Genomic DNA, 56,905 nt, shown 5'->3' with positions numbered 1-56,905 from the left:
ACCCGGCTTCTGGCATTCAGCGGATGTTGTCCCTGACAAACTTGATGAAGTTGATCTTCGGGATTGGCAAAGTCCTGATCATCTCGATTGTTGCCGGTGTGACACTTTGGTTTGAAATGGATACCATCCTCGGGCTCTCAGCGTTGAGCACGATGGAGGTGGCTCGGTACCTGCTTGATACGTCGCTGTGGACCTCAATGAAGATCGCCGCCGCGTTGGTGATTTTGGCCATCCTCGACTATGCCTACCAGGTCTGGAAGGCCGAGCAAGATATGATGATGACCAAAGAAGAGGTCCGCGAGGAAATCAAAACCATGCAAGGCGATCCGCAGATCGTCGCCAAGCGTCGCCAGGTAGCTCGACAATTGGCGATGAGCCGCATGGCGAACGATGTCCCTACGGCGGATGTTGTCGTCACCAACCCAACCGAACTGGCAATTGCCCTCAAATACGATCCCTACGAGATGTCGGCCCCAGTGGTCGTGGCGAAGGGGGCAGGCAACGTTGCTCAGCGCATTCGACGGCTGGCCCTGGAAAATCATATCCCCGTCGTCGAGCGCAAAGAGCTGGCTCGTGCCCTCTACAAAGAAGCCGAGATCGGTTACCCGGTTCCCGCCGATCGTTACGCAGCGGTCGCCGAAGTGCTGCGTTACGTCTACGAACTGCAAGGCAAGCAGATGCCGACGATGGAAGATCTGGAACGAGCCGATCGAGAGCGGGGCAGGGCAGCGTAGCGTGTAGCCTCTTGCGTGCTAAGCCGCTTGGGAGCGTCGCGCTTGGCGAGCCCAGGCGATCCAATTGGTCACTTCGGCCAAGTCAGGTGGATCACTGCTACGGATGATTCGCTGGCCATTGGTCGTCTCAGCAAATTCAGAAACTTCTTCGAGGAGTTCTTTCGCCGAAGCTTGTGCCACGTCCTCTGGTGTTTCCAAACCACATGCGGTCAACAACTGAGCGTCGTGGCCACGGAGCATGGGAATGCGATAGGCTAACACGGCCTGAGCCTGCCACTCGGCAAATAGTTTGGGCGTGATGTGCTTGGCCTTGAGTCTGGGGGCGACCGACTTGGCATCGGCTGAAATCAATTGAGCGACTGTCTTGATGCCTACAGCACCCAGACGCTTTGCCGTCTTATTGCCGATCGAAGGTGCATCGACAACCGGATCATCCCAGTTCAAAAAGAACTTCAGCGGCTTGTCTTGGATCGGCTTCTTTTCTTCGATTGCACGTTCACGCGATGGCTCTTCGGCGGCCGGCGGTTTGATTTCCGGCTTAGGCTCTTCTTTGGACGCGATGGAAACTGAAGGTGGGAACTCTTCTTCAGGCGGATCGACCTTAGTCGGTTCAGCCTTGGGTGGTTCTTCCTTGATCGGGGGCTGCGTTAGTTGAACGCGTTTGACAGGTATTTCATCATCTTCGACCTCCGGCTCCGGTTCGGGAGCCTTGGGGCGAATCGTTACGTGTTTGAGCGGTTGATATTGTTCGGTTGGCTGTGGCTTCTCGGCGACCGGCTTCGGTGCTGGCTGGTCATCTTCGTCAAAGGAAGGGATCGGAATTGAAACGCGGGGCTTCGGCTTCTCCTGTTCGACCGGAATGCTCGGCTTCGGCGGTTCTGGCTTGAATGTTGTCGACTTGCGGGTGCCTGTCAGCTTGAGACTAGCGAGGCTTACCTCCGGTAGTTCCGGCACCTCGTAAAGTGGACGTTCCCCTTCCTTGGGTTCGTCCGGATTCATGTCGGCTTCCAACTCGTCACGAACAACGCGCACGTCTTCCGGCAGGTTGCGTTCGACTTTGCCTGTCTTCTGGTACTCGCGGAACATCTGCCGCACGAGTTCGGCCTGCTCGGTGTTTTCCATTCGCTTGGTGACCCACTGCACAGGCATCTCGAGCGTGGCGAAAACGGTCTCGACGACCAGCAGCACGTAAGGCGGTTCGTGGGCCGCTTCCTCGAAGGCGCGATTCAAGATCTTGGCGAAACCATGGATCGCGTAGCCGATCATCTCGGAAGCCACATCGCGGCAGGCAACGTCGAGCCCACGTGGTGGATTACGACGGCCGAGCTTGAAGTTGTAGTGGTCGATCAATGTCTGGTAGTGCGCGTGCGACTTAGTCGCTCCATCGCGAACCATTTGTTCCAGCCAATTCTGGCCACTGGGCATTCGTACCGGCGGCAGTCCACGAAGTTCGGCCGTGGATCGCAAGCGATCGTAGGAACAACTGATGCTCCATTCACATGCTCGGTGGATGTTGTTCTCGGCCTGGGAACTGCCTGTGTGAAAAGGCATGATCGGGTCGCTATAGTAGTGGCTCAGCACGCCAGCGTTGTATGCGACCTCTTTCCACTTTTCCGAGCGGATCGCCTCGACCAGTTCGTCGTACCACTTTCTGGCCGCTTTCTCGGCTCCGCCCCAGTAGTTTTGGGAAGGGTGCAGGACATGATTGCGGAAGTCCTTGAACTTCTTGTCGGGGTCCTTCGAGCCACGCAGGTAGGGCTCGTAGTGCTTCAGGAAGATGTTGCGGCGACGTTCGCTGTTCTCGGCTGGCAGATGGTTCAGCGCATCCATCGCCAGCTTATGGTGTGTGCCGTTGGCATGAGCGGCGTACAGAATATCGAACAGCAAATGCATCCGGGCTTCCTTTCCCGAGTCGAGTCAGTTCCGTGTGCGGGGAAGATTGGTTCCAAGTCGTCTCGCAATCAGAATTCTAGCGAAAAACGACCGTTTTCCCCAAGTCGGATTTGCCGTCTAGGCGTCGTCCAGCGGATAACCGTTGGCCTCGAAATATCCTCGCCAGCGGCGTTGGATTTCCTGACGGGTGGTCTCGTCCATGGAGTGGCTGTTGCGGCGATAGTCCTTGGTGCGCTCAGCATAGTCGCGCACGCCTTGTTCGATGCGGTCGTACCCGTCCAGATCGATTGCCTCGTAAATGCGGCGAACTTCCCCAACCGGATCGGCAATCAGGTCTTCGTAGCGAGTCTGGCAAACCTTATCTTTCGGAACCGATGCCAGCCCACGATCGTAGGCGGCATACATCCGCTCGAAGCAGTCAAAGACGTACTCGCGGTAGTCGTCCTTCGAGACCTGGAATGCTTGCACTTCGTCCATCGTGTTCCACAGTCGGACCGTCGACGCGTAGACGTCGTACGGATCTCGGGCAATGTGGATGAACTTGGCGTCTGGGTAACGCTCGGCCAGTTCGCCAATTCGGCCGGTGTGGGTAGGCGATTTGAGGATCAGCGGCTTCTGTTCCTGGACCGTAACCATCCGCATGAAAAGATCGAGCGTGTCGAGCCACTCTTCCTTGCGCTCTGGCGGAACGGCAGCCAGATCGAGGTAATCGGGGTCTGGCTTGGGGTTGTTGGGAAACGCCATGCGAACGTAGGGGGACATTTCCCCCAGGCTCAACACGCCGAACTCGTCTTCCTGAGGCTTCGACCACCCCATGCCCATGTTGTCCATCGGGCGGCTCTTGGGCATGAAAAAGTTGAAGTAATTCTCAATCAACCGGCCATAGATCAGGAAGATATTCGGCGCGAAGCACTGGATGGTGTTCGGCGTGGCGTACCGATCGTCCGCGGCCATCAACTCATGCAAAAGGGTCGTGCCGCTACGCCAGTGACCGAGAATGAAGATCGGGTTCTCGATTTTGGCTTCTTGGATCTTCTTGCCGAAGAACAGGTTCTGCAGTTGGTGACAGATGCTGTTGTTGATCGCAAAGCAGGAAACGGTCGTGGCCAGGCCAAGCTTCAGAGGATGGACCTTGAAACCGTTCTTTGCTAGCAGACTGGCCCACGTGCCTACCCGCATCCCATGCCAGACGCGTGGCGTGTACCAGGGGTAACTGTTGGCTTTGGGCTTCTTCGGTTTTGAGGCTTCCGCCGGTTTCGATTGCGAATCGGTGGCGGGGGATGAGGCATTCAAGTCGCTCAGATTCCTAAAACGTCTGCGATTGCGAGGTGTTTGGTACCGAAGTTTACGTCAAAAACGTGAAATCGACTAGCGAAGGTATCTCTCCAGTTCCCGCTCCCCTTGGGGGATGGGCCTAGGGTGAGGGGAGAAGCTGCTATCCGCTTCACCAACCCTCACCCTAGCTCTCTCCCTTGGGAAGGGAGAGGGAACAAGACACGGAAGGGACGCCTGTTCTAGCTAGCACTGCGAACCTCAGTTAACTCGTCTGCAGACAACAACTTCCACTCAATTGATCGCTCTGGACACCCCAAACGGGTTTCAGTAATCTTCCACCCGCCCGTTGTCGGATCGGGCACAGAAAACCTTTAGACAAACTTGAAAAAAGTTCGCAGAAACTCGTGGATTTCAGCCTCAGCAGACTCAAGGACTTGATCCTGCCGATCGGTATCATCACCAGCGTGCTGGTGATTTTGATGCCGTTGCCGGCGCCGCTGATGAATTTGCTGCTCACAGCAAACATCACGGCGGGGGTCATCATTCTGCTGACGACCATCTACGTGAAGACGCCGCTTGAGTTCAATATTTTTCCGTCGTTGCTGCTCGCGACCACGCTGGCTCGGCTCGTTCTCAACGTTGCTACCACGCGTTTGATTCTGACCGGGGCGGCTACCGAAGGGATGGACGCGGCCGGCGGTGTGATTCAAAGCTTTGGCGAATTCGTCGCAGGCGACCGCGTCGAAGTCGGGATCATCATCTTTATTATCATCGTGCTTATCCAGTTTCTGGTGATCACCAAGGGTGCCACGCGTATCAGTGAAGTGGCGGCTCGTTTTGCGTTAGATGGTATGCCGGGGCGTCAGATGGCAATCGATGCCGACCTGAATGCGGGCATCATCGACGAAGTCGAAGCCCAGCAGCGACGTGCCGAGATCACCCAGCAGGCCGACTTTTTCGGGGCGATGGACGGTGCGAGTAAGTTCGTCCGTGGTGACGCGATCGCCGGTATCGTCATTACTCTGATCAATATCGTCGGCGGTCTGATCATCGGCGTTTCGTCCGGACTGGATGTGCTCGAAGCGGCTCAGATCTATACCAAGCTGACCATCGGTGACGGCCTGGTGAGCCAGGTGCCAGCGTTCCTGATCTCGCTTGCCGCCGGTTTGCTCGTCACGCGAAGCACCGAAGAATCGAACCTGCCGGTGGAATTCATCAAGCAGTTGTTCTCGCGCCCGGAAGCACTAGGTGTGGCTGGCTGCTTCCTAGGGCTGCTCATCTTCTCAGGCCTACCGACGCTTCCGCTGCTGGTCATTGGTGCCGGTTGTGTGGGCATCGCGGTGATGACCAAGAAGGGACAAACCAAGAAGACAGAAGTCGAGGCCGCAGAGACCGAAAAGAAACAGAAAGAAGAACAGGAAGCCGCTAAGAAGGACGACCGGATCGAGGACTATCTCACGGTCGATCCTATGGAAATGGAACTGGGCGTTGGCTTGGTGCGTCTCGCGGCACCTGCCCGAGGTGGCGACTTGCTGCCACGCATTACAGGTGTTCGTCAAAACGTTGCCAGCGAGATTGGCGTGATCCTGCCGAAGGTCCGCATCCGCGACAACATGCGTCTGCACGAGAACCAATACCGGATCAAGATCAGCAACAACGTGGTTGCCGAGAATACGATCTACCCGGATGGTCTGCTGGCCATTGCCATGGGTGGTGCCAAGGGAGACCTGCCAGGCGAAAAGACACGCGATCCTGCGTTCAATCAACCTGCAGTATGGATCGAACCCGGTATGCGGCCTCAAGCCGAAATGATGGGCTACACGATCGTGGAACCAACTTCGGTTCTGGCAACGCATCTGCAGCGTGTTTCGAAGAAGCATGCCGACGAGCTGCTTACCCGCGACGCAACGAAGCACCTTCTGGACGAACTCAAAGAAACATCGCCGGCAGTGGTTGACGAGTTGATTCCTGGAGCGATGAAGATCGGCGATGTTCAAGCCGTGCTTCAATTGTTGCTTCGCGAAGAAGTCTCGATCCGTCAGTTGGCACGCATCCTGGAAACCTTGGGCGACCATATCGGTCGGACGAAAGACCCTGTCTGGCTGACCGAGTTCGTCCGGCACAAGCTGGCACGGACGATCTGTACCAAGTATCGCGACAAGGAAGGCCGCATCTACGTGGTGCCGCTCGATCCCGCGATGCAGGACCGGATTGCCTCAGGCATTGACATGGAACGCGGTGCGTTTGCCCGCATGAGTCCTCAGGCGATTGAGATGACGTGCAAGTCGATTGCCGTCGGTATCGAGAAGCTGCGAGAAATTGGCAAGCCGCCGATCGTGCTGGTCAATCCGCAGATTCGCCCCGCCGTCAAACAACTAACCGGTAACTTCATTCCTGACCTGATCGTGCTGAGCCACAACGAGATCACCAACGACACGATGATCGAATCGATGGGTATCATCAGTGACACGATGCCAGGCAAGGCTCCTCCGCCGCCAGGACAGGGCCCGCAGCAACCGCCGCAGAAGTAACAAGTAACCACCATGAACATTCGCTCATTCCGCGCCAAATCGATGCACGAAGCGTTAGAGTTAGTTCGCAAAGAGCTAGGTCCTGATGCCGCTTTGCTCCATACGCGTGAAGTTCCGCAGCGTGGACTGAAGGGACTGCTCGGCGGTAAGGAAATCGAACTAGCGGCCTCGACCGACTCGAACCTGAAAAGTCGCTTTGAGATCCAAGAGCCGGAAGAAGAACCCGAAGCGGAAGCCGTTTCCCCGGAACCAACCGAGCAAGTTGCTGCTTCTCCGGAAGAAATAACACAGCAAGAAGATGCCGGCATCGACTTGGAAGCGATGTCGTTCAGTCAAACGTTCTTCAGCAGCGGTCCTGGTTGGCCTCCTTCGCTATTGCGGATTCGCGAGCGACTTGTCGAAGCCGAAGTGCCTGGCTTCCTGGCTGATTCGATCTGCGAGAAAGTCCTGACGACGCATACCGAAGCGTCGCAGCAAGAAGAAGCACTGCTGCTGCAAGCAATCCGTACCGAGCTGGCGGCGTCGATTCACGTGGGCCGCGACATTGATGACCCGCGTGTATATCCCCGGGTTGTGGCTGCGATTGGGCCAACCGGCGTCGGAAAAACAACCACGATTGCCAAGCTGGCGGCACGGGCCAAGTTTGATCACAAGCGTCGTGTTGGCCTGGTGACGGTCGATACCTACCGAATTGCCGCGGTCGACCAGTTGCAAACCTATGCCGAGATCATGGATCTTCCGATGAAGATCGTTTCGACTCCGATGGAAGTACGCAGTGCTATCAACGAGCTATCGGACTGCGAGCAGATCTTCATTGATACGGCTGGTCGAAGCCCTCGCGATGAGGTGCAAGTACAGCAACTCAGATCTTTGATAAAAGCAGCTTCCCCTGATGAGACCTATTTGGTACTTTCCGCCCCCAGCAGTTCGAAGAGCCTGGCCGAGGCGGTGGCAAAGTTCACCACGGTGGGTCCTTCCAGCTGGGTATTAACCAAGATTGATGAGGTTGGTTCGTTGGGTAACACATTGAGTTTTCTGCAAGATCCCCAGCTTCCGCTGGCATACGTGACCAACGGTCAGGACGTTCCCCAGGCCATTGCCGCTGCTGAAGCGGAAGACTTGGTCGCTCGCATCCTGTAGAAACCAACCAACCTTAGTAGAGACTATTTCTGATCTATCATGTCGTTTGAACCTTCTTTTCCCCGTGATCAAGCTACGCTTCTGCGAATGCTTGCTAAACGCGCCATGATCGGCGGCACACCGGCGTTCGCGAAAGCGAAAACCTTCGTGCTGTTCGGTGGTAGTAGCGGAGTAGGGACAACGACCGTTTGCCATAACCTGGCCTGTGCGATGGGATTGGCCGGGCATCGCGTTGCCACGATCGATTTGAATCCGAGCAACGCAGGGCTCGCCCAGTTAACCGGTCGCACACCCAAAGTCGGCATCGATGAACTGCTGACTGGACGGCTCGACCTGCACGAATACCTGGTGCCTGGTTTGGCCGCGTCGCTATTGCTTCCAACAGATCAAAGCAGCGGGGCAGGGCAGTGGCCGGTGGCAGCTGTCGACCGCTTAATCGAACAACTCATGGGACTGGGACGTCATGCGGACATCGTGCTGATCGATGCCGGCAATGAATTGAGTCCCCTGGCCGGCGAACTGTGGCGAATGGCCCAGCTGTTCCTGGTCATACTGAATCCCAAGGCAGATGCCATCACGGCCGGCTACGAGCGAGTACGATCGCTGCATAGCTACTCGCCGAGAAAAGTCACTCATGTCGTCATGAATCGCGCCTCGAGCGATTCGGGACATCTCGATCTAATCGCCGGTATGGATGCAACCGCCGGTAAGTTTTTGAACCTGGCAATTGAATCGGTTGGCCACATCGAGATGGCCTCCGAGATCGGCGCTGCCTCACGCGCAGCCGAACCGTTCATCCAGCGGTACGCCGATCATACAGCCAGCAAGTCGCTTCAGAGGATTGCTGATCGCCTGGTGCGCATGTCGTTAAGCCTTTCCCAATCGCCATCTTCGAAGAGGGCCGCTTAACGATGATGCTATCGATGCAATCACTTCAGAACTGGCGACAAGTTTTTCAAGCAAAACAAATGATATCCGCAAAATTACTTCAATTCTCGTTTTTGGAGCGTCGATTGAACGAGAAAGCGTCACATGCGCATGTGACGAATGAGGTTTGCGGATCGATACAATTCAACCAATCGGGAATCGATGGGACGCGACTACGCGGGAATCTTGGCTACGACGGCACTGGTCACCGTGACTGCACGGGGATTGGTCATGTCGGGCGGGATCGAATCGATTCTTATCGCAGCGATCGGAGCAATGTTTCTGTTCGCGGCGATCGGATGGCTGATAGGAAATGCTGCAGCCCGCATTGTGGACGAATCGGTGCGGCAGCGAATCAATGCGGAGTTGGAAGCACTGGAACAAGGCGACAAGCTCGCCGACTCCAAGGCTCCCAAAACCGCGTAACCCGCGACATAGGCAGACAAAGATATTCCTCCCCGGGAATCTCCGAGTCCCTAACGCGAGATTGGATCACCTGATCGATTCCCTTTCCGAAGTGGCATTTTGCCAACAACGGGGAAGTGGCCTGAAGGATTCAGGCCCGTCGATTTCATAAGAAAATGCGTGTTAGCTCAAGATGGGCGATTCACGGAGGAACGCATGGCAACGACGACCGCGACCAGGGAAGACGTGTCTCATTTGTGGGAAGCCTACAAAGAAGACCCGTCGCGGAAAGAACTACGAAACCAACTTGTTGAACGCTATTTGCCGCTGGTGAAATACAACGGCGAACGGATCTGGGCTCGACTGCCAGAAGGGGTCGAACTCGACGACCTGATCTCGGCAGGCGTCTTTGGCTTGATGGACGCAATTGACGCGTTCGACATGAGCCGAGGCGTGAAGTTCGAAACGTATTGCGTCCCGCGTATTCGCGGTGCAATGCTCGACGAACTGCGAACCATGGACTGGGTACCGCGTCTGGTTCGCTCGAAAGCGAGCAAGTTGAATGAAGCTACCAAGCAATTGGAAGCCAAGTTCGGACGAGCACCCACCCACCAAGAGCTGGCAGACCATATGCAGATGCCGCTCAAAGATCTCGAAAAGATGGTCTCCGACGCCAACGCCGTCGGGCTCATCAGCCTCAACAAGAAGTGGTACGAAACGGACAGCTATAAAGACGTCCGCGAGATCGATATTCTGGAAGACAAAAAGGGTGAAGACCCTACGCGTCGCATTCAAAAGAATGACCTGATGCGTCTGGTGACCAAGGGGCTCAATCGCAACGAGCGTCTGATCATCATTCTCTACTACTACGAAGAGCTGACCATGAAAGAAATCGGCGCCACGCTCGACCTGAGCGAAAGCCGCGTCAGCCAGATGCACAGCAGCATCGTCTCGCGACTGCAAAGCCAACTCGGACGGCGGAAGCCAGAGTTCGGAACCGTTTAGCGTTCCCGCGAGATAGAACCGTCAAGCGACAAACGACCCATTTTCGGATGGGTCGTTTTTTTTGTTTTGCCAGATGGAAGTTTTCAGTGTTCAGTTTTCAGTAAGAGATTGGTCCAAGCCGGTTAGCATTTTGGCAATCTGCTTAAGTTCGTCTACCAAGTTCTGCATTTGCTCAGGAGTGATCGTTCCGATCTTTCCAGCGATGTAACATTGGGTTCGGAGCTCGGCGCTCGATCCGCGAGCAACGCGAAGGAACCGTTTGAAATCCTTCCCTCCTCGCTCGGAGCCTTCGGCAATATTCGAGGCGATTGAAACAGCGGAACGCTGCATCTGATCTTTTAATGCAAAGTCGCGGCTATCTCGAAGGGACTCGTAGACAAGAACTGCAAGCTTACAGGAGCGTTTCCAGACCTCTAAATCCTCAAACGAACGATATGTCATCGCCGGCTCTTACTGAAAACTGAACACTGAAAACTTCCAACTAGGACCCCAACCGCCCAACATGAACTAAACCGTCTCCCTGATGCGCGATCGGGTTGTTCGAGAGGCCAATGATCAGGCCGCCGTAGGGGGCCTTCAGATACTTGGGTTCGGTGCCGAATACGTCGGCGATGATGCCGATCTGCTGACCGGCTTCGACCTCGTCACCCAGTTCAACCAATAGACGCACGATCCCGCTGCGTTTGGCCCGTACCCAGGTCGACTCGCGGATCATCTTGGGTGATCGCTTGGGAAGCTTGACCGGCGATTTGAGCATCTTCAGAAAGGAAAGAACGCGCATTACGCCGTTCACGCCGACGCGAATCGAGTCGTGATTGAATCGGTTCGGTTCGCCTGCTTCGTAAAGCAGAACCTTAATCCCCTTGGCATTGGCGGCAGCTCGCAGCGAACCGTCGCGAAGGTCCGAGTGCACAATCGCTGGCGGTCCGAACGCTAGAGCACACTCGTACGTTTCTTCGTCGTCCATGTCGCCGCGGATCTGTGGAAGATTCGTACGCAGGTTGGAACCGGTATGCAGATCGATACCGTACTGACATCGCTGCACCACCTCGGTCATCATCAACTTAGCGAGACGCGACGCCAGCGAGCCACTCTTAGAGCCGGGGAACGAACGGTTCAAGTCACGACGGTCTGGCAAGTAGCGGCTTTGATTGATCACGCCGAAGCCATTGACCATCGGCACCACGATCAAGGTTCCGATCAACTTGCTCGGTTTCAGCCGTTCCAGAAGCAGGCGAGCGATTTCGACGCCGTTCAGTTCGTCACCATGCACAGCGGCGGAAACCCAGGCGGTCGGTCCTTCCACGGGGCCATGCAAGACTTCGATCGGCAGCGTGATGTAGGTGCCGGTAGGAAGCCTGGCGACGGGGATTTCCAGACGGAGCCGATTGCCTGGCCCTACGTACTGTCCCCCGATAACAAACGAGCGACTCGGCTGATGAGCGGGTTCTTTAGGGTGTCGCGCGTCCATACGTCGTAAGATCCTTCTCTTACGTTACGGCAAAATGCTTTGCGAAATCTGAAACAGTCGATTCTTAAGTTCATTCGCTGCGGAATCAAGTTCACTGACCTGAGTTCGTGCGGTCGGTTCCGACTTGTCTTCTGGTCCGGCAGTTTGATTGTTCGCCGGCGTTTCGTCCTGCTTGGCGGGTGCCACGGTGTGGTTTTCAAGCGGAATCAGAGATTCGCCATCGTTCAGAAAGCCACAGTTCCGACCGGCTGCCTTGGCAGCGTAGAGTGCTTCGTCGGCCCCTTTGGTCAACGGTTCGATTCCGTCGGCATGAATGACCGGCATCACGCCGCAACTGATTGTGACGTCGATCGCCTTCTCGCCGTACTGAACCGGCAACGAGCGGATAACGTTGAGAATCTTCTTGGCGACGGTCGAAACAGCGTGCCAGTCTGACTCGGGAATCAGGATGGCTAGTTCTTCTCCGCCGATTCGCGCCAGGTAGTCGGTCTTTCGCATGACGCTACTGAGTCGAGCGGCAACTTCACGCAGGACCAGGTCGCCGGCATCGTGCCCGTAGGTGTCGTTGACCTTCTTGAAATGATCGATGTCGAGAATCAACAGGCTGAACGGTTGCTTCTTGCGCTGCCACAGCGCCCAGCGTCGTTCGCGTTCTTCGTCGAATGCACGGCGGTTGAGCAATTGCGTCAGGGCATCGGTCCGTGCTTCCGACAGGGTATCGACCAATTCCTTGGATTGCGTCTTGAGCGTCGCTTCTGCCGATTCCAGACGTTGCTTTAGCTTTTGATTGGCTGCCGTTATCTGGGCGATCAATTCCACGGCCTTGGCCGAAGGTCCGTCGTCGACCAGTTCCGGATCTTCACTGCCGGGCTCGGCCAACTTCTGCTCTAGATTCTCCAAAAGCTCGATATGTTTACTCAGATCGCCGGTGAAATGACTGGTGAACTGAATCATGCCGGCCAACTGTTCGCGATAGACGGCCGACTTCTCCTCGGGCTTGGCTTCGGGCTGAGGTTGGATGTACTTGGACCATAATCTTCCCAGCCAGAAACCAATTGCGATTCCCACGGCGAGGGTCACCACGCCAAATACGTCACCCAGAACAAAAGTCAAAAGCTCAGCCATAGTTCGGTCAAACAAGGAGTTGCAGGGGACGCGTCCAAAACCTCAAAAAAAAGGTTTGCCTGGCGCAAGTCCCATCATGTGGATGCCAAAACCGCTGGGAAATCTTAGGTTACAGGTTGCTTAATGAGACGGGGCAACAGTGTTTCTGGGGGAATCGCAGTATTAAAAGTTCGGGTACAACGGTCTTGGAGACAATTGTAAGCAAAGATTACAAAAATATCGGGTGCGAAACCGTTTCAGGGCACCCTTAGGGCAGCAGACGTGTTGCCTGAAAGACGATTAAACCACATTGTGGTGTTAAATTCGTTATTACCGGTAACATTTTCAGTCGTTCGGCAGGAAGCCGAGAAAGACACCGCCTAGGCATGAACTGCATCCTCTTTGAAGACCGTTTGGTTTCCAAGCTCTATCCGATCGTGCTTGCGCGACCGGCCTATGGGATCACGTGCGGTGGTTTTCGCCTGGCTGAACTGCTGGCCGAGAAGTTCGATGCCTGCCGTGGCGTGGTGCGGTATCATATCGCCGCTTTCCAGGCACAGTATTACCCGCCGCTGCACGAGACACCCCTGACCGAAGGTGAACCGACTCTGCTGCTGAGCGCCAGTGTTGTGCCTCGCGTACAGATCCTGGAAAAGCTGACTCGCTGGGTTCAGTCGAAGCAGCCAGGGATCGTGCTTCACGACGGCCGAGTCATCGCTGCCTTGTTGCCGCCAGGTCAGCGTATCCCGAACACCAGCAGCACTTACGACGAGTTCCTGGCCTTCGTCGATACCCTGACTTCCCGTTCCGATCTTTCGCTCCGCGACGAAACGTTCGAGCTGTTCGAGTACGCCCACGATGTCGTCCGGTTTAACGAAGAAATCATTCACGAAAACTTAGAATACCGGCTACGGTCTGGCGATTACCACGAAGTCCAAGATGGGTTATACGCTGCTGGCGAGATCAGCCTGGCCGAGAACGTTTCGGTGGATGCCTCAAGTGGCCCAATCGTGGTAGAAGAAGGCGTAAGTATTGGCCCCTTCTGCTTTTTACGCGGGCCCGCCTACTTGGGCCGGAACGTCAAAGTGATCGAGCATTCGGCCATTAAAGATGCCGTTTCGCTCGGACATACGACCAAAATTGGCGGAGAAGTAGAAGCAACGGTGATAGAACCGTTTTCCAACAAGCAGCACCACGGTTTCCTTGGACACAGTTATTTGGGAAGCTGGATAAACCTCGGCGCTGGGACATCGAACAGCGACCTGAAGAATACCTACGGAACAGTCAACATGGACTATCCGTTTGGCCGCGTCGCCACGAAAATGCAATTCGTGGGATCGATTTTTGGGGACTACTCAAAGACGGCCATCAATACGGGTATATTTACCGGTAAGACAATTGGCGTCTGCAGCATGTTATACGGATTCGTCACGACCAACGTGCCGAGCTTCGTGAACTATGCCCGCCTGTTCGGTCAGGTTACCGAACTGCCGCCGGAGGTCATGATTTCGACCCAACAAAGAATGTTCCAGCGGCGTAACGTAACCCAGACGCCTTGTGACATCCAACTGATACACGATATGTACCTGCTCACCCAGGAAGAACGTCAACTGACCGGTGAGCCCCTCGTTTTTTAGAACTAGCCCCATGCTTTCCGAATTCTACAAGCCCGGCGAACTGCCGATCTCGTTTGAGCTGTATCCCCCTAAGACCGACAAGGGAGTGCGGTCGCTCATGCTGCAAGTTGAGCGGCTGATGCAACACAAGCCTGCCTACATCACCTGCACCTATGGCGCTGGTGGTTCGACACGCGGGCGAACGCTCGAGATCGTCGAGAAGGTTAAAACCATGTTCCAGGTGCCGGTTGCCGCGCACCTGACGGTGGTCGGTTCCAGCGTGGCCGACCTGCGTAGCTTCCTGGCCGAAGCCGAACGTCGTGGTGTCGATTACATTGTGGCCCTGCGTGGTGACCCACCCCAAGGCGAAACCACCTTCAAGCCCAATCCGAAGGGTCTGCGTTACGCCAACGAACTGGTCGAATTGATCAACGACGAGTTCAACGAGCTGGGCGTGCTGGTCGCCGGATATCCGGAAGTGCACCAGGAAGCCCCCAGTGCCGAAGCCGACCTCGAGAACCTCAAGCGAAAGGTCGACGCCGGTGCCCAGGTGATCGTTTCGCAATTGTTCTTCCGTAACAGCGACTTCTACAGCTGGCGCGAACGCTGCGAGAAGGCCGGCATTACCGTGCCGATCGTCCCTGGCATCTTCCCAATCAACAGCCTGGCGCAGATCTCGAAGATCGCCAAGATGTGCGGCGCCGGTATCCCGAAGAAGCTGTATGAAAAACTGAGTCAGAAGCCCGAAGATGCCGAGTGGCACAAGCGGGTCGGCACGGCGTACGCCTCGCAGCAAGTGAACGACCTGTTCGACAATGGCGTCCCAGGCTTCCACTTCTACGTGCTGAACCAGGCCGAAGCGACCGGCAACATCCTGACGGCTCTGAAAGAGCACATGGCCAACAAGAAGTCTGGCTCGCCTGCCTAAAACCTCAGGCGAAAGTCGAGCCCGATAAACGCACCTGGTTCGACCTTCACTTCATCGTGAAGGTCGGAACCTTGGTTCTCTCCTTCACCGTAGCGCCGGTCGAACGCGTAGCCAGTACTGAAGTCGAGAGCTCCGTACTTGCCCACGTCCCAGCGAATACCCGTGACCAGCCGCTGCTGCAGCGCGAAGAAGCGATCGTCTTTCTCGACGCGATCACTTAGGAAGTACGACCGCGCGACCGATCGATAGCCGCCGTAAACGTGCCACCGCTCCGACAGGTCGTGCGTGAGCATCACGCTTCCGTTGGTCAGCGGAACGTAGGTCGCGACCAGCGTCCAGTCTTCCCGCGGTCGCCACGTCATCGAGAACGGGATACCCAGGTTCATCTGAAACGCCTCGGACTTGTTCCACTCGTACGCGATGATCGGGACCGGAAAGTTGAGCGAGCCCGTCGGCGAATACATCACGCCGAACATCCACGCATCGCGCTCGTTCCAGGCCGGCTTTCGCAGAAACGAAATCAGGTTCAGGTTGATCTCATCACCACTTTGAAACGGCTTGTCACTTGCCGAGCCGATACTGCTGATAATGCCCAGCGACGAACCGCTGTCGAACTTGCGAATGTACGTCAGGCCGAACTTCACGTTCCACAGGTCGTCCGGAAATGCCCGGCCGGTATCCGGCAGCACCGCGTCGGTGAAGTAGTGGGTGTTCTGCACGCTGGCGGTCAGCACGGCCGTGCCGTAGTCTCCGCGGTAGATCGGCATGCCTGTCGACGCGTCTTGCTCGAAGAGTTGAAAGTCGACGTCTTGCCCCTGGACCGGTTGAGCAGGAAACCACTCGACCCCATAGCCAGGCCCGGCAGAACCTCCAAACGGACTTCCCGAGCCGCGCCTGCGTGAGGGTTGCTCTTCCGGCGGTGGCTCTTCCGGTAGGACCAACTCGGGCATCGGCTGCCCGGCCTGAGCGTCATCCCACGGTGGAGCAGGGGGCCAGGCGGCCGGCACCGTCTGAGCAGGGGCGTACGAGGCCTCGGCCGGCGTTGTGTACTGAGAGGGTGCATACGGAGCCTGTCCCAGCGATCGTCCGCTGAGCACGAGCGTTAGCAGTAGCAGCACCCAAGTAGGTCGCATCATCCCTGACCGTTTCGATCCGTCAAAAAGTGAAGGGAACGTATAGGCGATTACCCAAATCGCGTCAACGCAGTGTCAGGTAGACCGCCATTTCCGGGCGATTCTCACTAAGAAAGAAGAGAACTTGCGCGGAAGATGCGTGTCGTAGGAGAGGGGGAAGGTCGAGATCTACCCCGGAATCGCCTGCCCGGTCATTGCCGCCCCGGGCAATTCCGGCTAAAATCCGACCTTTCCACAGCAGCGGCAAACCTTAATATGCCGCCGGATGTCCGACCAATCCACCGGATTGGCTTCACTGCCAAGGACATCTTCATTGTGCCAGAGTGGCGGAATTGGCAGACGCGCTGGATTCAAAATCCAGTTCCCGCAAGGGAGTGGGGGTTCGATTCCCCCCTCTGGTACTTTTTCTAAACCGTTTGCTTTGCTAGGCTTACGCTTGTGCCACCCCATGGTAGGCGTGCTCTCGCAGGCGTAGTGTCACCTGTGTCAAGAATCAGGGTGTGGCCAGCCAAGCATTACCCACGACAACGGTGAAGATGACCGGGCGGCGGTCAGCGATGTTGATCTCGGTTTCGCGCCCAACCGCCGCTCCGGTTGAGCGATTCGTTTTCCATCGTAATTCAGGGATCAAGTTGAACCTTGGCATGAAACTCTTCAACACTCGAACATGCCAGCAATTCATCGACCTTGTCAAAACCTAAGAACTTAGCAGCCAATCGAATCTCGTCTTCGCCTTTGCTACCGATTAGATCGAGCAAAACCCACACCGAAACATGCGCGAAGGAATCGAAAGTATTATGCGCCCCTTCGGGAACGTCTTCGATGTGCTGATATGTGAACTTATTGATCGACGGCTCATACGCAAGGCATGACGTTCCATTGGTGGTCCAAACGGGAATGAAATCGTCTTGAAGCGGCCAGACGCCGTTGTTGGTGACACGTTCGCACCAGTATTGCAGCGGACCAGGCACATTGCCAACGACCGTATCTTCTAGGCATTGAGGTAATTCGTGTTGCCGGATCGCGGCCAGCAATTCGTCGGTACTGAAGTCGGTTCTCCAAGACGAACCATCTTCATTTATGAGCAGTGGCATGGCTTTGATTTAGATGGATAACTTGTTATTAGACAGACTTTATCTGTATAAGCCCTGCTTACACAGGATCAATTCGCGGAATCCACTTGTTACCACACGCTCAGGGGTTTATTCAAGCGTATTCTGCCTTCCATAATACCTCGGCTGTCCTGGTTGCATTGGCTCCGACGTAGAACTTCAACGTTGTTTCAATTGACTCGTGTCGCATGAGTTCCATAAGCTGCTGAGGTAAAATTCGGCTGGGTGGCACTGCCAATCTACCTACGTTCTTCAACCTCTTCCCGTGTGCCACTGCCGCCCTCGGCAGTGTAAGGCGGCTATCCAGCTAACTTCCCACCCATCGTATTCCCCCTCAGAAACAACACAGGCCCAAACTCATCTGGCCAGTCTGGCTTGGGCATGACGCTTGAGTATTCATTCTGCCCAAAAGCGTCGGGCATCGGTGATTCCACCATCCTCGAATCAAGTTCGCCACGATCACTCAGTCGGCGCATCTGTGGGACACTAGATATCGGCAAAGTAAGTAGTTTCGTGGAGCGTATCGAATGCGAGAGAGCCATGAAATTCTTCATCTATACTTGCGTGATTTTGGGCCTGATCTTGGCAGCCGTTTCGGCAGTTGGGGAGGACCAGTTCAAATGGAAGTGGTACGAGATCGACCAGGATCGCCAGGTGAAGGTCAATCTCTACGTGTTCTTCCGCGAAGGGTGCGCGCATTGTGAGAAAGGCGTTGCCTTCGCGGATCAACTGGCCAAACGGCACGCATGGCTCCAGGTGCGAAAGTACGATACGTCTCGTCATGCGGGCAATCTGGAACTCTATTGCCAGATGGCTGCGAGCTTGAAAAAGCAAGCCGGATCGGTGCCTGCGTTCTTCTACTGTGGGCAGATGACTTTGGGATTTGGTGGAGAGGCCACCACGGGACAGAGAATTGAGACGGCCCTCATCAAGTGCCAAGAGTCATTGCAGAAGCAGGTACCGACCGCGGCATCTTCGTCGCCAACCTGGAAGGTTCAATTGGCCTCGTTTTCTCCGGAGCCGCAAGAACTGGATGCCGCGGAAGAGTTGGTTCTGGAACTGCCGGACCTGGAGTCAACCGAATCGGAAGTCGTCGACTTGCCCTGGAGCAGCGAGGTGGATGTCGATACCCTCTCGTTGCCGCTATTCACCATCATTCTCGCTGGCTGCGATGCATTTAATCCGTGCGCGTTTTTCATTTTGTTGTCGCTGCTTAGCTTGTTGATCCATGCCCGCAGCCGCGCTCGCATGTTTTGGGTGGGCGGGGTGTTTGTTTTGTTCTCGGGGCTGTTCTACTTTCTCTTCATGGCCGCCTGGCTGAATGTCTTTGTTCTGGCGGGGCACTTGGCCTGGATCACCACGGGAGCCGGTCTCGTGGCGATTCTCGTGGCGTTGATCAACATCAAAGACTACTTCGCCTGGAAGAAAGGCATCACCCTGTCGATTCCTGACAGTGCCAAGCCGGGCCTCTTCGACCGCATGCGAAATCTGCTCGGAGCAACGGAGGTGTGGCCGATGCTGCTGGGGACGATGGCACTTGCGGCCGCCGCCAACTCCTACGAGCTGCTTTGTACCGCTGGCTTCCCAATGGTTTACACACGAGTTCTGACGCTAAGAGAACTGCCGACGGCCAGCTACTACGGCTATCTCGTGTTGTACAACCTGATTTATATCATTCCCTTGAGCATCATCGTTGTCGGGTTCACCTATACGCTTGGCGCTCGCAAACTACAGGAGCACGAAGGTCGCTTCCTGAAGCTCTTGTCAGGCGTGATGATGCTTCTTCTGGGCGTGGTCATCTTGCTGGCTCCGGAACTGCTGCATTCATTGGCGACCGCCGTCCTGTTGATGGTCGGAGCGATCGGCTTGGCAGCATTGATCGCCTGGACGCATTCGCACTTCTGGAAAGCGACGTCCCACCGACAAGAGAACCTTGTTGGTTAGTCAGCATTAGATGAGTGCCCGGCCGTGCCACGGTCGTGGATGTGTTTTCCTGGTCAATGACCGTTTGCCAAGGGTTACCTCACCCACGACGTCCAACGCCAAATATTAAACAGCAGTTTGGCGATGTGAATTATCCGCTTTGCCTGGCTTGGGCAAAAGTCATAACTCTAGCCGAGTCCCCCCGGTTTGACTGGAGTAATCGTTACGATCGATACGATACCTACTTGGAGGCGTCGGTTGTGATCAAGCATGTGGTTCTAGCGGGAGTCGAGCAGGTTCGATGAACTCGATCTTGAGGTTCGCTGCCGTTCCACTTTGCCTCGCGCTGATGATGGTGCATTGGGTACTTGGGCAGTCGATCCCGGTTCCCTACCCGCAGCTTCTGCCGGAACCAGGCGTCTCCGCCTACGACAACCAGCCGCTACCAACAGAGCCTGCGTGGCCGGTTCCTTCTTCCATTGCTTGCGGGGCCGATTATCTGTCGGCCGAAGCTTGCTGCGATGATAGCAAGCAGCGTCTGCGATTGCCGCTAGACGCCGACGTGCCGTGGGAGCCTGAATGCGATGACAGTGAGCCCCCGAAGTCATTTACGCTTAATTACTACGTTGACTACGATCGCGGAATTGTTCTCCGCCCTTTCGACTCCGAAACCCATCCGTTTGAACTGAAGGTGAACGGCTGGATTCAGTTTCGGCACCACGCGTTCTCCCGAGATGCCACCAGCTGGACCGATAACGCTGGCGTGACACGTCCGATTCGTAACCGCAATGCCTTCGATATCGAGCGTGGCCGCATCGTTCTGTCCGGATTCGCTGTCGACAAGCGGCTGACGTATTTTCTGCAGTTGGACGGCGACACCGACGGAGCACACGTGGTCGATTTTTTTGACTACTGGTGGGGCTGGAAGTTCAGCGACCTACTCAAGGTTCAAGTCGGCAAGCGAAAGGTGCCCGGTTCGCGTCAGTGGCTGTTGGCGGCTCGCCGGACCCGCTTCTCGGATCGTCCCATGGCGAACGATTTTTTTCGCACGGATCGAACGATCGGTGTCTTCGGCGTCGGGGATTTTGGTGAGTGGAGCCACTACGAAGTGATGCTTGGCAACGGGTACAGTTCGTCCAATGTTCCCAATGCCGACGCGGATCAGCAGTTTACCTTCGCCGCCACCAACTACTTTGATCCATGGGGTAGCTTTGGCAGCCAGATTGTTGACTATGAATGGACTGAATGCCCCTTGGTGCGACTGGGCCATTCGTTTGTCTATTCACCCAATGCCGGCGACGCGTTGGGAATTCCCTTGGGCGAAGCAGATTTCTTGCGACTCTCGGACGGAACGCGTCTGACCGAGCCAGGGGCGCTGGCTGCTGGTGTGACCGTTTCGAGTTTTGACGTCGTTTTGTATGGTCTCGATTTCGCTTGGAAGTCGCACGGCTGGAGCATCGACGCCGAAGTGTTTTTGCGTTGGATCAATCAGATCGAAGGAAACGGTCCGCTGCCGGTCACGTCGTTGTTTCAACACGGCTACTACGTCGAAGGGGGGCGATTCCTGCTGGCGAAAAAGCTCGACTTCAATCTTCGCTACTCGCATGTCGGTGGCGAGTACGGCGACGCCTCGGAGTATGCGGCCGGGTTGAATTGGTATCCTGCCGATTCTCCCAAGGTAAAGATTTCGTTCGATGTGACTTCGCTCGATGGAAGCCCACTTCAAAACCGTTCCAGCGATATCCTGGTTGGGGATGACGGCGTGCTGTTCCGCACTCAGTTCCAAGCCGAGTTCTAATCGGCCGAATGATTCACTCCCCACCCACTGTATTCCAACGCAGGAACAACACGGGCTCAAGCTCCTCCGGCCAGTCCGGCTCGTGGACTTCCCACGACATCACGTGGAAGTTGTTTTCCGTATCGACGACGATCTCCAACTGAAACCCTTGGCCAGTGATGTGTTGGCAGTATTGTTTGAGCTTGTCTAAGTCAGGCGACGGAGGGCCGTTTTGGGTAGCTTGGACGATGAGCTGTCCATCGACAATCCGTTGGTCGTCCAGATAGATCTGCCACGTTGACTGGTCTGTCGCTAAGCCTTCGACGGCCGACAGAAAGATCTGTTGCCGCTGTTGGAAGCGGCGCTGGAATGCTTCTCGCTCTTCAGGGGTCATGGTTGTTCTGCGATCGATTGGGAGAGGGTTATCGCTGACTGGACGAAAACATGGATAATCATACCGCGACGGGAGAAGTGGGCGATAGAATAGAAAACAGCGTCCAAAGCATTGCTCGCTCCATCGAATAACGGGAAGCCAAGCTAGGGCCGAAACGAAAGTTTGCTATGTCTGATTCTAACGAGACATCTTCCTCAAGTCGGAACACTGGCCGATGGGTACTTATCGTCATCGGCATAATCCTGGCCACGACGCTCGTGGTGTGTTGCGGAGCCCCGTTGACCTTGTACTACACCCTGCAGGCTCGGCAAGAGGCCCCGGTCACGCCAGAGCCGCTTGAGCCTCGGGAGCTTCTGGACTGGTTTCGGCATAATGCACCTGACCAGCCTTTCGTGTTCCACGACGAGACGCGCGACAACGTGGACTTGCGTGGCAAGATCCTTGAGATCAATCGTGGAAGTGCACTGCGAACACCGAGTACATCGGAGGATTATCGGAAAAGAATCGACGAGATGAAGCCGATGTTCGCCGAGCGATATAAAAACGCAGGCGAAGCGCAGCTCGTGTTTCACGGTGACCAGGACAACCAGGAAGTCATCTGTTGGTTCAAGACGGCGGATATGGTTAAGGGCCTAGCCGTCGGTCAGGAGGTGGTTGTCAGGGGACGAAAGTGGACCATCAGTGGGCCGGTCGTCGAATACGACAAAAAGGGCATCCCCAAGGAGAAAGACGGTGGATTCACCATGGAATTGCAGCGGTGTCGGGTCGTCTCTCCGTGAATTCTTCGGCCTACTCGCGCGCAATCATTTCGGCGAACCGGCCAACAACTGGTCAATCGCTTGCGGCTTGCCAAACGCATAGCCTTGGAAGAGGTCGAAGCCAATAGCTTTACTCGCGGCGATCTCTTCCTCTGTTTCGACCCCTTCGGCCAGCGTCTGGATGCCGAGTTGACGGGCCGAATCGTGCAGGTTGGCGATCAGACGGTAGTTGTTCTCGCTTTGGACCATACTCTGAATGAGCGAGCGATCGAACTTCAGGATGTCAGGCGACACCTGGCACAACTCGACCAGACGCGACTGACCGGCTCCGAAGTCATCGAAGGCCAGTTTGACGTCCAGGTCGTGAATGGCGGCCGTGAATTCGCGGAGCTGGTTCAAGTTAGCGACCGCTTCTTCGTGCACTTCGATCACGATGTCGCGTTTCGGTGAACGTTCGCGCAGATCTCGAATCGTTTTCAACAGCTCATCTTCGAGGCATTCGTTGGGGTGCGTGTTGAGAAACAGCGTACCTGGCACGTTCGCCTGGTCGATGGCCTTCAATGCGTTCACACGGCACGAGACGCTCAGGCGCTTCTCCACGCCCAATCGAGCAGCTTGGTCGAAGAGAACCAGCGGGGACTCCAGGCCTTCGACCGTTGCCCGTACAAGGGCTTCGTACCCGACCAGTTCGTGCTTGTCAGCGCTGACGATCGGCTGAAAGAAGGTCAGCATCTTGTTCTGTGTCAACACCTGGTGCATGCTCGACAAGGCCCAGCGATGCTCTGGGTTGGTTTCCACGGCGGTTTGATCGACCGTCGGTGCTTGCAGTTTGACAAGTCGAAGTTCGACGTCGGCAAACTGGACCAGGTCCCCTTCGTTCAGGACCGTGACCGACTCAAGGCGTTTACCGTTAACGAACGTACCATTGGTGCTGCCCAGGTCTTGCAGCTGGATCTGACGCGCCGAGATGACAAATTGGGCGTGTCGCTTCGAAACGTTCGGGGAAGCCAGGCAGACGTCGCCTTGTGGATCGCGTCCGACGGTGACCGTCACGCTACGCAGCGAGATCTTCGAAAGCGTCCCGTGCCCCGGTAAGCATCCTTCCATGGCCCAGTCTTGGGCCGCAAAAGCTGCCGAATCGTTATCTGGCGATGCCTGGGCATTGGCATGCGTGTCGAGGTTGATGACGTGACTAGTATCGGTTAGGTCCATGGACGATTCGTTCATTGTTGAAGTTTCTGCATAGGGGGCAGACAATAGGCTTTATGGATTACCCGTTTCGATTTCGTATATCAGGCTGCCGTCAGCAGCGTCCGTTTTTCTGAGGATGCGTCCGGAAGTCTCTAAAACGTCCTGGCAGCTTTCGTCCTGGGCAATATCGCCCGAGACAATCCACGGTCGATCTGGTGCCGACTCCAGCAGTCGGCTCAACTGGGTGACCGACTTGCCGACGTAACTGACTTTTCCATTGAAGCTGGTCGACATGGCGATGCCGCGGTGCACGGCAATCTGCGTCAATGGGTTGTGCGAGTAGTCTTCGCTTTGGAAGCTCTCGTAAAGCTCGCCGGCGGCATGCATGGCCGACTGGGCGGTGGGGAACTTGGCGACCATGCGATCGTCTGATTCCTTGATGACTTCTCCCTCGTGGGCCTGGACGACACTCTGGAAACGCTCAAACGTCTGTCGCATCCGTTCGCACGTCTGCAAATCGCCCAAGGTCTCGAACAGGTCCAGGATGTTGGTCACGGCAAACGCGAGTAGCGTGCACGTCGAAACGTTCGACAGGCGATCACGGCTGATGGTCTCGCCAGGGAACAGCTCTTGGAAACGTGGCAAGTTCTGCGCGTCGGCCGCGGTGATGGCATCGCGCTGCGATGCGGAACGTTCCAGCCGGACGACGAGGTTCTCTTCGTGTTGGTTAGTCAGCAGCAGAACCTGGCGTCCTGCCAAGACGCGAATCGGCCGCTGCGTATGTTGCGAAGGATCGAGCATCAGCATCGTTCGATGCGTGCCCGTTGCCGGATCAGCAACCAGATTGATCGTGTACGGCAACTGGGCACCCCGAATCACGTAGGCGCCCGGTGACAAGTGACAATCGAGTTCCAGGCTCTCGTTAGCTTCCATCCGCACCTGGGCAACCACGTGTGGTGCGTGTTCCGGTCCGCCGATGCAGTACGTTTTCAGGTCGGCTTGTCGAATTTCAGGATGAACGCGGAAGATCAGTTCAACGCTCTTGGCCAGGTCGACATCGAAGTCGTGTTCGCACGACTCGCAGTGTTCGTGGCGATCGATTTCTTTCAGCGTGTCTTTGACCGAGGCCGCCACACGGCACGTCGGACACAAGATGTCCCAGTGCAATTCCAGCAAACCGGCACTGCATGCGGCCAGGCATGTTGCGGCGAAGGTGCTTTCGGGGACGTCCAATCGCTGGGCAAGTTTGCGAGGTCGAATTCGCGCCAGCTTTTGCGGAGGTGCTTGAATGATGTAGTCGAGCAGTGCCTGGAGGCAGTCGGTATCGACCTTGTCTTCGATCAGCTTTTCGCGAATTGCATTCAAACGTTTTTGCGAGGTCGTCGAGATCTTCCCAGGCGGGCTGTACGCATCGGTCGCGGCACCGCCTTGGAGCCGACCCATGACCATTTCGTTGATGCGGCGGTAGACCTTGTCGAGCGGCTTGCGGCCTTTGACGGTGACTTCGACATAGGCCAACACCCACCCCAGTAGGCCGCGCGGTGCGATCTTGACGCGATGCGATAGTCGGCAGCCGCCTTGCGGTTTGGGGGTAAGTTCGACCTGGCTGACAAACCAGCGGAACGGACCGTTCTCGAATTCGCGGAGGATGCTCAGCCGGCGACCTTCCACCCACTCGAAAGGATGTTCTTCCCAGGACAGACGCGTCCAACCGAGTTTAAACGAACCGAAGCGATGCTTCTGGCCTTGCTCGTCGCGTCGTGTTTCGTATTCGACCGGCGGCAGTCCGACCGAAGCGTTCACGCGTTCGGTGTTCGAGACCAACGGCCAAAGGTCTTCGTGGCTGCCATCGAGTTCCCATTGCCACTCGGCTTCAAACAGGCTGCCTTTGGTCTTGGGCAGAATCGGATGGACATTGCTGGAACTGGCACCGCCAGAGAGAATCTGGTCGATCTCTTCCTTCAGATGCGTTGCATCGACGAAGCGATCGTCAGGGCTTTTTTGGATTGCCTTATGAACCAGTTGGGCAGTCCGCTCGCTGATCTCGGAATTGATCTTGGCCAATTGCGGAGGATCGTCGAAGCAGTGCATCGTGATTAGCTTGACCGGGTCGTCCGCGACAAACGGTGTGCTGCCGGTCAGCAGTTCAAACAGCGTGATGCCCAACGAATAGATGTCGGTGCCTGGCGTGAGCTTGCCGCTGTCGGTGCATTGTTCCGGGGCGATGTAGTACGGCGTCCCCAGCATGGCCGACGTCTGCGTCAGCTGAAGCGAAGCCCCTTGATCGATATGTCGGGCCAGGCCAAAGTCGGTCAGCTTGATTGCCGGTGCGATCTGAGATTGAACCGCCGCGAAAACGGCGTCCTCGGGCGATTCCCCTTCGACACCGATCGCCGAGAGAAGAATGTTGGCTGGCTTCAGATCTCGGTGAACGATTCCTTTTCTATGGGCGACTTCCAGCCCGGCACATACTTCGCGAATGATTTGCAGCGCGACACGTTCCGGCAACGCCCCGTAGCTTTCGACGACATGCTTCAGGTCGGTTCCTTCGACCAGTTCCATGACCAGGAAGCAATTGCGATCGTGCCGCCCCACGTCGATCAGGTTGGCGACATTCGTATGATTCACTTCCGACAGCAGGCGAATTTCCTTTTGGAACCGCTGCATCGAGTATTCATCGGAGACGATGTCGGTCGGAAGCGTCTTGATGGCAACGCGGGTGTTTGACTCATGATCCAACGCAAGATAGACGGCACCCATGCCGCCTTGGCCCAACTTGCGGAGCACTTCGTAGCGTGGACCCAGGTACGGTATCCGATCCGAGGATTGCGGCTGCTCTCGCGTAGTCTCGGCTTGCTCGGCACTGTCTTGTACCGGGAAAACCGGCGGTAGACGATGAGACCCAGGCGCGTTCGGAGAGAACTCGCTCGCTGGAAGGACACCGGTCTTATCGAGAGGGTCGCTTGTCATCGCATGCGCCAGCCAAGGTTATTCGTGGAAGTCTATAACAGATCGTCTGAACTATAGGTCACAGCTAGGGTAACGATGCTTGGTGGGGGGCGATCGGCCTGCCTGGTCGGCTTGTAACGATTGGCATTCTGATTTCCCGCTAGATTGTGGAGGGTGCACAAAGCTCCAGATGGGCGGTCGCACCTGCTTTTCACACATATTGAATTGGAATTGTGAACAAGAAATGCCCCCGCGCCCTGTCATGTGAGGGGGCATGCTGGATCGATTGTCAGGCGCCTGCCGGTTAGACGCAATGCAGCGGAGCTACGGTCGGCTTTCAGGTCAATGTGCACAATCCACCGATAGTCTCAGCAACTGAACGCCTACGGGATATGTAAGCGTTCTAGCCCGCCTAAGAGCGTTCGCTTCATGAGGAATGCGAATCGCTAACTGGCCATAAGCCAAGACAGGACCAAGGATGTTCCCAGCTAAGCTAAGTCAGCTGTTATTGATCGGCTCGTTCGCGATTCTTACGCCAGCCATTGGCTTCGGACAGATCTACGAGGAAATGGGGCCAAGTACCTACTACGCCGCGCCTGTCTGCGATCCGTGCACTTCCATGTGCGATGACTGTCACTCGCCGTCGTGTGGCACCTGGTTCGATGGCCTGGAACTGTTCGCCGGTCTGGATGGGTCCAAGCAGCCGCAAGACTTTGGCGTCAACGCCCACTTCGGTGGTCGCCTGCACGCGAACTGGGGCATTCCCGTTTTCCATGATTCCGGCATCGGGATTCAGATCGGTACGGCCCTCTCTCAAACCGATCACGCCGTGGCAGTTACCAACACGCTCGAAGGCTCGTCGGGACGTACCCAAAGTTTCATCACCGCAGGCGTCTTTCAGCGAAGCTGCTCAGGCTGGAATTGGGGCGTGGTCTATGACTACCTGTACGAAGACGACTACGACCTGCTGAGTCTTTCGCAGATTCGCGGAACGCTTAGCTACGAATTGAACGAATGCAACGAAATCGGTTTCGTCGGGATGGCACCATTAAGCGGAGCCGACGCCGACTGGGGCGGCAACGCGGTTTACTTGCGTCCCCTGGCCCAGGGTCGCTTCTTCTGGCGACACTGGTGGCAAACCGGTGCCCATACGACTGCCTGGATGGGGATGGCCGATTCGCATGGCCAAGCCAACGTCGCCCTGGGCGATAGCGATGAAACAGGCGAAGTCATCGTCTTCGGAGCCGACTTCCAGACACCGCTGAATGATTACGTGGCCCTCTACGGTGAAGCCAACTTCGTCACGCCTGCCGATACCGGTACGGTCGATGCGTTCCTGGGGATTGCCTTCTATCCCGGCGGTGGTGCCTGGCGATGGCAACGTCGTCAATCGACGGCCCTCTTGCCGGTTGCCGGCAGCCCGTCGTTCTCAACCGACCTGCGACGATAGTCTCGACATTCCCACCGTCGAGTTAGGCCCGCAAAGGTTGGCATCGGTTGATCAGCTTCGCAGTTCGCTGCTGTCTGGTCTTTCCACCAAACAGCGAATGAATCCACCGATCGCGGCGACTGCGTAGCTGGGTGTCATCAACAGCATGCCGACCAACGGAGCAAAGAGCGACGTCGAGATGCCTGAGGCGACCTCGGACGCTTGGGGGTTGCCCGAGCTCATCGCAATCGCCGAGTACGAAGCAATCCCACCTTGGATCGCCGCAAACACGCCGATCAATAGCGGCACGTGCACGATCAGTATGAGCGAAGCCGCGGCCATGGGGCCTCGTCCGCGAATCACCACCACCAACGCAAGCACAAAACACAACGCGCCGGCCAGCGGCAGCAGGACCAGGTACGGAAACCCCAACGCTTCCATCATCCAAAGAAGTAGCGACTTTTGTACGGGTTCGGCTTCCATCGTACGCCTCCGATTGAGTGAACCACATTCGCGATCAAACGACGCTTTTCCGATACAAGTCAGTAAACGGAAAAACTCCTTTTGATTGTAGCAGGCTTTCCAGGCGAGGCCGCGCACCATTGCGGCACATATGCAGTTCGTCAGCCGTGATGCCCAGGCACAGGACGATACCGGCGTCCTGGTCGCGCACTTTGAACTGGCCGTAGTCACAAAACAGAAAAGCCGAGATGGTCGAGTCTTCCGGGGTTGCCGGACCAATGTCCATCGTCTGCCCAGGCTCAATCACTGCTTCCAGCGTGTAGTGTGCCAGTTGACCGATGACGTAGTCTCCCCACTCGTGATCGTCCCGCGAACAAATCGCCAGCTCGTAATTGCCCATCGAGTTGGGAAGCTGGTCATCATTGCCGATCAACTCGGCCGTGACCGAAACGACCCCTTTCACATGATGATGGAAATAGACAATATCGGCCGTCCCACCCAATTCGGCACCCAGCTGAAAAGGAATCGTGCCATGCCCGACGGTATCGTGCGACTTACCCAAAAGCGATTCCATCGCCGCCAGGCGAGCATCCCACCAAAGCGTCCACTCGTCGGAGTCGTCTGTTTCGGAATTCATGGGATGTCCTTTGGTTGGATTCGGAATTGCGGGTTCAGGCCTAAGGTGCATCAAATTGGACTACGATGGGCTGGTTGCGTTATTCAATCCGCGCCCACAACTCGTGTTGCTGTTTCAGGGCTTCGTCCTCAGGTAAGACTTGCCACGTCACATCAGGGGCACCGGCATCGTGTAGTAGGGTGTTGAGGCCTTCCGAGAATTCGACGATCGGGCTGGGAAACGCGTTGTTGAAATAGATCGACTTCTGCGATGGAGGTTGTTCGATCCATAAGACCCATTGCGTACCATCGGCGATCGCCGGATCGGTGTACGTTCGGCCCATACTCGTGAGTTGGTTGGTGTTTACCAGGCCAACCAGGCTGGCAAGTTCCGCGTTGGATAATTGAAGCGATGCCGTTTCCGGTTTCGGTCGACCTTCAAAGCGAGTGAACAGGACGGTGCCGGTTTCGTCGACCTTCACGATATCAAGCCCGTTCAGTCCGCTGCCCCGTCCTAGCTCGATCACAAACGGCTTGGTCGGATCGAGAACGAACGCGGGCCGCGTGTCTGGCTCAACAACGTGCGTCACATGATCGCAGCCGACCAGCAGTGCGACGAAAACGAGCAGAAGTATCCGCATTGTGACATGAAAAGAAAACGTTTTGGTCAACAGGAGCGTCCTTTCAAAGATGATCGGCGATGGAGTCATTAAACAACCCGCACAAAGCTGCCCTTCAGGTAATGCTCGTCCGAGAAGTAAATCTCGCGGATCTGTCGGGTCGATTCGACGATCTCGGCGACCAGGCGGCGTTTGCCTCGGTCGACTCGGCCTCGGCCGACGTCGCCTTCGATGTAGATGCAGCCTCGATCCAGTTTGGGGAGTGGCTGGCCCGTTTGGCGGCGGACATCCTTGCGGTTATCGAATGTCTCGCCGCGGCCGCTGCGGATCAGATTCTTAAGGGCCACGATGCCTGCCTGAATGTCGGCTGGCAACTGGCTGCGATTGGCTACCGGAACTTGAGACTTCGCAATCATTCCGCTCATCGCTGAATCTCCTTCGGTTGAAAAGTTCGCTCCCTTAGCTCGTGGGAAGCCGCGACCCGGAATATACCTTTGGGGGGCATCAACGTCTAGCAAATAGGACTACGCGCGCGACATGTGCTAAGTTTTAGATAGGCCTTCATCGCGTTGCATTGAGTTGCGGTGAGCCATCCTGTTTAATGGCGGACGCGGTAACTAAAACGATAAGAAGCCTGACCCGTCGCGGAGGTGGCGAATGGTCGGCCAGGAAAGCTCAGTCAAAATGCCATTTGCGTTGGAGTTTCACAACAACGGCGTCTTCCTCATATTTACGGGCGTCGTGACCGACGAGGATCTATTGGAATCGGATGACGATTTGTACGGGCACGTCTATCCCGATGGTCTGCAGTTTCAATTGGTCGACTTGACCGATGTCCGTGACTTCCGGGCTTCGCACAAGACGATGCGTTACCTGGGTGAAAAAGACCGCGAGTACTCGCAAACGCACGGCAAGCAAAAGATTGCTGTGATCGCCCCGACGCACGGGCGGGCTAACAGTATCGTCTGGGAAGTCTGGGCCCAGGATAACAGCACCGAAGATCCGGCCCTGCTGACGAAGATTGTCGATAGTCATCTCGAAGCCGTGACATGGCTGCGGAAAAACGGGATCGAGATTAGCTGACCAACGCTTGCTCCATTGCCGCTGGGCAAACAAAAATCCCGAGTGATCTAACAACCACTCGGGACTTTAGCGTTTATCTTTGTGCCGACCGCCAGCCTTACTTCATCGGCGGAGCTTTGTAGTTCAGCAGATACTCACGACGCTCGTGCAGAAACTTCTTCAGCGAAGGCTGGTCCTTTTCTGGTTTCAGCGAGGTGGTCTGCTGAAAGGCTTCCAGCGAATCGAGTTTGTGGGTATCGCTGGCCACGACTTCTTCAATCAACTGGGCATGTTGCTGAAGGATCGGGTCGATCGCTTCGGGGGCCATCGATTTCTCGGCGATCTCGCGAACATAGCCCAGGTACTTTTCGCGAAGCTCTGGCACCGCCAGCAATCGCATGCGGAGCGGCATGCGGGGATTCTCGACGTTGACCAGCGGATCGAGATCGGGGCCGCCATGGCCCGGGCCACCAGGTCCACCGGGTCCGCGTCGACCACGTGGTGGTCCCTGTTCTCCTTCAGGACCGCCTGGGGGACCGAAGCCAGGGAAGGGGAACCCGCCTGGTAAGAAACCACCTTGCGGTCGTCGTTCGGCTTCGGCACGCTCGTTGGGGTTCTCTTCACGCATCGGGCGTCGATTGCGATCGTCTTGGCCAGGAGGACCAAAGCCGCCGGGACCAGGACCGCCAGGGCCCATGCCAGGAGGTGGACCACCAGGCCCGCGACCCAGACTGCGACCGCCTTCGAAAGCTTCGTTCATGTCATGCGGGATCAAGTGGAACCGCTTCTCACTGTCGAGAAACAGGTAGTAGTCGCTGGCCCGCGTCCAGTAGCCATCGCTGTTAACCAGGGCCACGTCCAAAGCCAGAAAACGCAGGGCCTCGTCGACGTCGAGCATCGGCTCCAATTCGCTCTCGAGTTGATCGAGCGGCGTCTCATTGAGCGTGCGGCACAGCTTGATCAAGGCGGCCCAAGCCTTTTTGCCGTCGTTCGACTTCATGTCGTAGCGTCGCTTGTATTCTTCGACATCTTCGCCCAGGTAGCGCAGGCCACCATCACCACCGGGACTCCCACTCACCTTCCAACGTGTGCCTTTGGAAGGATCGAAGTGCTCGGAGATGAAGGTCTTGTCGTACTGCTGAACGTTGGCATAGATGCCCCAGCTCTCGCCATTGATGACCACGCGAACGTGATTGGCCTTGGGAACCGGGATGTAGTCGCTGGCGATATGCGAGTAGAGCACCGTGCTCATGAAAGAAGCATCGCCGGCACAGTTCAGAAGATTAAAGGTCTTGTAGCCACCAATCTCTTGGTCTTCGTCGGCCAGGTCGAGCGAAACATTGAACGATCGCTTGTAGCCGGTGGGGACCATGCCATAGGAAGACATCCCGCGGAAGCGGATGCCGACGTTCGGGTAGGTCTTGCCATCGACGGTCAACGTGGCGGGGACTTCGACGTCGGTGCCATGAAAGTCTTCCAGTTCCTTTTCCCAGTCTTCGTTCTCGAACTCGAGGAAGAAGGTGCGGAGCACTTTGGGATCGTATATGTCGGCATTAGCATACGTTTGAACTTGATCAGGCTTGACCTGTGGACCCGGCTCTGGGGCAGGACGATTACCACGTCCACGACGACCGCCAGGGGGGCCAAACCCGCGGCGCTCGCCGGACTCGGATGTCGCGGCGACACGTGCCTGGGCGCGTTCCTTTTGATCGAGCCAACCGTTCTCGTCATGATCGAACTCTTTGACCAGCTTGCGGTCTTCGCGATTTCCACCGGGGCCGCCAGGACCAAAGCCGCCAGGACCAAAGCCGCCAGGGCCACCAGGACCGAAACCGCCAGGAGGGCCGCGGAAACCTTCGGGAGGTCCACGAAAGCCTTCCGGAGATTGTGCGTACGCAGTCATCGCAAGCAGAGCGATCGTGGGAACGATTACCCAGGGACGGATGAGATGTGCCATGTCAGAAGCTTTCCTGTCGTGGTTACAAGAGCCGTGTTCCGGCTTCGATTAGGTTTCGTTGTCTTGGGATGTGTCCGCCGGTTGAACCCAAATGGTCAGCGTGGCTTTGTTGTTGGGAAGATCGATCGTTTTGATCTCGAACTGCGTGACATCCAAGCCGGTTCGAGTACGAAGATCGGCCAGCAAGGATTCTCGATGCGCGTCACCGAGCCACTCCAACCGGTCGTATTCAATCGTGTACTTGGGCAGCTTTTCCTTCTTGGCAGGCTTGCCGTTACCGTTGCCATTTCCATTGCCGCCGGTGTCTTCCAGGGCTTTGCTGCTATCGGACTTGCTGCCCTTGCCATTCGATCCGACGACGCGTTCTTTGAGCATTGTGCTGGCGAAGATGACCGAGTTGACCAGCATCACTTCGGCATAGCTGGTCTTCTTGTTTGCCAATGAATTGATGACGGCGATGCCGATGACGATAAACAGGTACGTCATCTCCTTGGGGCGGATCGAATCGGTGCGATAGCGGAGCACACCGAACACGGCGAACAGTCCGAGTGCGAGTCCCAAGTCGAGTTCGAGCTTCTTCATCGTGAAGCAGATAAAGAAGACGACGATGTTGAGCATCACCGCCGTAAACGCAAACTCGCGCTGTCGCTGGCTGGGATAAATCCCAAACACAACCACGAGTGTGAGAAAGAACAAGTTGATCCCGAAGCGGACCAATAACTTGAACAGGTCCGTATCAAAAAGAGGGACTTCCAGGAATTCCATAAGCGTATCTATCTCTCGTGCTCATTCGGTTTCCATCGGCCGAATGATTATCTTTCAGGTCGATTGGTGATCACGATGCGGTGCGAAAGGTGCGACTTGAAATACGGCTGCCCGCAGCTTCGCTGGGAATCGTTTCCTGGCTATCTACTGTTAAACCCGCGTTAAGAAAAGAAGTACCGGTCGCGGAGGAAGAAAGTCCGAAATTCGTGACGCATCAAGCGCTCGGGGGCTGCAAGCAGTTTGTTTGAGGGGTGCGCACGGAAGTGCATTGGCATGCACATAGAGATAGCTCGACGACGCTGATCGAGGATCGGCGCCGTCTTGTGCAACATGCGTAGGACGTTATTGACCGTACTTTGGCGTGTAGACCATCGATTCGATCCACGCACGAATGTCACGCGGACGCTCGACGGTGGCTTCGCCTTGATCGAAGATGAATTCCGCCACGCGAGCCGCCGTGGTGATCTCGGTTTCCAAAATCGCATTCTGCCGCGGGAAGAGCATGCCGTGATCGCGATCGGCCTGGCTCACTTGATCGGCACTTCCCTGCGCGGCGGCGATAAACATGGCATCGTTGATCCGCTTCGGCTGGGTCGCGTAAACGGCCAGGCCGACGGCTGGGAAGATGTAGAAGTTGTTGGCCTGTCCAGGATGGAACGTCTGGCCATCGAGCGTCACGTCGGGGAACTGCACGCCTGCGGCAACGAGCGCTTTGCCATCGGTCCAGCGGTACAGTTGTTCGGCTGAGGCTTCGGCATGATTGGTGGGATTGCTCAACGGGAAGATGATCGGACGTTCGCAATGCGCGGCCATCGCTTTCACGGCCCCTTCGGTAAACAGCCCGCCCACCGTGCTCACGCCAATCAAGATGGTTGGCTTAACCTGGGTGACCGCTTCTTCCAGGCACTTCGTATCCTGAAGATCCTTCGCGTAAACCTGCTGCGAAGGGCTCAGGTCGTTGCGCTGTTGGGTGAGCAGTCCGTCCACGTCGAACATGTGAATCTTGGCTCGTGCGTCTGTCTCGCTGACGCCTTGCTGCATCATCGCTTCGACGATCATGTTGGCGATGCCAATGCCTGCCGAACCAGCTCCGGCGAACAGCACCCGCTGATCGGCCAGCGACTGCTTCTTGATTTGCAGAGCAGTGATCAGGCCGGCAATGGTCACGCTGGCCGTGCCTTGGATGTCGTCGTTGTAGACGAGGTACTTGTCTTGGTAGCGATCGAGCAAACGAATCGCGTCAGTGCCTTTCCAGTCTTCGAAGTGCACACACACGCCAGGGAAGACTTCGTTGGCTGCTTCCATGAAGGAATCGACGATGGCATCGACTTCGTCAGGCTCCGGAGGCGTTTCTCGCAGACCCAGGTAAAGCGGATCGGCTCGCAGGGCGGCGTTGGTGGTGCCAATGTCCAGGTGAATCGGCAGAAGGACTTCCGGTGGAACGCCAGCACAGGCGGTGTACAGTTGCAGCTTGCCGATCGGAATCGGTGCGCCGTTGACGCCGATATCACCCAGCCCCAGGATACGACCGCCACTGGTCACGCAGATGAAACGGACGTCCTTATTGGGCCAGTGCTTCAGCACTTCGGCGAAGCGACCCTTCATGGTCTTGTTCAGGTACATTCCCTGTGGGCGACGAAAGATCTGTCCATAGGAAAGACACGCGTCAGCGATCGTCGGATCGTACACGATAGGCACGAACCGGGCTGGATCGCTCATCAGCGTGGCGAAGAACAGGGTTTGATTGCGCTCGGCCAGGTCTTGCAGGTAGACGTAGCGTTCGATGTCCGAAGGCTTCGCGTCGAGGTGACCCAGCACGCGTTCGATCTGGCGATCCAACGTATCGATGCCTGAGGGAAGCAGCCCTTCCAGGCCCAGCGAGTAACGCTGCTGTTCGGTGAAGGCGGTCCCTTGATTGCAAAAAGGATCGCTCAAGACCCCAAAATGGCTGGCGCTCTGCATGATCTTCCCCTGGTTAAATGTCCCGATTTTCCAATGCACAAGATTAGGACAGAGTTCGGGGGTGACAAGTTTCAAACCGCCGCGGTACGAGTTCTTCGGGTTATGCTGATTGCAGTGTGCAAGTGGCTTTCGCCTTGGGCTTCTCTGTTGCATAGAATAGAGCCAACAATTGGCGCACACCTTCTCTCAGGTAAACGCAGTATGAGTGACGAAAACTCCCCCTCGAAAAAACGTGGTTGCCTGGCTGTCTTTGGCCTGCTGGTCTCGACGGCCTACCTGGCGAATCTTTCCGGCGGTTTCATTGAGATCCCCGACAACATTCCCGGCATCGGGAACCTGGACGAAGTCTTTTTCTCGGGGATCTTCTTCGCCTCGCTGGCGCAGCTGGGCATCAGCTTGCCGTTCATGGAAGGGAAGGGGAGGTCGATTCGCGAGAGCCGCAAGGAGCGCGAGTCGGACGACGTGGTCGAAGGCAAAGTCGACGTGACAGATCATCCCGAAGGCAGTGATTGATCGTCGGTGCCCTTGAGCTGCGCGGCTCAGAATGGTTTGATGTGGGCTGAAACCCCACTGCTCGATGATTGCCCCAACCCACAAAGGAGTCTGGGATGTCCCGTATGAAACTTCGTCTGATCATTTTCGGCATCGCCTTGCTGGTGGTCGGCGTCAACTCGCTGCTCAAGCAGTTTCGTGGCGATGGTGATAAACAGGTCGATGCCACCCCTGCCGATCCGAATGGGGAAGTCGTCGACATCACGCCCAACGCAGCTCCCTCGGCGACGTTGTCAGACAAGTATTACGATCTCGCGGAGGTCAATCGCGGCGTCCTGAAGGGCCGCGAGGAAGTTGAAATTGTTGGGTATCTCATTGCCAACGGCACGTTACCTGATTCGTTCATCACGAAGAACGAGGCCCGCGAACTGGGCTGGGTGGCGTCGGAAGGGAATCTTCGCGAGGTCGCCCCCGGCAAGAGTATCGGCGGCGATCGTTTCATGAACCGAGAAAAGGAACTGCCCGACGCCCCTGGTCGAAAGTACTTTGAAGCCGATTTGAATTACCAGGGAGGCTCTCGCGGAGCCGAGCGGTTAGTCTACTCCGACGATGGGTTGATCTTTGTCACCCGCGATCACTACCGCACTTTTAAAGAGGTTCGTCTCCTACCATGAATGAGTCTGAGCCGCTTCGCGTAGTCGTGCCTGATAGTTTAGAGTCGATCGAAGATATCTATGCGTTTCTCGGCGAGCGACTTTCGTTTCCGGGCTACTTCGGCTTCAATCTCGATGCCCTGTACGACTGCGCGACCAGCGATATCTGCCATCCGGTCTGCCTGGTCTGGCCACGAACCTGGACGTGTGGAAATCCTTATCTGTACTTAAACGCCATGAAACTGCTAGGCGTGCTGATGGACGCGGCCGCAGAGAACCCAAACCTGAAGATCGAGATCGCAGAGTAACTTTCAATTGTCCCCTCTCCCCGCAGGGGCGAGGGAACAAGAAAAATTGCCGCCAAGAAAAGGCGAAAGGACGGAGGCTAAGTGTCGCCAAGCCGTCCGTCCTTTCACACACCCAATTTGGAGAGCGGGCTGCATGCCTATGCGGTTTCGGCCGCATCGGCTGCGAGTAGGTCTTCGGCCCCTTCCAGGAAGCTGGCCAGCCCACGCGAGCGGTAAGGCTGTTGCAACTTACGGACGGCCTTCGATTCGATCTGACGAACGCGTTCGCGAGTCACGCTGAAGATCTTGCCGACTTCTTCCAGCGTGTAGGCATAACCATCGGTCAGGCCGTAACGCAGGCGAATGATCTCACGTTCGCGGTGGTTGAGGTGCTGCATCACTTCGCCCAGACGCTCCTTCAACGCTTGCTGGTGCGTTTCGTACAGCGGGTCATCGTCACGGTGATCTTCCAGAAACTCACCGAAGAAGCTGTCGTCGTGATCGCCAACCGGTTGATCGAGCGAGAGCGGGTTACGGTTCATCTTGCAGATGACCTTGGCATCGTCGATCGAGATGTCCATTCGCTCGGCGACTTCTTCCGGCGAAGGTTCGCGGCCCAGTTCCTGAACCAGTTCTCGGGTGACAGCACGAACCTTGCCCATGGTATCGATCATGTGAACCGGAACGCGGATGGTACGGCTTTGATCGGCGATCGCACGGGTGATGGCCTGACGAATCCACCAGGTGGCGTAGGTGCTGAACTTGTAACCACGTTCGTGCTCGAACTTGTCGACGGCACGCATCAGGCCAGTGTTGCCTTCTTGGATCAGGTCCAAAAAGCTCAGACCACGGTTACGATACTTCTTGGCGATCGAAACGACCAGACGCAGGTTACCAGCGGACAGACGACGCTTGGCGGCATCGTATTCTTCCTGGAACTCGGCGATCTTCTGAACGCGACGACGCAGCGTCGCTGGGCTTTCCAGGGTCACTCGCATCAGGCCGTGCAGTTCACGCTGCATGTCTTCCAGCGTTTGACCGTTGAGGTGACCGCCGTACTCGCGAGCCAGTTCGATGTTTTCCAGCAGGGTATCCATTCGCTGCGAGATTTCGCGAAGCTTCGACAGCTGCGGGGTGACTTTGTTGGTTCGCAGGTTCAGTTCTTCGACCAACTGAACGGCCTTGGCACGGCGACGGGAAAGTCGCTTCCAGGCAGCCAGGCGATCGGACATCTTGGTCTTCTTCGAGATGGCAACGCGGAAGTCAGCACTGTTGGCTTCGAGCATGCCTTCGAGCGTGATCAGGTTCGGCACGATCCGCTTCATGATCAGCTTCTTTTCCTTGGCGTTGGTCACCGAGACTTCCACGGTGCGATCCAAGCGAAGTTGACCATCGCGAACTTTGGAGAGAAGGTCGAACGAATGACGTAAGATCAGGTCGTTGGCGATGACCGCATGACGGAAGCGTCCACGCCACTTGTCGATCTGGGTGGCGGCGTCGATTTCTTCGGGACGCGTCAGCATCGGAATCTCGCCCATCTGCATCAGGTACATGCGAACGGGGTCATCGACCTGGCTGACTTCTTCAGGCGAATCGTCGTCGTCTGAGCTGTCGTTGATCACGTTGAGGTTGTTGATCGAGACCGAATCGAAATCGTCATCTTGAAAAGCATCTTGCGAGCGAGCCATGGGTGCGTTCTCCATCGGTGGGTTTTTGATCGACCGTGACAAGCACGATCGGGCGACGCCACCGTTAATCGCAGCACCTATGCCGAAAGCAGAATCCCGCGCCAAGGTATTGCCCTAAGTGTATATGTGGTTGTGGGTTATGTTGTTCTTGGTTTTCGCGGGTGAGTAGGCCAATGTTGTCGATTTGCAACAAATGGGTCTCAAAATCTGTGGTCAAAACCCATCAACTCACCTTGGTTCGCTGCCTCCAACCAAGACTCTGGCAACGGTGTTAGACGGGTAAAACCCGTAGATCGTTCCATCGGAAGCCCCGAATGCTCGTTTCGAGCACCCTTTTTCCGGGGATTTGTTGCCTTTTGGCAACGTCCGAAACGCTCCTGTCCCCTCTCCCCTGCGGGGGAGCGGGTTACGGTGAAGGGGTGAGCCCGGTACCTGCTTCATCAACCCTCACCCTGGCCCTTTGCCTTGGGAAGGGAGAGGCGACCAGAGGAGGTGCGTGTCCCCGAGTTCGGGCAGACTTGTTACGATAAAAGACTCGTCCACTTGTCGACTCCTTTCCCGTGCGGTCTCGTGATTAAGATGTCTCAGCCCCCAATTACGGTCAAAGTCCATCAAAGCCTCGGCACGATCTCGATCAATCGAGACGAGAAACGCAACGCGCTAACCCGGGCCATGGTCTTTGATTTGATCCAGGCCTTTCGCGACTTGCATGGCGAACGGAAAGTGCGAGCCGTGGTGCTGACCGGCAGCGGGTCGGCGTTCTGCTCTGGCTTGTGCCTGGAAGAGATGCACGAGATCGTCAAGGAAGACGATAACTTCGATCGCTGGCATCAAGACACCAGCAGCCTGGCCGAACTGCTGCAATTGATGCTGCAGTTCCCCAAGCCGATCATCTCGGCCGTCAATGGACCGGCAATGGGTTTCGGGGCAGGACTTGTGCTGGCCTCCGATATCGTCGTCGCCGGACCTGAAGCCACCCTTGGCTTTCCCGAGCCCAAACGCGGCATCGTGAGCGGTCTTTGTACGCCGCTGTTGCACTTCCGCTGCGGCGGACGACACGCGGCCCGCTTGCTACTGATGGGTGAAACGATCACCGCCCAGCGAGCCGTTGAAATCGGAGCCTACGACGAGATCGTCCCGACCAAGAACCTATGGGCCTATGCAGCCGAACTGACCAAGCAGATCGCTCAGTCAGCACCGCAGGCCATTCAACTCACCAAGAAGCATCTCAACGAAACGGTCGGCGAGCAGTTGGAAATGCTCATCTCGCTGGGCGCTGCGGCCAGTGCCACCAGCCGCACAACCGAAGCCGCTAAGGAAGGCCTGGCCGCGTTTGTTGAAAAGCGCGAGCCTGAGTGGAAGTAACACGACAGGCTCTATTGTGCCGAGCGAGTGTTACTAAGGCGAGCCCAACTCCAAGATACTAAACACCGGGCAATGGTCTGATGTTTCTGGTGCTTCCAGCACGCGGCAGACAGGTGCTGACCAACGCGCTGCTGGCGATGCGAAGATGAAGTCGATCTCCATCTCCGGTTTGTCCGATGGCCACGTCAGGCGGCGCTCTTCTGGCTTCTTCGCTTCGATGGTGTTCTCGCTCAACAGCTTCAGCGTTCGCGAGTCGCGTACGTCGTTGAAGTCGCCCAGCAGGATGTAAGGGACGTCGAGGCCCTTGAGGTACTTCGAGAGTGCTTCGGCTTGAGCGTAGCGATAGGTGTCGTCATCGACCCAGTCGAAGTGAACGTTGACCGCCACAATCGTTTGACCCGAGGGGAGGGCGATGCGGGCTGCCAAGGCCACGCGCGGTTCGTGTCCCTTAGGTAGTTTGACTTCGGTGACCGTCTCGATGGGATGTCGCGAAAGCAGCCCCATGCCGTACGAGCCGCCTTGCAGGTTCATGAACTTGCCGAACGCCGCATGCATGCCCAGTTGTTTGCCGAGTGCTTCGGCCTGGTTCACGCTGCCACTGCGCTTCACGCCGTTGTCGACCTCTTGTAGCCCGACGATGTCCGGGGCGAGATTGTGAAGCAAGTCGGCCGTTTTCTCGAGATCTACCTTCCCATTGTTGCCTGCCCCGTGACGAATGTTGTAGCTGACCGTACGCAGGCGCTGGGCCGACGCGTTGGGGTTCATCACGGCAAAGCGTGCCACCACGGCGGCATGATCCGAAGGGAACTTTTGAGCGTGGGTATTGATCCGCTGGACGTCGGTGGCCTGCAGGCCTTCGCCGCGATAGTAGATGAAGTCGATCCGATCTTGCTCCTGCTCTGGGAACCGAGGCGTCCAGGTACTGTCGAGCTGGCGATCGACTTCGGGCCGAATCTCACGCCACGCGTCGCGGAAGCCAGCCTTGGGCAGCACATGACTGGTTGGCCAGTTGACGACCACCTGGTAGTCGTCTTTCGCGGAGGCAATGTAATCGCGATTAGACATGCTGTTGAAGTCGCCGGCGATGATGATCGGCAGGTCGTCGTACTTCGCATCGGAGAGTCGCTCTTCGATCTGCTTCCACATGGCCTGCAGGTCATCGTACGACGGCTGACAGACGGCCAGCATCTTTGGCGTGTCGCTGGTGTCGCGAGTACCTGGCTTCCAGATCTCGCCGGCGAAGGGGAGCCAGATCGAATAGCAGGCCACACGCTGCTTGGTAGGCAACTCAACAATCGCACCGACGCACTTGAAGGGCTCGAAGACCGAGATGTCTTCAACAACCGGGTAACGACTGATCAGCGAAACGTTCGTGCCGCGGGGATGAAAGTGATAGCCGAGCGCCTCGGCAATCTTTTCGCCTGAGCCGTACGTTTCCTGCATCGCGATCACATCGGCTTGGCTTTGCCGGATAACGTCGATCACGCGCTGCACGCCGACCTCGGCGCCATCTTCTTTACCACCGTGCCAGATGTTCCACGTCATCACGCGTAGCGAGGGGAGATCGTCTGCAAAGGCTTGGACTGGGGCGACAGCCAGACAAAGAAGGAGAGCGAGCCACGAGAGAGGGCAACTTGAACGCATTACGATTCCCAAGGTTTTACTAGCGGTTATTAAAGGGCTAGTAGTCAATAAAGCCTGGATGGAACCGAGGGACAAGGCACTTTTGCGAACGCTGGATTGACAATTTGCGCACGCGAAGAGAATTGGTTTAGGTCAGCATCCAGGCACTGAAGCTACCCAGGCCTGCGGCGAACAGGATCAGGGCACCGGCACATCCGCTGGCCTTGGGCAAGACTTCGCCGTCGGCGATCATCTTGGCCTGGATTGCGTCGACTTGTTCTTTGGCTTCTTTCAGGCCAATGCCGGATTCTTCGCGAAGCATTTTGATGGCTTGGATCTTCTGCCCTTGGCGAAGCTGCTGCTTGATGATGTCCAGCGAAGGTTGTTCTTCTGACATGGCGACCTTTTCAATCAAGAAACAAAAAGAGCGTCCTGAATAATCAGGACACTCTTAGTTTAGGTCATTTTGAAAGCTTTGGGGACGCCGGAATGAAGGATGAATGGATAGCGGCGCTAATCGGTAGTTTACGAATGAGGAGCCACTTTGGCCCAATCGCTGAGACGTTGGGACTTAGAGGTCTCGAAGTCGTGAAACTCGAGGCGCAGTTTGATTAGCTGTTGGTCCATCCACTCGGACAGTTCCATATAAGGCGCTAGGCCTACCATGATCGGGGCTTCTTCCCGATCTCGGGCGTCTTCCAGCTTGATTTGCATGGTATCGAAAAGTGAGTCGTTCATTAGCGAACTCCCTGGGGAAAGTTCGCTACGTTCCCTGTAGCTGACCGCAGCGAATCCTGCGCTGCATTGACGCGTACTCTACTCAAATCTTAGACGTGAAATCGACTCCGCGTGTTCACGTGATTCTTAGATTTAGTAAAAAAGGTTCACCGTTGCAATAGGACTAATGTGGGATCCCATAACATTCTGGTGATGTTAACGGGGTTCAAACTCACAATCAGGCCTTCTGGAAGGGTGCGATCTGCCCAATATGGGGAGGACGCTTTAACCTGCCAAAATCTGCTTTGAAAGTAAATCGGTGTCCTATCTAGGGCATTATTCGCTCAAAACACTGGGATCTGAATCGAATAACGTATGCCTGACATAAGAAAGGACCGCTTTCCCCTCAGTAAGATTAACGTGTGAATCGTATGGTTGGTTTCTACTTCTGTCGAAATAATCTTGGGAATTCTGCGCCGGGGGGCCGGAATTTCTCAAGATTCAGGCCAGGACGGTCGCAATTGCGATTGAGTCGATTCGCCAATTGCCGTACTCTCGCACTCGTTTGCCTGAGGGCATCGAAAAAAATGCCTCCAGGGGGACAAAGCCGTAATTTTTGGCAAACCATTTGCGTGGACCAGTCGTAACGATTGTGCGATACGCAAGGCAGGTATTCGCCGCCGATGGTTCTGCCAGGGGCCGGAAAAAGCCGTTTAATCGGCTTAATTCGCCGGTCCGAAAGAGGCAGCCTGGTCGGCGACGTTGCCAGGGACTGCATAACGAGACCGAGTCAAGGATGGCTGAATCTCAAGTGCTAGCAAGTCGATAAGAAGAGTACTTCCTGACAAACTCTTCGCCGTTAGTCACTTGCTTCACACGGATGGCTATCACTGACACGGAATACGGCACCATGGAAGACGCCAATGAACTATATTTGCGAGGTAGGGAAACTGCCTCCCTCAGGTTGCCTGAAGAAGCCGGGCATACCAATTAGGGAAAACCCAGACCTCCGATTCCGGTCATGATTTTAGGGACGTCTCGCTTGAGTGGCCCAATCAACCCACAACTCGAGCACAAAGACGTCAAAGGGAGTTAGGATTTACCATGCATGTTAATGGCCCAACCGCAGTTCACCCGGCTCAGTCCATCCGAGGTCCGCACCACGCACCGCAGGCCCCGGCCGTAGACAGCCGCACCCAATTCGATACCGTGGACGAACTTGATATTTCGCACGAAGCCGACTTCGCCAGCCAGGTGAAGGACATTCCGGACATTCGTGCCGATCGTGTCGCTCAGATTAAGGCCCAAATTGCCGACGGCACTTATCTGACCGACGACAAGCTCGACCTCGCCCTGGAACGCCTGTTGGATGAAATTGGCTAACTAGCCAGCATCAAACAACTTAGAAAACCGAACAATTCGGGCAGCACTCTCACGCAGGGTGCTGCCCGTTTTTTTATGGCCTGTCTCAAACGCTTTGCTTGCCGAAATCGGGCTCACCTGGGCTTGTAGCTGGGCGACTTTGGCCTAGAATTCCGTATTGAGACTGACAGCCCCGTAAGTCGCGTATCTTCTTAAACTGCAATTAGATAGATAAAGCAACTCAGTCTCAATAAAGACGAAGACCTTGTTGACCTTATTGAGATTCCCATGTCTGATCCGTTTGCTTTGGAAGCCGTCGACGTAGCTCTTACCCCGATGGAGCGGTTCGAGGAGTACCTTAAAAGTAAGGGAAAGCGAATCACGCAGCCTCGCCGCATCCTCATCGAGCACGTTTTTAGCCACCACGAGCATTTCGACGCCGATCAATTGATCGACGAACTCTCGCACCACAGTAAAGGCTCGGACCGTGTCAGCCGCCCGACCGTTTACCGCACGCTGAACGAACTGGTCGAAGCCGGGCTGCTGCGAAAGATGGAAATCGGCGGCCGAGCCGTCTACGAACACGATTACGGCTACCCCGATCACGATCACCTGTACTGCACCCAGTGTCAGCAGCTGATCGAGTTTCAAAGTGCCGAGCTGAAAGAGCTCCGCGACGAAGTGGCCCGCCTGCACCAATTCCGCGCCACCGGCCACCGCTTCATCATCAATGGCGTCTGCGACGAGTGCCAGAAAAAGTCCCGCCGCAAAAAACGCCGGGTCGATCTGATCTAGGTCGTCTGTCTTAAGGCCTGAAAGGCCGGTCGAATGTAGCCAGGGGCGTGACCCCCTGGATTCGGAAGACAGTTCCGTCTTAAGCCCTGGAAGGGCGACCGAAAACATTGTGCTCGTTTCGGACGCCCTTCCAGGGCTTTCGCTTCTATTCGATCGGTACCAGGGGCTCACGCCCCTGGCTACAATCGGTCGCCCCTCGCGGGGCTAAGAGGCTTTAAACCTTCAACTCTTCATTCTCGAGCGAAACGTCTGCGTAGCGATCGCGGATCGGTTGGATGATATCGGCCAGGAAGTCATCGACCTGTTCTGGGGCGCGGCCGACGTACTTGAGTGGCTCGAGGATTTCTTCCGCGTCGAACTCGGGGAATGCCGGGTCGGCTTTGATCCGGTCGAGCATATCGTTGTCGAGACCTTCCTGCTTGATGCGTGCACCTGCTTCACGCGAGAAAACACGAATCTTTTCGTGCAGGTCCTGGCGATCGCCACCCGCTTTGACGGCGGCCATCATGATGTTTTCGGTCGCCATGAACGGCAGCTCTTCGGCCAGGTGCCGCTTGATGAGCGCCGGGTACACAACCATCCCGTTACAAACGTTGGCCAGGATGATCAGGATGGCATCGATGCCCAGGAACGAAAGCGGCAGGCTCAAACGACGATTGGCACTGTCGTCCAGGGTGCGTTCCATCCACTGCGTGGCCAGCGTGTTGGCCCCGTTGGCCTGATTGCTGATCACGTAACGAGCGAGCCCGCAAATGCGTTCGCTACGCATGGGGTTCCGCTTGTACGGCATCGCCGACGAGCCGATTTGATCCTTCTCGATCGGTTCTTCCAGTTCGCGGCGGTGGGACAGGATTCGGATATCGGTGGCAATCTTATGAGCCGACTGGGCAATCCCGCTCAGGCAGTCGAGCACCTGGGTATCGACCTTACGCGAATAGGTCTGACCGGTGACGGCATACAGCTGGTCGAAGCCCATCTTCTCGGCGACGCGCTTTTCGAGCTTCTTCACCAGGTCATGATTTCCCTGGAACAGTTCCAGGAAGCTGGCCTGGGTACCGGTCGTGCCCTTGGTGCTACGGAAACGCAGCTGGTCCAGGCGATGTTCGACTTCTTCCAGGTCCAAGACCAGGTCGTAGCACCACAGCGTGGCCCGCTTGCCAATCGTGGTGGGCTGAGCCGATTGCAGGTGAGTAAAGCCAAGGCAGGGGAGGTCGCGGTACTGCTTGGCGAAGTCGGCCAGCATGTAGATGCAACGAACCAGGCGATCGCGAACCAGCTCCAACGATTCCCGCAGCAGAATCAGGTCCGTGTTATCAGTCACGAAGCAGCTGGTCGCACCGAGGTGAATGATCGGCTTGGCCACCGGGGCCGCTTCGGCGAACGTTTCGACGTGGGCCATCACGTCGTGCCGGCGACGCTTCTCATGCTTGGCGGCCAGGTCGAAATCGATGTTGTCCAGGTTGGCCCGCATCGCTTCGAGCTGCTCGTCGGTAATCGAAAGGCCCAGCTCTTGTTCCGACTCGGCCAGGGCCAGCCACAGTCGCCGCCAAGTGGAATGCTTCTTCTGCGGACTCCACAAAAAGCTCATGTCCCGCGAGGCATACCGAGAGATCAACGGGTTTTCGTATTGTTCGTGCGACACGTGGAGGTCCCCTGTCTGGATGCTAGTTGGCGTCTGAACCGATTGATTTTAGCGAAGTCGGGACCGTTTCGGCAGGGTATGCCCGGCAGATATCGGACGGCGCAGCACCCTCCGGTCCCCTCGCCCCTAAGGGGAGAGGGTTAGGGTGAGGGGCAGTTCGCCTATTGGCAGCGCATGCGCAAGCGAGGTTCCGAAGGGTACGGAAGCTACGTCTGGCGTTGTGAGGTGAAGATCGGTCAGAAAACCCTCACCCTAGCCCTCTCCCTGCGAGGGAGAGGGGACAAGATTCTTTAAGGCGGTCCGCGTTCGCTGGCTTCATTCGTTTCGTTCGTTCCTGCGTCGACGACCTTCGAGTCGCGAAGTCGTGCGGGGGCCACGCCCAAGTCCGCTTGGGCGTGTTTTTGAATGGCGCCGCGAACGCGTTGCCGTCGCGCCGGTGTGATGATCTTCTTGGGCTCGCCATAAAGACGAACCTTTACCTGCTTCGCGCGTTGTGGACGTTCTTCGCACGAAGACGTTTCCTTCAGGCCATCCAGTTCCCGCTGCAACGCGTCGATCTCTTCCTGCTTCTGGCAAATCTCTCGATGCAGTTGCCGGTCGAGGGCCTGCAGGCGGTAGTACGTGTAGGCGAACAGTCGGGCAGCTTCGTAAGTGAGTGGTTCTCGCAGGGGTCGCTTGAGCCGGTAGAGTTCGCGCTCACGAGCACGCGTGGCTTCGTCGCGCTCGCGTGGTTCGCGCTGATCGAGTGACGCAGGCCGAAGCGTGGTTGGCCGCCGAGTAGGAATCTGCGGAGGCGGATCTTCGGGGAACTCGTGCGCGGCGGTCTCTGGATCGATGTCAACGACCTGGCGATTGGCTCCATAGGAAGGAGGCGTCTCCGGCAGGACCATCAACACTTCCCCGCAGCAGGGGCACAGCAGTCGGTTGCCATCGCGCACGGCAACCTGCGGAGCGTGGCCTTTTGAGCCAGCTCCGTGTGTTTCCGGTTGGGATGCGTGGTGATGGGACATGATGTTCGCTTGTGTGGTGAAGTTGTGTTGATGAATCGTGTGCCACTGCCGCCCTCGGCAGTGCGAAGTGAGAAAATGGTGAGCCATCCCTAATTGGCCGCAAGAGCACTGGCCAGAGGCCAGTGGCACACCGAGGTTGGGACTGGCACGCCCAAGAAGAATTGGGCATAGCACCCGCAGAAGCGAGCGTGCTTCGTTGGATGTACGTGTAATTTAGACGACTAGCGCATCAGTAAGATAGTGCGCCTGGAAGATTTCTGTAGGGCTCGCGTGTCGCGGGTCGTCTCCCTGGTACCCGCTTTGCGACCCGCGACACGCGGGCCCTACTTCTTATCCGTGTTATCCGTGGTTGGTCTTCTCTTTCTGCTACAATAAACCCCGCCCGGCGGCGAATATCTTTTCGCTTTACTAGGTGCCTGTGAACCGGGGGTCACGATGCAACACTGGGCCGTCTATGGCTGGGGTTTCTTATTTGTCGTGATCGCGTTGTGCGCGTTTGTGCTCGATCGGGATATGAGCGTGCGCGATCGGAAGCTTCAGGCCGGGCTGCCGGAGGAAAAACGTCGCCGTAACCGTCTTCCGTGGGTGACGCTGATTGGCAGCGTCGCGGTGGTGGCCGCGATCGGCTATGCGATTGTTTACGGCGGAAGCTTTCGTTACGCGGTCGTACCGCTGATCGTGCACATCGTGCTGTTTTCGCTCTTGGGGCTGAGCATCTTGTGGTTTCTCTCAGGCCTGTTTCGCGAAGGTAACCTCGGGCGCAAGGCAAAGCATTTCGTGCGGTCGTTGGGCTTCGGACTGTGCACTTGATGGCCTTTTTGACGATCCTGGGCGTGTCGGCCGGCGCCGTCAGGTCGTACTACCCCAAAGCACCAATCGGTGAACAGATCCTCACGACGCTGTTCTTCACGGTGATCATCTCGCTGATTACCGTCGTCGCCTATTTGGGTACCGACACCCTCTTCTTCGGACGCGGTTCCGGCAGAAGAGCGAATCGGTTACGCGAGATTGAGAAGCGACGCGAGGACGAAGACTTTTAGCGTTCGAAGACTCGAGTGACTAGAATATTCCGCGGCTGTTTGAAAATCTCTTGATGCTACGTGAAGGCGCATGATCGAGGACGTTTCTAGTTCCGTTTGGGCAAGTGTTGCCACGACCACACTCATGGTGCTGTTGGTGTTGCCGTGGTGGTTTGGAAGTCGCGATTCGCAAGCATCGAACGCTTGGAAGAAAATTGGAATCAGCCTGGGGATGGTGCTAATCCTGATTGGTGGAGGGGCAATCTGCGTTTCTGCTGATCCGAGGATCCTAAGGAGTCCGGTCCACTTTGTTTTGGGATCGATCTGCTTCGGATTCTCGATTCTGGGAATTGCGCTTGTTGTCTGGTATCTCCTGTTGGTCGTCCTCCGCCCGAAAACGACAAATGACAATCGGAATGATTGGCAGCGTCAGTTCACCATTTATCAGCTGATGGGAGCCACGCTATTGCTGGGCGCTGTGTTTGGGGTGGTACGACTCCTACACGATCTCCCGCGCCGATCGATGTGGCTCGTGTTCTTCTTTTTGGCCATGGTCAGTATGACGGTGATTGCCGGTGGAGTGGTGCACTTTTTATTAGCAGACGGCGACTCGTCACTTCTACGTCGTAGAAATCGCAGGGGGAGCAAATCAATTACGCTTCCCCCAGACCTTTCTGGCCAGCAGCAGGAAAATGAAAAGAACGAGTGATGACACGCACTCGTTACATATTCGTCAAATCATCCACCGCGTGGTTCCCCACCAGTCGGTCCAGCGCCGAAGCCAGCTTGGGTGCAATCGAAGCATCCTGGGCGTAGATCCGGCAGATGACGCGGCTGACTGGGAGCGAGCGGAAGATCTTGTCGGTGGTTAGCTCTTTGATCTTCTTCTGAGCCCCGTCGTACATGAAGTTCTGGTGGTCGCTGGGTCCGCGGGTGTTGGGGCGGAAGACGGTTCGGTTCAGGGCGATCTTCAGCGGGATGTCCTTCAACTCTGGCGGAAGCACTTCGCGCAGCGCGGCCAAGGCAAAGTTTTCGCTGCGGAAGATGGTCATCTCCTGGCTTTCCCCTTCGTCGAAGCGGAGGGAGCGTTCGCAGATGAACTTCCAGGGGATGTTGCGCTGCAGGACGTCTTGCCACTTGCGACCGACCTCGGCCTGGTGAGGGTCGTCCGACTGATGCCAGCGGGCGGCATCGACCAGCAGGCTGAACTCGGTGAAGCCTTGGTAGGCGGCGAGGTTCTCGATCGGGTTGCCGGGGAACATCCAGGGGCGGCTTTCGGCGAACAAGTCTTCCAGCGTCTTATCGATTGCCATCACTTCGCGGTGGAAGTAAACGGTTTGGAAAAGCTCTGCCCGGACGTTCATGAAGCGGATGAGGGCCGCCATGCCGCGTTCGTGGATGGTAAGTCCTTTTTCCGTGAAAAAACTGTAACGGATCAGTCGCTCCAGGTCGTACGACTGCTGGCTGTAGCCGGTCATGTAGGCATCGCGGAGGACGAAGTCCATGTTGTCGATCGTGTAGATGCCGCTGAGCAGACTACGCAGAAAGCTGAGCCACTGCGGGCGATCGGCTTCGTCCCCGGCCTTGGGCCGCTGGATCATCCAGGCAATGTGCTCGGGGTTAATCTGTTCGCTGTCTTCCATCTGCGAGTACGGGTTCCGCCGCAGCTGCGAAAGCAGGTCCCCCAACTCGTGCTGAATGATGTGGGCCCCCAAGGATTCGTGCGTCAGACCGAAGTGCTGTAGGAAGTGGCTGTCGAAGAAGTGTCCAAACGGACCATGCCCTACGTCGTGCAAGAGGCCGGCCATCCGCAGGAGCGATTCGACGTGCCCGCGGGAAGGGGCATCGGGGCAGACTTCTTTCAGGCTTGGATACAGCTGATTGATCAGCCGGCTGGCCAGGTGCATCACGCCGAGGATGTGCTGGAAGCGGGTATGCTCGGCCGTGGGATAGACCCACCAGGCCGTTTGCAGCTGATGAATCTGCCGCATCCGCTGTAGCCAGGGATGGTCGATGATGGTCCGTTCGGTGACTTCGCCGGGGGAAATTCCCTCGGAAACGAAGGGAACATATCCATGGATGGGATCGTAGCAGAGGGACTCGGCGGCAAATTTATCGAGATTCACCCTTACTCCTTTGGGGTTAATTGGTCAGGCTCGGCTAGCAGAGCTTGCACCAGATTCGCTAGTTTCGCAGAATCAGGGAGATTCGTTAATTGGTTTAATCGTTACATCTTACATGTGACGGTTATGGTTTTAGCATCAGATGCGTAGAACCGGGGCAGTTCCAAGTCGGAATTTTAAACGCATTTGCCGATAGAAATAGCACCTCGGATTTTCCCGAATGTACGACAGGCAGCCCTTTGGGGAAATTCGTTTCACTCAGGCGGAGGAGTTTTGATTGTGATGCAGGCTTATCACTGGGCGCGGCTCGCCCTACTGTGCGTAGGTATTTTCTCGTTTGCTCAGGCCCAGGTAGAAGCTGCTCCGCAGGCAGCGACCGTGCTTCCCCATACCATCAAGAGCTACGTTTCGATCCCTGATTACGATCAGTGCTCCGCAAACTTCGACGAAACGCAGATCGGTAAAATGATGGCCGACCCGGTCATGAAGCCATTTACGGACGATCTGAAGGAACAAATCAAGCAAAAGCTGATCGCCGGCGGCGTGAAGCTGGGCATCAACCTGGATGACCTGAAAGACGTCTACGCCGGGGAAATCTGCTTCGCCAACGATCAGCCCAACGGTGCCAAGAGCGACGGCGTGGTCCTGACGGTCGATGTGACCGGCAAGCAAGCCCAGGTCGACGTGTTGCTGGCCAAGATCTCGGCCAACCAAAAGGCCAACGGCGCGAAAGAGTCGAAGGTGACCATTGCCGGCGTGCAGGCCACCAAGTTCGATCTTCCGCCTAATGCCGAAAAGCCTGGCCCGAACGAAGCGTACTACGCTCAGCAGCAAGACCTGCTGATCGCTACCGACTCGCTGGCGACGCTGACCTATATCCTGGAATCGATCGCCGCCGTCAAACAAGACAACCTGGCATCGCTCGAAGCGTTCACCGCTGTGCTCGCTCGGGCTGCCAAGGGACGTGGACCCGATACGTACGACTTCGAGTGGTTCGTCGAGCCGTTTGGCTATGCCGAAGTGATCCGCTCGCAGCAGGGTGGCCGTAAGAAGCGTGGTACCGACATGCTGCAGCTGCTGCGAAACCAAGGTTTCGACGCCGTGAAGGGCTTGGGCGGTTACGTGAACTTTGTCGTGGCCAACGACACCGATCAGCTGGAAATGGTCCACAGCTCGTTCGTCTACGCTCCGCAAGATCCTAAGGCCGAAAACGGCGAACGCTTCCGCCTGGGTGCTCGCATCTTGGACTTCCCCAACGATCCTAACTTCCAGCCGTATGATTTTGTGCCGGAAGACATCGCCACGTTCCTCGACTTCCGCTGGAACGTGCAAGACGCGTTCAAGTTCAGTGAAACGATCGTCAACGAATACGCCGACGACGAAATCTTCGACGAACTGATCGAAAGCCTGGAGAAAGACCCAGCCGGCCCGAAGGTCGACGTGGTCAACCAGATCGTTCGCCACCTGGACAGCAAGGTCTGCATGCTGGTCGACGTGAAGACGCCGATCACGCCGCAGTCGGAACAACGCGTGGTGGGTGTGCATCTGCTGGATGCCGCCCCGGTCAAAGCGGCCATCACGCAGATCATGCAGCAAGACCCCAACGCTGAAAAACATGAGGTCGGTGAAGAAGAGATCTGGGAGATCCACGAAGAGGAAGAAGAGATCCCGACGCTGGTGATCAGCGGTCCCGGCTTCCCCGATGCCTTTGCTGCCAACAATCAGTTCACCCAAGACGACAACAAGCCTAAGATCCCCAACGCAGCCGTTTCGGTCGTGGGTGACTGGGTGTTCTTCGCCAACAACAAGGAACTGATCAAGAAGGTCATCCTGACCAAGCAGGCCGGTGGCAATGCCAAGCTGCTGCTTCAAGCGGGCGATTACCAACGCATGGACAAGGCCCTGCAGGTGCTGGGAAGCGGAGCGGATAGCTTCCGTCACTTTGCCCGCACCGATCAAGCGGCCCGCGTCACGTACGAACTGATGCAGCAAGGCAAGATGCCCGAATCGGAATCGGCCTTGGGTAAGATCATCAACGAACTGTGGAGCATGGGCCAAGACGACGATATGGCAACCCGCGAGCAGCAGATCGACGCCAGCAAGTTGCCACCGTTCGACCAGGTCGAAGGTTACCTCGGCCCAACCGGTTCGTATGCCCGCACCGAAGGCGACGGCTGGTACGTCAGTGGCGCGATGCTGAAGAAGTAGTTCTCAGCGGCAAGCATGATGGAAAACAGAAAGAAGCCTCGGCACTTAGCCGGGGCTTTTTTCGTTGGCCTTCGCTGCTTCGCCGTAGCGAGCAAGCAGATGGCTTCGCGTCGGTTCCAGGACGAGAAGCGTCGAGGTATGGCTGAAGACCTGATTATTGGATTGCATCTTTTCTCGCCGGACCATCACGATTCGGCTCTCGTCGAACTGGCTCGGGCGTAGTGTGATCTTCTCCCACGAGATCAGCGAGAACGAGCCGATCACCACGCCGTTCTCGAAAAACTCGGTCGTGCCAATGCTACGCCCCCAAACAAGCTGCATCATCGCAGTGCCTGCGAAGAAGGAAAGCTGAACTTGCTGCACCAGAAACAATGGCTGCGTACTCGCATCTGGGGCCGAGGTCACGAATAACGCAATTCCCAGTTGAACGAGGGCAAAGGACAGCAGCCCCAAGCTGCCCATGATCATCGGCCCATATTTGCCGGGCAGCTTGCCTGGGTATCCGATACCAATTCGCTTGCCAGCTTGTTTCAGCGTTTCGGATCGGCGATAGGAAAAGAAGAGAGCGGTCGCCGAGGCGATGATCAATTGCATGACCATCGCGATGAGGAACTGAAGCTGTTTGCCAGGCTCCATCATGCGGTACAGCGGAGCGGCCAGCGCACATAGAAACGCCAGACCGGACATCAGCCCCATCAAATGAATCAGGCCGAACTGCCGAGGCTTCTCGTCGACGTCTTCCAGTTCCGGTTCGGTGGCCATGAAAGTCCAAAGGGAGAGATCGCATCAAGGGATGCGATAAGACTAACCGAACCGGCGACCGAAGGCTATCAAATCGAAATTATTCTGCGGCCGATTTCGTGGCGTGCTTCTTCAAGAACGCGAACACGGCCTTGGTCGGTTCGTCTCCGGCGGTACCCAGGTCCTTGTTGATGCTCCCGTGATCCTTTCCCTTGGCGGCAAACGCTTCGGCCTCGCCTCCGGCGTTGTTCACGGCTTTGGCAAACGCATTGCTCATCAGCGTGGCATCAGGACGGGAGGCGACATGCAACAGCAGGAACGGCGGATAGTGGGTTCCCTGCTTGATATGCGTGATGGGGGAGTACTTCTTCTGGCTTTCGGCCGTGTCGCCAAATGCATTGGTATAGAGTTCGGCTCGATCGCTCTTGGTGCGATCGAGGAACTTGACCAGCTTCGCGGCATCGTAGGTGGCCGTATCGACCGGGAAGCAGCCGGCGATGTTGTCGAGGCTCAGCCCTTGTGACTTTAGGTACGACTCGTCACTGCATACTAATGCTGAGAGATGGGCACCGGCCGAGTGGCCGCCGACGAAGATCGTCTCAGGCGAACCGCCATGCTGGGCGATGTTGGCGTGCACCCACTTGATCGCGGTCGCGACGTCGGTGGCCAGGTCGTTCATTTCATGCTGTGGGACGAAGCGGTAGTTGATCGAGACGAAGACATAGCCTTGGCTGGTGAATGCTTGCGGCTTCTTTTGCACGAGAACTTTGTTGCCCCGTCGCCAGCCGCCGCCATGGATCCATACAACGACCGGCAACTGCTTGGCATCTTGGGGGGCGTAGATATCCAGCTGCTGGCGTGGGCTGTCGGTGCCGGCGTAGGGAACGTTTCGCGTGACCTGGGTATCGGCGGCCCAGGCAGTCGAGGCCATTAGCAGCAAAACGAGAACAGATTTCCCCATGACTTCGTTATCCCCATCAATGGTTTGGTGGTTATGTCGACACTTGGCCCCTTTTTGCGGCCAGGGTAGATGAAAAGAGCCAGCTTTTGCGGTTATGCTCAGGACCTATCGGAGGATTCGACTCCCCAGCAGTGCGAAAGCTTGGCGTTTAGGCTTACTGCGCTATAATTCCGGGAGTTTCCAGAAAAACGGCAATCCACGGGGAATATTGGATAGTGACAAGCTCGAACGACGTGAACGACATCCCTTCGCGCCCAGTGAACCTGAAAGAATTGAAGGAGAGCGGTTGGCAGTCGCGCTCCGTGAAAGAGGAGATTCAAGAAAACTTCATGCGGATGCTCGCCGCCGAGGAAGAAACGTTCCCCGGTATGGTGGGTTACGAAGATACCGTCCTGCCTGAGATCCACCTCGCCTTGATCGCCGGGCACGACATGCTGTTCATGGGCGAAAAAGGGCAGGGGAAGAGCCGCATGATGCGGATGATGGTGCGCTTCCTGGACGAGGCCGTTCCGTATCTGAACATCCCCGGCTGCCCGGTGCACGAAGACCCTTATCATCCAATTACTTCCGTGGCGAAGAACTTCGTGGCCAATCATGGGGACGAAGAGATCCCGATTGCCTGGTGGCCGCGAGAAGAACGCTATGCCGAACGCCTGGCACCCGGGACCAAGTTTGCCGACGTGATTGGCGAAATCGATCCGGCCAAGCTGGCTGGCGGTGTGAGCATGAGCACGGAAGAAGCATTGCACTTCGGTCTCATCCCGCGGATGCACCGGGGCATCTTCGCGATGAACGAACTGCCCGAGCTCGACGAGCTGGTGCAAGTCGGTTTGTTCAACATGCTCGAAGAACGCGACGTGCAGATTCGCGGCTATCCCGTGAACTTCGATATCGACCTGGTGCTGCTCTTCTCGGCCAACCCTTCGACGTTCAATCGTAGTGGTAAGGTGATCCCGCAGCTGAAGGACCGGATTGGTTCGGTCATTCATACGCACTATCCGCGGCAGCGTGATCTGGGGATTCAGATTATCGAGCAGGAAGCGGAAGTCCGCTTGGATGGCGATTACCCAGTGGTGATGCCGTACTTCATGAAGGAAGTGCTCGAGCAGGTCACCGAAGCGGCTCGGCGGAGCAAGTTTGTCGATCAACAGTCAGGCGTCAGTGCCCGGTTCAGTATCGCCAACTACAGTACCGTAATCGCTTCGGCCCGGCATCGTGGGATTCTGCTCAACGAGAAGCCGGCGGTCGTCCGCCTGAGCGACTTCGGTCACATCTATACGTCAAGTCTCGGCAAGCTGGAACTCGACATGATGGGCAGTCATCAGATGTCGGAGCGGCAGGTCTTGGACTCGCTGATCGCCGAAGCGGTCGGGACGGTCTTCCAGGAATACATCCAAGAGCACGGGCTTGAGCAGATCGCCGAGATCTTCCAGAAGGGGATCAAGATCGAAGTAGGTGACTTGCTTCCTTCGGAATATTACAGCGAGCGGCTTAAACGCGTGCCGCCGGTGTGGGACCGCGCGTTTGAAGTGAACGCCTCCGAAAACCCAGCCATGCGGGCCTCGTGCGTCGAGTTTGTACTGGCCGGTCTGTATGCGTTGGATCGAATCAGCCGAGCCCAACATCACGGCAAGATTACGTACGAGTTTGAATAGTTAAAACGCGAACTCTCGGAGCCCTGAAAGGGCGATCGAAAGTGCTATCGACGACTTCGGTCGCCCTTCCAGGGCTAGTTCGTTCGGTGCAATCACATACCAGGGGCTGACGCCCCTGGCTACATTCGACCGCCCTTACCAGGGCTTAAGAGCGTATGTCAAAATCACCACGCAAACAAAAACCGGGCGGGATCATTCATACCTATCAGAAGTATGACCCGACGAAGTTTCCCAGCCCCAAAGCACCGCCGCCGGATCTTGTTTCCCCGGCGATGGAGCATTGGTTGATGTACGGCGACCGGATGGAGCTGACGCCAGAGCAGCTGGCCAATGCCGTGAAGATTGATCCAAGTCAGATCGCAGGCCTCGGGCCGAGCATCGACGCACTGATCAAGATGCTGGAGGAACGCAAGCGGAAGATCCTGGAGACGTACGAGACCGACGCCGCGCAGAAAGCCGCCAAGAAGGCTTACCGCGATCAGGGCGAGTCGATGGAGCCGCCCAAACGGCAGCGAGAACGATTTCAGCTAGGTTTCGAGCAGGAACAGCTCTACGACTTGGAACGCGTCTGGTACAGCCTGGACGACGAGCGTTCCCCCTTTGGCCGCGACCTGGTGATGCTGATCGAGCATCTCGGCCGGAAGTACGAAGTCGATCAGTTGGTGGCCAAGTATACCTTCACCGGTCGCCAGCAGATGACCGTCGACGAGGCAATTGAGGTCAAGGAAGAGCTGGAGAAGATCGACGAGCTGCTCGAACAGCTCAAGCAGGCCCGCGAGAACGCCCAGATTGGCATCATCGACATGGAGCAGCTTTCCGAATACGCCGACCCCGGCGAGATGGAACAGCTGATGCAGCTGCAGCGGCAGGTCGAACAATATCTGCGCGAGCAAGCCGAGCAGCAGGGCCTGACCAACCAGTCGGGGCACGTGCACCTGACGCCGCAAGCGTACAAGATCTTCCAGGGAAAACTGCTCGAGCGGATCTTCAGCAACCTGCAAGCGTCACGCTCGGGGCGGCATCAAGGACCGATCGAAGGGGAAGGGGCGGTCGAACTGCAATCGACCAAGGATTACGAGTTCGGCGATTCGCTGACCAATATGGACATCCCCCAGACGCTGATCAACGCGATGCTGCGCCAGGGGGACGAGCGGCCGCTGCAAATGCGGAGCGAAGACATCGTTATTCACAAGACGAAGAACAACCCGAAGTGTGCGACCTGCGTGATCATGGATATGAGCGGGAGCATGCGGTACGACGCCCAGTACGCCAACGTCAAGCGGATGGCCCTGGCCATGCAGGGGCTTATCCGCAGTGAGTTCCCCGGTGACTTCCTGCAAATGATCGAGATGTACTCTTTCGCCAAGCCGGTTGCCCCAGGCGAAGTGATTGGTTTGTTGCCCAAACCGGTGACCATTCATGATCC

51 protein-coding genes and 1 tRNA gene (2 of these 52 cut by a window edge) are annotated in these 56,905 nt (G+C 56.6%); 26 read left to right on the top strand and 26 right to left on the bottom strand.

The window, feature by feature from the left end; translation table 11 throughout:
- A protein-coding gene (flhB, locus tag PSR63_RS03595) for a flagellar biosynthesis protein FlhB (protein WP_274330825.1) crosses the window boundary here: on the top strand, positions 1 to 734 show its 3' portion. The gene continues 376 nt to the left of window position 1, outside the view; the window shows 734 of its 1,110 coding nt (coding positions 377-1,110); the start codon falls outside the window, past its left edge; it ends in the stop codon at positions 732 to 734.
- A gap of 18 nt (positions 735 to 752) precedes the next feature.
- Here the strand turns inward: flhB and PSR63_RS03590 are convergent, their stop codons facing one another.
- Both PSR63_RS03590 and PSR63_RS03585 read right to left on the bottom strand, forming a co-directional pair.
- A complete protein-coding gene (locus PSR63_RS03590) occupies positions 753 to 2,627 on the bottom strand; it encodes a DUF4332 domain-containing protein (RefSeq protein ID WP_274330823.1) in 1,875 nt (624 codons plus the stop codon).
- Between the two features lie 117 nt (positions 2,628 to 2,744).
- On the bottom strand, positions 2,745 to 3,920 hold the full coding sequence (locus PSR63_RS03585) for a sulfotransferase family protein (RefSeq protein WP_274330821.1): 1,176 nt from the start codon (positions 3,918 to 3,920) through the stop codon (positions 2,745 to 2,747).
- A 386-nt stretch (positions 3,921 to 4,306) separates the two neighbouring features.
- Here PSR63_RS03585 and flhA point away from each other — a divergent pair, with 386 nt between their 5' ends.
- From flhA to PSR63_RS03560, 5 genes are all read left to right on the top strand, one after another.
- Complete coding sequence (gene flhA / locus PSR63_RS03580) at positions 4,307 to 6,433, top strand: flagellar biosynthesis protein FlhA (protein WP_274330820.1); 2,127 nt, start codon at positions 4,307 to 4,309, stop codon at positions 6,431 to 6,433.
- Positions 6,434 to 6,445: 12 nt separating this feature from the next.
- Positions 6,446 to 7,573, top strand: a complete 1,128-nt coding sequence (gene flhF / locus PSR63_RS03575; RefSeq protein WP_274330819.1) for a flagellar biosynthesis protein FlhF — start codon at positions 6,446 to 6,448, stop codon at positions 7,571 to 7,573.
- 87 nt (positions 7,574 to 7,660) lie between these two features.
- Positions 7,661 to 8,482, top strand: a complete 822-nt coding sequence (locus PSR63_RS03570; RefSeq protein WP_274330817.1) for a MinD/ParA family ATP-binding protein — start codon at positions 7,661 to 7,663, stop codon at positions 8,480 to 8,482.
- A gap of 180 nt (positions 8,483 to 8,662) precedes the next feature.
- Positions 8,663 to 8,926 (top strand): hypothetical protein, encoded by a 264-nt coding sequence (locus PSR63_RS03565; RefSeq protein WP_274330816.1) that lies wholly within the window; start codon positions 8,663 to 8,665, stop codon positions 8,924 to 8,926.
- A gap of 195 nt (positions 8,927 to 9,121) precedes the next feature.
- Positions 9,122 to 9,910 (top strand): FliA/WhiG family RNA polymerase sigma factor, encoded by a 789-nt coding sequence (locus PSR63_RS03560; RefSeq protein WP_274330814.1) that lies wholly within the window; start codon positions 9,122 to 9,124, stop codon positions 9,908 to 9,910.
- 90 nt (positions 9,911 to 10,000) lie between these two features.
- Here PSR63_RS03560 and PSR63_RS03555 read toward each other — a convergent pair whose 3' ends face one another.
- Genes PSR63_RS03555 through PSR63_RS03545 form a run of 3 tightly spaced genes read right to left on the bottom strand, consistent with a single transcriptional unit; the run spans position 10,001 to position 12,506 of the window.
- Positions 10,001 to 10,351: a four helix bundle protein gene (locus PSR63_RS03555; protein ID WP_274330812.1), complete on the bottom strand. Its 351-nt coding sequence runs from the start codon at positions 10,349 to 10,351 to the stop codon at positions 10,001 to 10,003.
- 40 nt (positions 10,352 to 10,391) lie between these two features.
- Positions 10,392 to 11,381 carry a succinylglutamate desuccinylase/aspartoacylase family protein gene (locus PSR63_RS03550; RefSeq protein ID WP_274330810.1) on the bottom strand — a complete coding sequence of 330 codons (990 nt, stop codon included), beginning with the start codon at positions 11,379 to 11,381 and terminating at the stop codon, positions 10,392 to 10,394.
- A 24-nt stretch (positions 11,382 to 11,405) separates the two neighbouring features.
- On the bottom strand, positions 11,406 to 12,506 hold the full coding sequence (locus PSR63_RS03545) for a GGDEF domain-containing protein (RefSeq protein WP_274330808.1): 1,101 nt from the start codon (positions 12,504 to 12,506) through the stop codon (positions 11,406 to 11,408).
- A 365-nt stretch (positions 12,507 to 12,871) separates the two neighbouring features.
- On the opposite strand from PSR63_RS03545, the gene PSR63_RS03540 reads away from it, so the two are divergent.
- Positions 12,872 to 14,122 (top strand): putative sugar nucleotidyl transferase, encoded by a 1,251-nt coding sequence (locus PSR63_RS03540; RefSeq protein ID WP_274330807.1) that lies wholly within the window; start codon positions 12,872 to 12,874, stop codon positions 14,120 to 14,122.
- A gap of 10 nt (positions 14,123 to 14,132) precedes the next feature.
- Positions 14,133 to 15,029 carry a methylenetetrahydrofolate reductase [NAD(P)H] gene (gene metF / locus PSR63_RS03535; RefSeq protein WP_274330805.1) on the top strand — a complete coding sequence of 299 codons (897 nt, stop codon included), beginning with the start codon at positions 14,133 to 14,135 and terminating at the stop codon, positions 15,027 to 15,029.
- On the opposite strand, the gene PSR63_RS03530 is transcribed toward metF, so the two are convergent.
- The gene (locus PSR63_RS03530; protein ID WP_274330803.1) at positions 15,026 to 16,165 is read right to left on the bottom strand and encodes a DUF6268 family outer membrane beta-barrel protein; all 1,140 of its coding nucleotides are present in this window, start codon (positions 16,163 to 16,165) and stop codon (positions 15,026 to 15,028) included. The genes metF and PSR63_RS03530 overlap by 4 nt on opposite strands.
- 314 nt (positions 16,166 to 16,479) lie before the next feature.
- Here PSR63_RS03530 and PSR63_RS03525 point away from each other — a divergent pair.
- Positions 16,480 to 16,563: transfer RNA gene (locus PSR63_RS03525), tRNA-Leu, on the top strand.
- A 219-nt stretch (positions 16,564 to 16,782) separates the two neighbouring features.
- On the opposite strand, the gene PSR63_RS03520 is transcribed toward PSR63_RS03525, so the two are convergent.
- On the bottom strand, positions 16,783 to 17,256 hold the full coding sequence (locus PSR63_RS03520) for a hypothetical protein (protein WP_274330802.1): 474 nt from the start codon (positions 17,254 to 17,256) through the stop codon (positions 16,783 to 16,785).
- Between the two features lie 558 nt (positions 17,257 to 17,814).
- Here PSR63_RS03520 and PSR63_RS03515 point away from each other — a divergent pair.
- On the top strand, positions 17,815 to 19,218 hold the full coding sequence (locus PSR63_RS03515; protein ID WP_274330801.1) for a hypothetical protein: 1,404 nt from the start codon (positions 17,815 to 17,817) through the stop codon (positions 19,216 to 19,218).
- 280 nt (positions 19,219 to 19,498) lie between these two features.
- Positions 19,499 to 20,995: a porin gene (locus tag PSR63_RS03510; protein ID WP_274330799.1), complete on the top strand. Its 1,497-nt coding sequence runs from the start codon at positions 19,499 to 19,501 to the stop codon at positions 20,993 to 20,995.
- 13 nt (positions 20,996 to 21,008) lie between these two features.
- Here the strand turns inward: PSR63_RS03510 and PSR63_RS03505 are convergent, their stop codons facing one another.
- Positions 21,009 to 21,368, bottom strand: a complete 360-nt coding sequence (locus PSR63_RS03505) for a hypothetical protein (RefSeq protein ID WP_274330797.1) — start codon at positions 21,366 to 21,368, stop codon at positions 21,009 to 21,011.
- A 167-nt stretch (positions 21,369 to 21,535) separates the two neighbouring features.
- Here PSR63_RS03505 and PSR63_RS03500 point away from each other — a divergent pair, with 167 nt between their 5' ends.
- Complete coding sequence (locus tag PSR63_RS03500; RefSeq protein ID WP_274330796.1) at positions 21,536 to 22,147, top strand: hypothetical protein; 612 nt, start codon at positions 21,536 to 21,538, stop codon at positions 22,145 to 22,147.
- Positions 22,148 to 22,171: 24 nt separating this feature from the next.
- On the opposite strand, the gene PSR63_RS03495 is transcribed toward PSR63_RS03500, so the two are convergent.
- Together PSR63_RS03495 and PSR63_RS03490 are read right to left on the bottom strand one after the other, a co-directional pair.
- Positions 22,172 to 23,353 (bottom strand): EAL domain-containing protein, encoded by a 1,182-nt coding sequence (locus PSR63_RS03495; RefSeq protein ID WP_274330794.1) that lies wholly within the window; start codon positions 23,351 to 23,353, stop codon positions 22,172 to 22,174.
- A gap of 36 nt (positions 23,354 to 23,389) precedes the next feature.
- On the bottom strand, positions 23,390 to 26,287 hold the full coding sequence (locus tag PSR63_RS03490) for a protein kinase domain-containing protein (RefSeq protein ID WP_274330792.1): 2,898 nt from the start codon (positions 26,285 to 26,287) through the stop codon (positions 23,390 to 23,392).
- A 457-nt stretch (positions 26,288 to 26,744) separates the two neighbouring features.
- Here PSR63_RS03490 and PSR63_RS03485 point away from each other — a divergent pair, with 457 nt between their 5' ends.
- Positions 26,745 to 27,716: a DUF6666 family protein gene (locus tag PSR63_RS03485; protein ID WP_274330790.1), complete on the top strand. Its 972-nt coding sequence runs from the start codon at positions 26,745 to 26,747 to the stop codon at positions 27,714 to 27,716.
- 51 nt (positions 27,717 to 27,767) lie between these two features.
- Here the strand turns inward: PSR63_RS03485 and PSR63_RS03480 are convergent, their stop codons facing one another.
- From PSR63_RS03480 to PSR63_RS03465, 4 genes are all read right to left on the bottom strand, one after another.
- Positions 27,768 to 28,178, bottom strand: a complete 411-nt coding sequence (locus tag PSR63_RS03480) for a hypothetical protein (protein ID WP_274330788.1) — start codon at positions 28,176 to 28,178, stop codon at positions 27,768 to 27,770.
- Between the two features lie 34 nt (positions 28,179 to 28,212).
- Positions 28,213 to 28,794 carry a suppressor of fused domain protein gene (locus PSR63_RS03475; RefSeq protein WP_274330786.1) on the bottom strand — a complete coding sequence of 194 codons (582 nt, stop codon included), beginning with the start codon at positions 28,792 to 28,794 and terminating at the stop codon, positions 28,213 to 28,215.
- A 79-nt stretch (positions 28,795 to 28,873) separates the two neighbouring features.
- The gene (locus tag PSR63_RS03470) at positions 28,874 to 29,443 is read right to left on the bottom strand and encodes a hypothetical protein (protein ID WP_274330784.1); all 570 of its coding nucleotides are present in this window, start codon (positions 29,441 to 29,443) and stop codon (positions 28,874 to 28,876) included.
- 38 nt (positions 29,444 to 29,481) lie between these two features.
- Positions 29,482 to 29,817: a hypothetical protein gene (locus tag PSR63_RS03465; RefSeq protein ID WP_274330783.1), complete on the bottom strand. Its 336-nt coding sequence runs from the start codon at positions 29,815 to 29,817 to the stop codon at positions 29,482 to 29,484.
- 259 nt (positions 29,818 to 30,076) lie between these two features.
- Here PSR63_RS03465 and PSR63_RS03460 point away from each other — a divergent pair, with 259 nt between their 5' ends.
- The gene (locus PSR63_RS03460) at positions 30,077 to 30,475 is read left to right on the top strand and encodes a hypothetical protein (RefSeq protein ID WP_274330781.1); all 399 of its coding nucleotides are present in this window, start codon (positions 30,077 to 30,079) and stop codon (positions 30,473 to 30,475) included.
- A 97-nt stretch (positions 30,476 to 30,572) separates the two neighbouring features.
- Here the strand turns inward: PSR63_RS03460 and PSR63_RS03455 are convergent, their stop codons facing one another.
- The 3 genes from PSR63_RS03455 to PSR63_RS03445 all read right to left on the bottom strand — a co-directional run bounded on the left by PSR63_RS03455 (position 30,573) and on the right by PSR63_RS03445 (position 35,138).
- On the bottom strand, positions 30,573 to 32,411 hold the full coding sequence (locus tag PSR63_RS03455) for a CotH kinase family protein (protein ID WP_274330779.1): 1,839 nt from the start codon (positions 32,409 to 32,411) through the stop codon (positions 30,573 to 30,575).
- Positions 32,412 to 32,459: 48 nt separating this feature from the next.
- Entirely contained in the window at positions 32,460 to 33,176 is a 717-nt protein-coding gene (locus tag PSR63_RS03450; RefSeq protein ID WP_274330777.1) for a DUF4956 domain-containing protein, read from the bottom strand.
- A gap of 342 nt (positions 33,177 to 33,518) precedes the next feature.
- Positions 33,519 to 35,138 carry an NAD-dependent malic enzyme gene (locus PSR63_RS03445; protein ID WP_274330775.1) on the bottom strand — a complete coding sequence of 540 codons (1,620 nt, stop codon included), beginning with the start codon at positions 35,136 to 35,138 and terminating at the stop codon, positions 33,519 to 33,521.
- 201 nt (positions 35,139 to 35,339) lie between these two features.
- On the opposite strand from PSR63_RS03445, the gene PSR63_RS03440 reads away from it, so the two are divergent.
- The 3 genes from PSR63_RS03440 (at position 35,340) to PSR63_RS03430 (ending at position 36,591) form a co-directional block, all read left to right on the top strand.
- A complete protein-coding gene (locus PSR63_RS03440; RefSeq protein ID WP_274330773.1) occupies positions 35,340 to 35,651 on the top strand; it encodes a hypothetical protein in 312 nt (103 codons plus the stop codon).
- 95 nt (positions 35,652 to 35,746) lie between these two features.
- Positions 35,747 to 36,304, top strand: coding sequence for a ribonuclease domain-containing protein (locus tag PSR63_RS03435; RefSeq protein ID WP_274330771.1), 558 nt, complete (start codon positions 35,747 to 35,749; stop codon positions 36,302 to 36,304).
- Positions 36,301 to 36,591, top strand: a complete 291-nt coding sequence (locus PSR63_RS03430) for a barstar family protein (RefSeq protein WP_274330769.1) — start codon at positions 36,301 to 36,303, stop codon at positions 36,589 to 36,591. The genes PSR63_RS03435 and PSR63_RS03430 overlap by 4 nt, the downstream gene beginning before the upstream one ends.
- A 137-nt stretch (positions 36,592 to 36,728) precedes the next feature.
- Here the strand turns inward: PSR63_RS03430 and PSR63_RS03425 are convergent, their stop codons facing one another.
- Positions 36,729 to 38,258, bottom strand: a complete 1,530-nt coding sequence (locus PSR63_RS03425) for an RNA polymerase sigma factor RpoD/SigA (RefSeq protein WP_274330767.1) — start codon at positions 38,256 to 38,258, stop codon at positions 36,729 to 36,731.
- Between the two features lie 579 nt (positions 38,259 to 38,837).
- On the opposite strand from PSR63_RS03425, the gene PSR63_RS03420 reads away from it, so the two are divergent.
- Positions 38,838 to 39,623 (top strand): enoyl-CoA hydratase/isomerase family protein, encoded by a 786-nt coding sequence (locus PSR63_RS03420; RefSeq protein ID WP_274330766.1) that lies wholly within the window; start codon positions 38,838 to 38,840, stop codon positions 39,621 to 39,623.
- A gap of 33 nt (positions 39,624 to 39,656) precedes the next feature.
- Here the strand turns inward: PSR63_RS03420 and PSR63_RS03415 are convergent, their stop codons facing one another.
- The 3 genes from PSR63_RS03415 to PSR63_RS03405 form a co-directional block, all read right to left on the bottom strand.
- Entirely contained in the window at positions 39,657 to 41,267 is a 1,611-nt protein-coding gene (locus tag PSR63_RS03415; protein ID WP_274330765.1) for an endonuclease/exonuclease/phosphatase family protein, read from the bottom strand.
- A gap of 127 nt (positions 41,268 to 41,394) precedes the next feature.
- Positions 41,395 to 41,643, bottom strand: a complete 249-nt coding sequence (locus tag PSR63_RS03410) for a ribosomal protein L7/L12 (RefSeq protein WP_274330763.1) — start codon at positions 41,641 to 41,643, stop codon at positions 41,395 to 41,397.
- 128 nt (positions 41,644 to 41,771) lie between these two features.
- Positions 41,772 to 41,984 (bottom strand): hypothetical protein, encoded by a 213-nt coding sequence (locus PSR63_RS03405; RefSeq protein WP_274330761.1) that lies wholly within the window; start codon positions 41,982 to 41,984, stop codon positions 41,772 to 41,774.
- A gap of 1,083 nt (positions 41,985 to 43,067) precedes the next feature.
- Here PSR63_RS03405 and PSR63_RS03400 point away from each other — a divergent pair.
- Both PSR63_RS03400 and PSR63_RS03395 read left to right on the top strand, forming a co-directional pair.
- The gene (locus PSR63_RS03400; protein WP_274330759.1) at positions 43,068 to 43,346 is read left to right on the top strand and encodes a flagellar biosynthesis anti-sigma factor FlgM; all 279 of its coding nucleotides are present in this window, start codon (positions 43,068 to 43,070) and stop codon (positions 43,344 to 43,346) included.
- 267 nt (positions 43,347 to 43,613) lie between these two features.
- Positions 43,614 to 44,120 (top strand): Fur family transcriptional regulator, encoded by a 507-nt coding sequence (locus PSR63_RS03395; protein ID WP_274330757.1) that lies wholly within the window; start codon positions 43,614 to 43,616, stop codon positions 44,118 to 44,120.
- A 214-nt stretch (positions 44,121 to 44,334) separates the two neighbouring features.
- Here the strand turns inward: PSR63_RS03395 and purB are convergent, their stop codons facing one another.
- Both purB and PSR63_RS03385 read right to left on the bottom strand, forming a co-directional pair.
- Entirely contained in the window at positions 44,335 to 45,762 is a 1,428-nt protein-coding gene (purB, locus tag PSR63_RS03390; protein ID WP_274330755.1) for an adenylosuccinate lyase, read from the bottom strand.
- A gap of 290 nt (positions 45,763 to 46,052) precedes the next feature.
- Entirely contained in the window at positions 46,053 to 46,772 is a 720-nt protein-coding gene (locus PSR63_RS03385) for a hypothetical protein (RefSeq protein WP_274330753.1), read from the bottom strand.
- Positions 46,773 to 47,207: 435 nt separating this feature from the next.
- Here PSR63_RS03385 and PSR63_RS03380 point away from each other — a divergent pair, with 435 nt between their 5' ends.
- The 3 genes from PSR63_RS03380 to PSR63_RS03370 all read left to right on the top strand — a co-directional run bounded on the left by PSR63_RS03380 (position 47,208) and on the right by PSR63_RS03370 (position 48,500).
- Positions 47,208 to 47,582 (top strand): hypothetical protein, encoded by a 375-nt coding sequence (locus PSR63_RS03380; protein ID WP_274330751.1) that lies wholly within the window; start codon positions 47,208 to 47,210, stop codon positions 47,580 to 47,582.
- Positions 47,582 to 47,812 (top strand): hypothetical protein, encoded by a 231-nt coding sequence (locus tag PSR63_RS03375; RefSeq protein WP_274330749.1) that lies wholly within the window; start codon positions 47,582 to 47,584, stop codon positions 47,810 to 47,812. Before PSR63_RS03380 ends, PSR63_RS03375 begins: the two co-directional genes overlap by 1 nt.
- Before the next feature lie 70 nt (positions 47,813 to 47,882).
- Positions 47,883 to 48,500 carry a hypothetical protein gene (locus PSR63_RS03370; protein ID WP_274330747.1) on the top strand — a complete coding sequence of 206 codons (618 nt, stop codon included), beginning with the start codon at positions 47,883 to 47,885 and terminating at the stop codon, positions 48,498 to 48,500.
- A gap of 13 nt (positions 48,501 to 48,513) precedes the next feature.
- Here the strand turns inward: PSR63_RS03370 and PSR63_RS03365 are convergent, their stop codons facing one another.
- The gene (locus tag PSR63_RS03365; protein ID WP_274330745.1) at positions 48,514 to 49,917 is read right to left on the bottom strand and encodes an HD domain-containing protein; all 1,404 of its coding nucleotides are present in this window, start codon (positions 49,915 to 49,917) and stop codon (positions 48,514 to 48,516) included.
- Between the two features lie 276 nt (positions 49,918 to 50,193).
- Here PSR63_RS03365 and PSR63_RS03360 point away from each other — a divergent pair, with 276 nt between their 5' ends.
- Positions 50,194 to 52,122, top strand: a complete 1,929-nt coding sequence (locus tag PSR63_RS03360) for a hypothetical protein (RefSeq protein WP_274330743.1) — start codon at positions 50,194 to 50,196, stop codon at positions 52,120 to 52,122.
- Between the two features lie 45 nt (positions 52,123 to 52,167).
- On the opposite strand, the gene PSR63_RS03355 is transcribed toward PSR63_RS03360, so the two are convergent.
- On the bottom strand, positions 52,168 to 52,884 hold the full coding sequence (locus PSR63_RS03355) for a hypothetical protein (protein WP_274330741.1): 717 nt from the start codon (positions 52,882 to 52,884) through the stop codon (positions 52,168 to 52,170).
- Positions 52,885 to 52,963: 79 nt separating this feature from the next.
- Positions 52,964 to 53,824, bottom strand: a complete 861-nt coding sequence (locus PSR63_RS03350; protein ID WP_274330740.1) for an alpha/beta hydrolase — start codon at positions 53,822 to 53,824, stop codon at positions 52,964 to 52,966.
- A gap of 215 nt (positions 53,825 to 54,039) precedes the next feature.
- Here PSR63_RS03350 and PSR63_RS03345 point away from each other — a divergent pair, with 215 nt between their 5' ends.
- Both PSR63_RS03345 and PSR63_RS03340 read left to right on the top strand, forming a co-directional pair.
- Positions 54,040 to 55,479, top strand: a complete 1,440-nt coding sequence (locus tag PSR63_RS03345; RefSeq protein ID WP_274330738.1) for a magnesium chelatase — start codon at positions 54,040 to 54,042, stop codon at positions 55,477 to 55,479.
- 155 nt (positions 55,480 to 55,634) lie between these two features.
- Positions 55,635 to 56,905, top strand: the 5' portion of a protein-coding gene (locus PSR63_RS03340) for a VWA domain-containing protein (protein WP_274330736.1). The gene runs 439 nt beyond the window's last position; 1,271 of the gene's 1,710 nt are visible here — the first part of the coding sequence; the start codon lies at positions 55,635 to 55,637; the stop codon falls past the right edge of the window.

Source organism: Bremerella sp. P1 (assembly GCF_028748185.1).
Lineage (GTDB): Bacteria > Planctomycetota > Planctomycetia > Pirellulales > Pirellulaceae > Bremerella.
This window is presented reverse-complemented; position numbering and strand designations above follow the sequence as displayed.

Bases quoted from the DNA above. Each gene is read 5' to 3' on its own strand.
- PSR63_RS03590 (WP_274330823.1), bottom strand. From the start codon at position 2,627: ATGCATTTGCTGTTCGATATTCTGTACGCCGCTCATGCCAACGGCACA.
- flhF (WP_274330819.1), top strand. From the start codon at position 6,446: ATGAACATTCGCTCATTCCGCGCCAAATCGATGCACGAAGCGTTAGAG.
- PSR63_RS03570 (WP_274330817.1), top strand. From the start codon at position 7,661: ATGCTTGCTAAACGCGCCATGATCGGCGGCACACCGGCGTTCGCGAAA.
- PSR63_RS03565 (WP_274330816.1), top strand. From the start codon at position 8,663: ATGGGACGCGACTACGCGGGAATCTTGGCTACGACGGCACTGGTCACC.
- PSR63_RS03560 (WP_274330814.1), top strand. From the start codon at position 9,122: ATGGCAACGACGACCGCGACCAGGGAAGACGTGTCTCATTTGTGGGAA.
- PSR63_RS03555 (WP_274330812.1), bottom strand. From the start codon at position 10,351: ATGACATATCGTTCGTTTGAGGATTTAGAGGTCTGGAAACGCTCCTGT.
- PSR63_RS03550 (WP_274330810.1), bottom strand. From the start codon at position 11,381: ATGGACGCGCGACACCCTAAAGAACCCGCTCATCAGCCGAGTCGCTCG.
- PSR63_RS03545 (WP_274330808.1), bottom strand. From the start codon at position 12,506: ATGGCTGAGCTTTTGACTTTTGTTCTGGGTGACGTATTTGGCGTGGTG.
- PSR63_RS03540 (WP_274330807.1), top strand. From the start codon at position 12,872: ATGAACTGCATCCTCTTTGAAGACCGTTTGGTTTCCAAGCTCTATCCG.
- metF (WP_274330805.1), top strand. From the start codon at position 14,133: ATGCTTTCCGAATTCTACAAGCCCGGCGAACTGCCGATCTCGTTTGAG.
- PSR63_RS03530 (WP_274330803.1), bottom strand. From the start codon at position 16,165: ATGATGCGACCTACTTGGGTGCTGCTACTGCTAACGCTCGTGCTCAGC.
- PSR63_RS03520 (WP_274330802.1), bottom strand. From the start codon at position 17,256: ATGCCACTGCTCATAAATGAAGATGGTTCGTCTTGGAGAACCGACTTC.
- PSR63_RS03515 (WP_274330801.1), top strand. From the start codon at position 17,815: ATGAAATTCTTCATCTATACTTGCGTGATTTTGGGCCTGATCTTGGCA.
- PSR63_RS03510 (WP_274330799.1), top strand. From the start codon at position 19,499: ATGAACTCGATCTTGAGGTTCGCTGCCGTTCCACTTTGCCTCGCGCTG.
- PSR63_RS03505 (WP_274330797.1), bottom strand. From the start codon at position 21,368: ATGACCCCTGAAGAGCGAGAAGCATTCCAGCGCCGCTTCCAACAGCGG.
- PSR63_RS03500 (WP_274330796.1), top strand. From the start codon at position 21,536: ATGTCTGATTCTAACGAGACATCTTCCTCAAGTCGGAACACTGGCCGA.
- PSR63_RS03495 (WP_274330794.1), bottom strand. From the start codon at position 23,353: ATGAACGAATCGTCCATGGACCTAACCGATACTAGTCACGTCATCAAC.
- PSR63_RS03490 (WP_274330792.1), bottom strand. From the start codon at position 26,287: ATGACAAGCGACCCTCTCGATAAGACCGGTGTCCTTCCAGCGAGCGAG.
- PSR63_RS03485 (WP_274330790.1), top strand. From the start codon at position 26,745: ATGTTCCCAGCTAAGCTAAGTCAGCTGTTATTGATCGGCTCGTTCGCG.
- PSR63_RS03480 (WP_274330788.1), bottom strand. From the start codon at position 28,178: ATGGAAGCCGAACCCGTACAAAAGTCGCTACTTCTTTGGATGATGGAA.
- PSR63_RS03475 (WP_274330786.1), bottom strand. From the start codon at position 28,794: ATGAATTCCGAAACAGACGACTCCGACGAGTGGACGCTTTGGTGGGAT.
- PSR63_RS03465 (WP_274330783.1), bottom strand. From the start codon at position 29,817: ATGAGCGGAATGATTGCGAAGTCTCAAGTTCCGGTAGCCAATCGCAGC.
- PSR63_RS03460 (WP_274330781.1), top strand. From the start codon at position 30,077: ATGCCATTTGCGTTGGAGTTTCACAACAACGGCGTCTTCCTCATATTT.
- PSR63_RS03455 (WP_274330779.1), bottom strand. From the start codon at position 32,411: ATGGCACATCTCATCCGTCCCTGGGTAATCGTTCCCACGATCGCTCTG.
- PSR63_RS03450 (WP_274330777.1), bottom strand. From the start codon at position 33,176: ATGGAATTCCTGGAAGTCCCTCTTTTTGATACGGACCTGTTCAAGTTA.
- PSR63_RS03445 (WP_274330775.1), bottom strand. From the start codon at position 35,138: ATGCAGAGCGCCAGCCATTTTGGGGTCTTGAGCGATCCTTTTTGCAAT.
- PSR63_RS03440 (WP_274330773.1), top strand. From the start codon at position 35,340: ATGAGTGACGAAAACTCCCCCTCGAAAAAACGTGGTTGCCTGGCTGTC.
- PSR63_RS03435 (WP_274330771.1), top strand. From the start codon at position 35,747: ATGTCCCGTATGAAACTTCGTCTGATCATTTTCGGCATCGCCTTGCTG.
- PSR63_RS03430 (WP_274330769.1), top strand. From the start codon at position 36,301: ATGAATGAGTCTGAGCCGCTTCGCGTAGTCGTGCCTGATAGTTTAGAG.
- PSR63_RS03425 (WP_274330767.1), bottom strand. From the start codon at position 38,258: ATGGCTCGCTCGCAAGATGCTTTTCAAGATGACGATTTCGATTCGGTC.
- PSR63_RS03420 (WP_274330766.1), top strand. From the start codon at position 38,838: ATGTCTCAGCCCCCAATTACGGTCAAAGTCCATCAAAGCCTCGGCACG.
- PSR63_RS03415 (WP_274330765.1), bottom strand. From the start codon at position 41,267: ATGCGTTCAAGTTGCCCTCTCTCGTGGCTCGCTCTCCTTCTTTGTCTG.
- PSR63_RS03410 (WP_274330763.1), bottom strand. From the start codon at position 41,643: ATGTCAGAAGAACAACCTTCGCTGGACATCATCAAGCAGCAGCTTCGC.
- PSR63_RS03405 (WP_274330761.1), bottom strand. From the start codon at position 41,984: ATGAACGACTCACTTTTCGATACCATGCAAATCAAGCTGGAAGACGCC.
- PSR63_RS03400 (WP_274330759.1), top strand. From the start codon at position 43,068: ATGCATGTTAATGGCCCAACCGCAGTTCACCCGGCTCAGTCCATCCGA.
- PSR63_RS03395 (WP_274330757.1), top strand. From the start codon at position 43,614: ATGTCTGATCCGTTTGCTTTGGAAGCCGTCGACGTAGCTCTTACCCCG.
- PSR63_RS03385 (WP_274330753.1), bottom strand. From the start codon at position 46,772: ATGTCCCATCACCACGCATCCCAACCGGAAACACACGGAGCTGGCTCA.
- PSR63_RS03380 (WP_274330751.1), top strand. From the start codon at position 47,208: ATGCAACACTGGGCCGTCTATGGCTGGGGTTTCTTATTTGTCGTGATC.
- PSR63_RS03375 (WP_274330749.1), top strand. From the start codon at position 47,582: ATGGCCTTTTTGACGATCCTGGGCGTGTCGGCCGGCGCCGTCAGGTCG.
- PSR63_RS03370 (WP_274330747.1), top strand. From the start codon at position 47,883: ATGATCGAGGACGTTTCTAGTTCCGTTTGGGCAAGTGTTGCCACGACC.
- PSR63_RS03355 (WP_274330741.1), bottom strand. From the start codon at position 52,884: ATGGCCACCGAACCGGAACTGGAAGACGTCGACGAGAAGCCTCGGCAG.
- PSR63_RS03350 (WP_274330740.1), bottom strand. From the start codon at position 53,824: ATGGGGAAATCTGTTCTCGTTTTGCTGCTAATGGCCTCGACTGCCTGG.